At 44.7% G+C, this 56,152-nt stretch carries 49 protein-coding genes and 2 pseudogenes; 33 read left to right on the top strand and 18 right to left on the bottom strand.

The window, feature by feature from the left end; translation table 11 throughout:
• The first annotated feature begins 176 nt into the window (after positions 1–176).
• Positions 177–791 (top strand): fumarylacetoacetate hydrolase family protein, encoded by a 615-nt coding sequence (locus BCT11_RS19390; protein WP_102389023.1) that lies wholly within the window; start codon positions 177–179, stop codon positions 789–791.
• A gap of 8 nt (positions 792–799) precedes the next feature.
• Here the strand turns inward: BCT11_RS19390 and BCT11_RS19385 are convergent, their stop codons facing one another.
• The 3 genes from BCT11_RS19385 to BCT11_RS19375 all read right to left on the bottom strand — a co-directional run bounded on the left by BCT11_RS19385 (position 800) and on the right by BCT11_RS19375 (position 2,750).
• Entirely contained in the window at positions 800–1,111 is a 312-nt protein-coding gene (locus tag BCT11_RS19385; RefSeq protein WP_102389022.1) for an AzlD domain-containing protein, read from the bottom strand.
• On the bottom strand, positions 1,108–1,851 hold the full coding sequence (locus BCT11_RS19380) for an AzlC family ABC transporter permease (RefSeq protein ID WP_102389021.1): 744 nt from the start codon (positions 1,849–1,851) through the stop codon (positions 1,108–1,110). The genes BCT11_RS19385 and BCT11_RS19380 overlap by 4 nt, the downstream gene beginning before the upstream one ends.
• Positions 1,852–1,922: 71 nt before the next feature.
• Positions 1,923–2,750: an AraC family transcriptional regulator gene (locus BCT11_RS19375; RefSeq protein WP_009706163.1), complete on the bottom strand. Its 828-nt coding sequence runs from the start codon at positions 2,748–2,750 to the stop codon at positions 1,923–1,925.
• A gap of 250 nt (positions 2,751–3,000) precedes the next feature.
• Here BCT11_RS19375 and BCT11_RS19370 point away from each other — a divergent pair, with 250 nt between their 5' ends.
• Positions 3,001–3,633, top strand: coding sequence for a LysE family translocator (locus BCT11_RS19370; RefSeq protein ID WP_042600004.1), 633 nt, complete (start codon positions 3,001–3,003; stop codon positions 3,631–3,633).
• A gap of 81 nt (positions 3,634–3,714) precedes the next feature.
• On the top strand, positions 3,715–4,134 hold the full coding sequence (locus BCT11_RS19365) for a GNAT family N-acetyltransferase (RefSeq protein ID WP_054755611.1): 420 nt from the start codon (positions 3,715–3,717) through the stop codon (positions 4,132–4,134).
• Positions 4,135–4,229: 95 nt separating this feature from the next.
• Here BCT11_RS19365 and BCT11_RS19360 read toward each other — a convergent pair whose 3' ends face one another.
• Complete coding sequence (locus BCT11_RS19360) at positions 4,230–5,924, bottom strand: phospho-sugar mutase (protein ID WP_102389020.1); 1,695 nt, start codon at positions 5,922–5,924, stop codon at positions 4,230–4,232.
• Between the two features lie 329 nt (positions 5,925–6,253).
• On the opposite strand from BCT11_RS19360, the gene coxB reads away from it, so the two are divergent.
• From coxB to BCT11_RS19340, 4 genes are read left to right on the top strand one after another with little or no spacing between them, the layout of a single operon-like run.
• A complete protein-coding gene (gene coxB / locus BCT11_RS19355) occupies positions 6,254–7,417 on the top strand; it encodes a cytochrome c oxidase subunit II (protein WP_102389019.1) in 1,164 nt (387 codons plus the stop codon).
• On the top strand, positions 7,414–9,054 hold the full coding sequence (gene ctaD / locus BCT11_RS19350; protein WP_102389018.1) for a cytochrome c oxidase subunit I: 1,641 nt from the start codon (positions 7,414–7,416) through the stop codon (positions 9,052–9,054). The genes coxB and ctaD overlap by 4 nt, the downstream gene beginning before the upstream one ends.
• A 21-nt stretch (positions 9,055–9,075) precedes the next feature.
• Positions 9,076–9,681, top strand: coding sequence for a cytochrome c oxidase assembly protein (locus tag BCT11_RS19345; RefSeq protein WP_102389017.1), 606 nt, complete (start codon positions 9,076–9,078; stop codon positions 9,679–9,681).
• A gap of 11 nt (positions 9,682–9,692) precedes the next feature.
• Positions 9,693–10,577: a cytochrome c oxidase subunit 3 gene (locus BCT11_RS19340; RefSeq protein ID WP_102389016.1), complete on the top strand. Its 885-nt coding sequence runs from the start codon at positions 9,693–9,695 to the stop codon at positions 10,575–10,577.
• A 2-nt stretch (positions 10,578–10,579) separates the two neighbouring features.
• On the opposite strand, the gene BCT11_RS19335 is transcribed toward BCT11_RS19340, so the two are convergent.
• Positions 10,580–10,816, bottom strand: a complete 237-nt coding sequence (locus tag BCT11_RS19335) for a DUF2909 family protein (RefSeq protein WP_198593971.1) — start codon at positions 10,814–10,816, stop codon at positions 10,580–10,582.
• Between BCT11_RS19335 and BCT11_RS19330 the strand changes: the two genes are divergently transcribed.
• The 4 genes from BCT11_RS19330 to cyoE are packed head-to-tail and all read left to right on the top strand — an operon-like array spanning position 10,815 to position 14,054.
• A complete protein-coding gene (locus tag BCT11_RS19330; protein ID WP_102389015.1) occupies positions 10,815–11,582 on the top strand; it encodes an SURF1 family protein in 768 nt (255 codons plus the stop codon). The two genes, BCT11_RS19335 and BCT11_RS19330, sit on opposite strands and share 2 nt — an antisense overlap.
• Positions 11,579–12,115 (top strand): hypothetical protein, encoded by a 537-nt coding sequence (locus BCT11_RS19325; protein WP_042605665.1) that lies wholly within the window; start codon positions 11,579–11,581, stop codon positions 12,113–12,115. The genes BCT11_RS19330 and BCT11_RS19325 overlap by 4 nt, the downstream gene beginning before the upstream one ends.
• A gap of 12 nt (positions 12,116–12,127) precedes the next feature.
• Positions 12,128–13,147, top strand: coding sequence for a COX15/CtaA family protein (locus BCT11_RS19320; RefSeq protein ID WP_038865339.1), 1,020 nt, complete (start codon positions 12,128–12,130; stop codon positions 13,145–13,147).
• Positions 13,140–14,054, top strand: a complete 915-nt coding sequence (gene cyoE / locus BCT11_RS19315) for a heme o synthase (RefSeq protein WP_038865341.1) — start codon at positions 13,140–13,142, stop codon at positions 14,052–14,054. Before BCT11_RS19320 ends, cyoE begins: the two co-directional genes overlap by 8 nt.
• Before the next feature lie 486 nt (positions 14,055–14,540).
• On the opposite strand, the gene BCT11_RS19310 is transcribed toward cyoE, so the two are convergent.
• Entirely contained in the window at positions 14,541–15,521 is a 981-nt protein-coding gene (locus tag BCT11_RS19310; protein ID WP_038865343.1) for an OmpA family protein, read from the bottom strand.
• Positions 15,522–15,981: 460 nt separating this feature from the next.
• Between BCT11_RS19310 and aroG the strand changes: the two genes are divergently transcribed.
• The 3 genes from aroG to BCT11_RS19295 all read left to right on the top strand — a co-directional run bounded on the left by aroG (position 15,982) and on the right by BCT11_RS19295 (position 20,172).
• Positions 15,982–17,034: a 3-deoxy-7-phosphoheptulonate synthase AroG gene (gene aroG, locus BCT11_RS19305; protein WP_038865345.1), complete on the top strand. Its 1,053-nt coding sequence runs from the start codon at positions 15,982–15,984 to the stop codon at positions 17,032–17,034.
• 184 nt (positions 17,035–17,218) lie between these two features.
• Positions 17,219–18,391 (top strand): MFS transporter, encoded by a 1,173-nt coding sequence (locus tag BCT11_RS19300; RefSeq protein WP_102389014.1) that lies wholly within the window; start codon positions 17,219–17,221, stop codon positions 18,389–18,391.
• 218 nt (positions 18,392–18,609) lie between these two features.
• Complete coding sequence (locus tag BCT11_RS19295) at positions 18,610–20,172, top strand: PAS domain-containing methyl-accepting chemotaxis protein (RefSeq protein ID WP_102389013.1); 1,563 nt, start codon at positions 18,610–18,612, stop codon at positions 20,170–20,172.
• 115 nt (positions 20,173–20,287) lie between these two features.
• Here the strand turns inward: BCT11_RS19295 and tkt are convergent, their stop codons facing one another.
• Both tkt and tal read right to left on the bottom strand, forming a co-directional pair.
• Complete coding sequence (gene tkt, locus BCT11_RS19290) at positions 20,288–22,279, bottom strand: transketolase (protein ID WP_102389012.1); 1,992 nt, start codon at positions 22,277–22,279, stop codon at positions 20,288–20,290.
• Between the two features lie 79 nt (positions 22,280–22,358).
• Entirely contained in the window at positions 22,359–23,309 is a 951-nt protein-coding gene (gene tal / locus BCT11_RS19285) for a transaldolase (protein WP_038873776.1), read from the bottom strand.
• Positions 23,310–23,773: 464 nt separating this feature from the next.
• Here tal and BCT11_RS19275 point away from each other — a divergent pair, with 464 nt between their 5' ends.
• Together BCT11_RS19275 and BCT11_RS19270 are read left to right on the top strand one after the other, a co-directional pair.
• Positions 23,774–24,775, top strand: coding sequence for a sugar-binding transcriptional regulator (locus tag BCT11_RS19275; protein ID WP_038873779.1), 1,002 nt, complete (start codon positions 23,774–23,776; stop codon positions 24,773–24,775).
• Positions 24,776–24,901: 126 nt separating this feature from the next.
• Positions 24,902–26,197 (top strand): glycoside hydrolase family 18 protein, encoded by a 1,296-nt coding sequence (locus BCT11_RS19270; RefSeq protein WP_102389011.1) that lies wholly within the window; start codon positions 24,902–24,904, stop codon positions 26,195–26,197.
• Positions 26,198–26,263: 66 nt separating this feature from the next.
• Here BCT11_RS19270 and BCT11_RS19265 read toward each other — a convergent pair whose 3' ends face one another.
• The 5 genes from BCT11_RS19265 to BCT11_RS19245 form a co-directional block, all read right to left on the bottom strand.
• On the bottom strand, positions 26,264–28,555 hold the full coding sequence (locus BCT11_RS19265; protein WP_102389010.1) for an EAL domain-containing protein: 2,292 nt from the start codon (positions 28,553–28,555) through the stop codon (positions 26,264–26,266).
• A gap of 21 nt (positions 28,556–28,576) precedes the next feature.
• Positions 28,577–29,407, bottom strand: coding sequence for a sulfurtransferase (locus BCT11_RS19260; RefSeq protein ID WP_102389009.1), 831 nt, complete (start codon positions 29,405–29,407; stop codon positions 28,577–28,579).
• A 55-nt stretch (positions 29,408–29,462) separates the two neighbouring features.
• The gene (locus BCT11_RS19255) at positions 29,463–29,762 is read right to left on the bottom strand and encodes a hypothetical protein (RefSeq protein WP_102389024.1); all 300 of its coding nucleotides are present in this window, start codon (positions 29,760–29,762) and stop codon (positions 29,463–29,465) included.
• A gap of 151 nt (positions 29,763–29,913) precedes the next feature.
• On the bottom strand, positions 29,914–30,387 hold the full coding sequence (locus BCT11_RS19250; protein WP_045407789.1) for a hypothetical protein: 474 nt from the start codon (positions 30,385–30,387) through the stop codon (positions 29,914–29,916).
• Positions 30,388–30,399: 12 nt separating this feature from the next.
• Entirely contained in the window at positions 30,400–32,514 is a 2,115-nt protein-coding gene (locus BCT11_RS19245; RefSeq protein WP_102389008.1) for an LruC domain-containing protein, read from the bottom strand.
• A gap of 663 nt (positions 32,515–33,177) precedes the next feature.
• Between BCT11_RS19245 and BCT11_RS19240 the strand changes: the two are divergent.
• The 7 genes and pseudogenes from BCT11_RS19240 to ribB all read left to right on the top strand — a co-directional run bounded on the left by BCT11_RS19240 (position 33,178) and on the right by ribB (position 40,288).
• Positions 33,178–34,610 (top strand): annotated as a pseudogene (locus tag BCT11_RS19240) (aldehyde dehydrogenase family protein).
• Positions 34,611–34,625: 15 nt separating this feature from the next.
• Positions 34,626–35,543, top strand: a complete 918-nt coding sequence (locus BCT11_RS19235) for an acyl transferase (protein WP_038873077.1) — start codon at positions 34,626–34,628, stop codon at positions 35,541–35,543.
• A 35-nt stretch (positions 35,544–35,578) separates the two neighbouring features.
• Entirely contained in the window at positions 35,579–36,646 is a 1,068-nt protein-coding gene (locus BCT11_RS19230; protein ID WP_038873080.1) for an alkanal monooxygenase, read from the top strand.
• A gap of 26 nt (positions 36,647–36,672) precedes the next feature.
• Positions 36,673–37,647 carry an alkanal monooxygenase gene (locus BCT11_RS19225; protein WP_102389007.1) on the top strand — a complete coding sequence of 325 codons (975 nt, stop codon included), beginning with the start codon at positions 36,673–36,675 and terminating at the stop codon, positions 37,645–37,647.
• A gap of 85 nt (positions 37,648–37,732) precedes the next feature.
• Complete coding sequence (locus BCT11_RS19220) at positions 37,733–38,866, top strand: long-chain fatty acid--CoA ligase (protein WP_102389006.1); 1,134 nt, start codon at positions 37,733–37,735, stop codon at positions 38,864–38,866.
• Between the two features lie 5 nt (positions 38,867–38,871).
• On the top strand, positions 38,872–39,573 hold the full coding sequence (gene fre, locus BCT11_RS19215; protein ID WP_038873089.1) for an NAD(P)H-flavin reductase: 702 nt from the start codon (positions 38,872–38,874) through the stop codon (positions 39,571–39,573).
• Positions 39,574–39,595: 22 nt separating this feature from the next.
• The gene (gene ribB / locus BCT11_RS19210) at positions 39,596–40,288 is read left to right on the top strand and encodes a 3,4-dihydroxy-2-butanone-4-phosphate synthase (RefSeq protein WP_102389005.1); all 693 of its coding nucleotides are present in this window, start codon (positions 39,596–39,598) and stop codon (positions 40,286–40,288) included.
• Between the two features lie 136 nt (positions 40,289–40,424).
• Here ribB and moeB read toward each other — a convergent pair whose 3' ends face one another.
• Together moeB and moeA are read right to left on the bottom strand one after the other, a co-directional pair.
• Positions 40,425–41,174 carry a molybdopterin-synthase adenylyltransferase MoeB gene (moeB, locus tag BCT11_RS19205; RefSeq protein ID WP_102389004.1) on the bottom strand — a complete coding sequence of 250 codons (750 nt, stop codon included), beginning with the start codon at positions 41,172–41,174 and terminating at the stop codon, positions 40,425–40,427.
• A 9-nt stretch (positions 41,175–41,183) separates the two neighbouring features.
• Complete coding sequence (gene moeA, locus BCT11_RS19200; RefSeq protein ID WP_038875352.1) at positions 41,184–42,419, bottom strand: molybdopterin molybdotransferase MoeA; 1,236 nt, start codon at positions 42,417–42,419, stop codon at positions 41,184–41,186.
• 286 nt (positions 42,420–42,705) lie between these two features.
• Between moeA and folE the strand changes: the two genes are divergently transcribed.
• Complete coding sequence (folE, locus tag BCT11_RS19195; RefSeq protein ID WP_005373478.1) at positions 42,706–43,359, top strand: GTP cyclohydrolase I FolE; 654 nt, start codon at positions 42,706–42,708, stop codon at positions 43,357–43,359.
• 277 nt (positions 43,360–43,636) lie between these two features.
• Complete coding sequence (locus BCT11_RS19185) at positions 43,637–44,878, top strand: NRAMP family divalent metal transporter (RefSeq protein WP_102389003.1); 1,242 nt, start codon at positions 43,637–43,639, stop codon at positions 44,876–44,878.
• Between the two features lie 94 nt (positions 44,879–44,972).
• On the opposite strand, the gene BCT11_RS19180 is transcribed toward BCT11_RS19185, so the two are convergent.
• Both BCT11_RS19180 and clcA read right to left on the bottom strand, forming a co-directional pair.
• Positions 44,973–45,920 (bottom strand): TDT family transporter, encoded by a 948-nt coding sequence (locus BCT11_RS19180; RefSeq protein WP_042600378.1) that lies wholly within the window; start codon positions 45,918–45,920, stop codon positions 44,973–44,975.
• 312 nt (positions 45,921–46,232) lie between these two features.
• Positions 46,233–47,639: a H(+)/Cl(-) exchange transporter ClcA gene (clcA, locus tag BCT11_RS19175; protein ID WP_038875343.1), complete on the bottom strand. Its 1,407-nt coding sequence runs from the start codon at positions 47,637–47,639 to the stop codon at positions 46,233–46,235.
• 786 nt (positions 47,640–48,425) lie between these two features.
• Between clcA and BCT11_RS19170 the strand changes: the two genes are divergently transcribed.
• The gene (locus BCT11_RS19170) at positions 48,426–48,866 is read left to right on the top strand and encodes a hypothetical protein (protein ID WP_133152154.1); all 441 of its coding nucleotides are present in this window, start codon (positions 48,426–48,428) and stop codon (positions 48,864–48,866) included.
• Here BCT11_RS19170 and BCT11_RS19165 read toward each other — a convergent pair.
• A complete protein-coding gene (locus BCT11_RS19165) occupies positions 48,853–49,260 on the bottom strand; it encodes a helix-turn-helix transcriptional regulator (RefSeq protein WP_102389001.1) in 408 nt (135 codons plus the stop codon). The genes BCT11_RS19170 and BCT11_RS19165 overlap by 14 nt on opposite strands.
• A 95-nt stretch (positions 49,261–49,355) precedes the next feature.
• Between BCT11_RS19165 and BCT11_RS19160 the strand changes: the two genes are divergently transcribed.
• From BCT11_RS19160 to BCT11_RS19130, 7 genes and pseudogenes are all read left to right on the top strand, one after another.
• Entirely contained in the window at positions 49,356–50,264 is a 909-nt protein-coding gene (locus BCT11_RS19160; protein WP_054755633.1) for an aldo/keto reductase family oxidoreductase, read from the top strand.
• A gap of 319 nt (positions 50,265–50,583) precedes the next feature.
• Positions 50,584–51,588 (top strand): response regulator, encoded by a 1,005-nt coding sequence (locus tag BCT11_RS19155; protein ID WP_038873114.1) that lies wholly within the window; start codon positions 50,584–50,586, stop codon positions 51,586–51,588.
• Positions 51,588–52,028 (top strand): PAS domain-containing protein, encoded by a 441-nt coding sequence (locus BCT11_RS19150; RefSeq protein ID WP_038875327.1) that lies wholly within the window; start codon positions 51,588–51,590, stop codon positions 52,026–52,028. The genes BCT11_RS19155 and BCT11_RS19150 overlap by 1 nt, the downstream gene beginning before the upstream one ends.
• Positions 52,029–52,118: 90 nt before the next feature.
• Positions 52,119–53,654 (top strand): NAD(P)H-hydrate dehydratase, encoded by a 1,536-nt coding sequence (locus BCT11_RS19145; protein ID WP_102389000.1) that lies wholly within the window; start codon positions 52,119–52,121, stop codon positions 53,652–53,654.
• Between the two features lie 453 nt (positions 53,655–54,107).
• A complete protein-coding gene (locus tag BCT11_RS19140; RefSeq protein WP_005435637.1) occupies positions 54,108–55,151 on the top strand; it encodes a GMP reductase in 1,044 nt (347 codons plus the stop codon).
• 336 nt (positions 55,152–55,487) lie between these two features.
• Positions 55,488–55,925: a BspA family leucine-rich repeat surface protein gene (locus BCT11_RS19135; RefSeq protein ID WP_038880842.1), complete on the top strand. Its 438-nt coding sequence runs from the start codon at positions 55,488–55,490 to the stop codon at positions 55,923–55,925.
• Positions 55,926–55,951: 26 nt separating this feature from the next.
• Positions 55,952–56,152 (top strand): annotated as a pseudogene (locus BCT11_RS19130) (BspA family leucine-rich repeat surface protein); the annotation flags it as partial.

Below are 56,152 nucleotides of genomic sequence, written 5' to 3'. Positions count from 1 at the left end.
CCAACGATGGGCGGCTTTTTTCATCTCTAATGTTTGATAAATGAGAGAGTTTCGCCTTGAAGGCGAGAGAGCAAAACGGGCTGAATGTCTTGTTTTTAACATTCAAGAGTGGGAACTAGTGTGGGCAACTCAATCAGTTAGATTATCATGTGCGTTTTGTTTTGCAGGGAAGAGCAATGAGCGTCATTCAGGTTGAAGAGAAGAAAGTCAAAGTTGGTAAAGTTCTGTGTGTTGGGCGTAACTACGTTGAGCATATTCAAGAGCTCAATAATGCCATGCCAGAGCAAATGGTGGTGTTTAATAAACCGGCGACTTCCGTTTCAACCAAACTCACCTCATTTCATCAAGAGCCTTTGCATTACGAAGCAGAAATCTGCCTTCTGATCAAAAATGGTCAATACAATGCGGTTGGGCTTGGCTTAGATCTGACCAAACGCGGCTTACAATCTATCCTCAAAGAAAAAGGACTACCGTGGGAGCGTGCCAAAGCGTTCGACGGCTCAGCGGTATTCAGTCGATTCCACTCTCTTCAAGGTGTCGATATTGACGACCTCAACTTAGAGCTTTTGATTAACTGTGTTCATGTTCAAAAAGGGCACGTTAAACAGATGCTTTACCCACCAGTTAATATTCTCGATGAGCTGAAGAGCTATACAACACTAGAAGATGGTGACGTCGTGATGACAGGCACACCAAAGGGCGTTGGAGAAGTGCATCAAGGCGATGTCTTCCTTGGGCGTTTGAAGTGTGGAGACATCACCTTGTTAGAGATTGAGTGGGTAGCTACTTAGTCGTGAGCTTACAACCAAATTCGAAGCAATAAGAACGCGACCATACTTACTATGGTGGTGAGCAAGACATTCTTGGTGAGGTACGCAATCGCAGCGGCTAATAGAGCAGCCAATAGAAATGGATTTTGCCATGTCACGCTAAGTTCACCTTCTGGCATAAACACAATTGGAGCCCAAATTGCGGTGAGTACTGCAGGGCTTGCGTAGCTCAATACTTTCTGAGCTCTTACCCCCAACCTGAGCGGTAATTTCGGTTCTAAGAACAGATAACGGCTGGTGAACACCAAGGCTGTCATGGCTAAGATAGACAAAAAGATCATTGGCGCTCCTCCGGTGTACTCTCAAGGTTTGGTGCTTTCGTCGTAAATTGTTCCACAAAATAGCCCGTTAACATGGCGAGAATGCTCGCGAACATCAAGCTTCCTTCCACTTGGTAGTAGTTCAGCGCTACTGAGCTAACTAATGCCACTAAAACACTGCATAACACGGGAATGCTTTTTATCGTTGGCACCACAATCGCGATAAAGGTGGCAGCAACGGCAAACTCCAATCCGAGCTCATTCAATTCAGGTATCAAACTGCCAGCGACGATGCCAGCAAGCGTTGCGAAGTTCCAGAAGAGATAAAAGCTTAATCCTGCGCCAAGGGCGTACCATCGATTAAATTGTTTATCGGATTGGTGCCCGACGATGGCAAATAGCTCATCAGTGAGTAAAAAGCCAAGTGAAAGACGCCACTTTAATGGCAATGGCGAAATTTTACTGCGCATTGAAACGCTATAAAGAAAATGGCGAGAGGTAATAAAAAAGGTAGTCAGCAACATAGTCGTCAAGCCAGCGCCTGCTTTAATCATCCCCATAGCCACGAGTTGTGCGGAGCCTGCAAACAGAATGGCGGAAAGCGCCTGACCTTCCAAAGGGTGTAAGCCAGTATCAATGGCAAATGAGCCGGCTAGTAATCCCCAAGGCAATACAGCGATGCTCAATGGCATCATTGCGATGGTGCCTTGTAAAAAGAGCGAGGATTTTGAGTCTTGATGAGTTGGCAAAGTAGTATCCATAACTTCAACTTAAATAGAAAAACATGCTGTTAAGGTAGGCTGACCTCAGCAAGCTGCCTTGTACAAAATTGCTAACAATGCTTGATGTACTGCCCAGGCGTTACGCCCATGGCTTTTTTAAAGTGACGATGCAAATGGCTTTGATCGTGAAAGCCACACTCTTGAGCAACATCAGAAATCTTTTGTCCTAACTTGAGCAGTTTTTTCGCCATTCGGAGTCTCTGCTGAATTTGAAACGCGTGCGGCGGAAAGCCGAATTGTTTTTGAAACTCGCGCAACAAATGAAAAGGGCTTAATCCCGCTAATTTCGCCAGTTCTTCTAAAGAGACATCGGCTTGAGGAAAGTCTTCAAGAAACTCTTTTACCAGATGTACTTGCTTTTGCGCTTTGGTTGCATCTTGAAGAGGGGCTCGATGTGTACTGTGCTTACTGGCAAGTTTGACCAACGTACCGTAGACAAGTGTCTCTCTTAATAAGCGGTTATCGGACTTCTCTAGAGTATCGAACACTAATCGCAGTTGATTAGCTAGTTCCGGATCGTAAACGACAGGTTGGGGGAAGTAGGGCTGCGCGACATTGGGTGCGCCAAGTTCTTCCCCAAGCGTTTGAAACTGCTCTGGTACGGGATACATGGCTTTGTATTCCCAACCGCCTTCTGATGCTGAATGACCATTATGCACCTCGTCGGCGTTTACAAGAATGATACTGTCTTGCGGTGCGATGTGGTTGCCACCAGTACGAAAGAACTGTTGCGCGCCTTTTTCAATCACACCTATGGTGTAGCCTTCATGGCTATGACGAGAGAAATTCTGTTTTTCGTACTTTGCGTCGAGCAGCTCCAAGCCACCGAGCTCTTGAGCAATCTTAAAAGTCGCGATTTCCTTATTCTTTTCTTTCATCTTGTTCCGAACTGCGCAAGCATTAATCGTGGCATCACATCATTTGGAGTCTACTGGATCCATCCTGCTTATTTTTGTACAAAATTGCTATCGGTATTAAAAATAAACACCAAAAAGGTTAATTGTTTTTAAATTGAACATTAAACCTTTTCTATTTTCTGAATTTTACTCCTTGGTTAGATATTTGGTCTGGTTGTTATCTACTCATTGGTATAAGATCCGCCGCCTGTTTTAGAAAGCCAGTTCCACCATGATCGATTTATCTGTACTCCCTGTTTATCTCACTGCTGTTGTTGCACTTCTTTTGTTACCTGGGCCTGACATGTTGCTGATTGCCAGTTCTAGCATGAGCTATGGTAAGAAAGTTGGTCTGTTTGCGAGCTTGGGCAACGCGACATCCGGTGTGATCTTAACCTTATTGGCCGCAATGGGCGTATCGACCTTGATTGCGATGAGCCCAATCGCGTTAAAAGTACTTCATCTACTGGGGGGCGCGTACTTGCTCAAAATGGGTTGGGACTGTTTGCGAGCGGACGTTTCTGCTGCACCAGAGCTTGACCAAAAGAATAAAATGGCATCGACTTACTATCAGCGTGCCTTAATGAGCAATTTACTGAACCCCAAGGCGTTGGTGTTTTTCGTAATGTTTTTGCCACAGTTTGTATCTAGCAATATCACGGCATCTTCTGGTGAACAGATGTTGGCGCTAGGCTTAGTGCTGAATATATTAGGCCTATTATTCAACATTTTGCTGGTTGCTCTTGCTGGAACGTTGGGGAAAGGTTTGGTTGAAAACGCTAAGTTCCGTATGTACCAAGGCAAGCTGATGGGATTAGTGTTTATTATTTTGGCAGTTTGGATGCTTAGTAGCTTCGCGATGTAAGAACAATCAGATTTTTATACAAAAGCCAGCACTCGCTGGCTTTTTGTTTTAGTATCACACTGATTTCCAAGGAGTGGCAGTATGAAACTTGAATTTAAACTCAACCCAGAACAAAACGATCTCGACTTTATCCGTGATGGCATCCGAGCGTATAACCGCATGCATTTACCGGATGGGGATGTAAACGCAGTTGGCTGCTTTGCCCATAATGACGAGGGCAAAGTGATTGGTGGACTTACGGGAGAGATGTTCAATAACACCGTGTTCGTTGAATATCTTTGGGTAGATGCAGAGGCACGTACTTCGGGATTGGGAAGCAAACTGATTTCTCTGCTGGAAGAACAAGTGAAACCGCGTGGAGTAACGCATTTGTACCTCGATACTTATAGCTTTCAAGCACTCGATTTTTACTTGAAATTGGGTTTTGAAAAAGTAGGGCAGTATTCAGGTTACCCAGCAGCAGGCATTGATAAACATTTCCTGCAAAAACAGATTGCTTGATTTGGTTTGAATTGAACAAAAAAAGAGGCGCTCGATGCGCCTCTTTTACTATTTACTATTTGCTGTTGTCACAGAGTCAATGTTTCAAACCTGAATTACAAGCTTTGTTGATGTGCTTCGATCAATGCGTTCATCTTCGCTTCCGCTGCTTGGTTAGCTTGCGCGTAATTCATCTCTGCTGGGAAGTCGCTGATCACTTCGTAGTAACACTTTAACTTCGGTTCAGTACCAGAAGGGCGAACAATCACGCGTGATTTGTCTTCTAGGTGGTAAACCAATACGTCACTTGCAGGCAAGTCAATCGCTTCTGTTGGACCATCGGTCACAAAGCGAAGTGATGACTTCAGATCTTCGATCACTTCAATGCGTTTACCCGCGATCTCTTTCGGTGGGTTTGCGCGCAGTTTGTCGCCGATTGGTGGTGATTTAGGGGCAAGCGCAATGCTGCGTTGCGCGTTGAAGTAGAAACCGTGTTGGCGGTATAACTCTTCTAACTTATCCCACAGCGTTTTGCCTTGTGCTTTCAACTTACCTGTTAATTGAGAGAAAGCGACCAGTGCTGACAAGCCATCTTTATCCCAAACCTTGTTGCCTACCGTGTAGCCTAGTGCTTCTTCGTAAGCGAATAGGAACGGATTTGCATCTGTCTCTTGTGTCATTGCTACGTTGGTTAGCCATTTAAAGCCAGTTAACGTTTGGTAGTATTCTGCGCCATGTGCTTTCGCAATACTGCTCAATAGACGAGAAGACACAATGGTATTCCCAACAAGCGCGTTTGGTTGACCTTGCAGTAAGTAGTCACCAAACAATGAACCCACTTGGTCACCCGTTAGCATTTGGTACTCGCCATCTGGGCGTTTTACTGCCACGGCAAAGCGGTCTGCGTCAGGATCGTTCGCGCAAGCTATGTCGGCATTAACAGATTTACCCAGTGCCATCACTATATCCATGGCGCCCGCTTCTTCCGGGTTCGGGAAGTTAACAGTAGGGAACGTGCCGTCCGGTTCGCGCTGCTCTGGAACACTTGCCACTTTTTCAAAGCCAGCATCTGCGAGCAACGTTTCTGCCATTTCCGCACCGACACCGTGCATCGCGGTGTAAACAATCGAGATGTCTGTGTTGCTGTTTGGTGTAAGCAGCGCGTTGTCGTTCATTGTCTTACGGTACGTTTGGTAGTACTCGTCTTCAAGCCAAACTAACAGACCTTTTTGCTTCGCGTCGTCGAGTGACATTAGAGGAAGCGGTTTTGTTGTTGCTTCATCGATTTTTGCAGCAATACCTGAATCGTGCGGTGGAATGATTTGCGCGCCATTTTCCCAGTAAACTTTAAAGCCGTTATACTCAGGCGGGTTATGGCTTGCGGTAACAACCACAGCTGCTGCAGCATTTAACTCACGAACACCAAAAGCAACAATTGGTGTGGCCGCTACTTTATAGGTTAGGTAAACCTTGATGCCTAAAGCAGTAAGTACGGAAGCCGTATCGTGTGCGAACTGTTGTGAATCTGGGCGACCATCGTAACCAATAACAACACCGCGAGACGATGCATCTTTCACTTGTTCAATCAGATAGTGACCGAGACCTGTTGCTGTTTCTTGAATCACTAAACGGTTCATGCGATTTGGACCTGCCCCAACTTTGCCTCGCAGACCTGCTGTACCAAATGCTAAGCGTGAGCCAAATCGATCTGTCAGTTCTTGTTCGTTATTCGCATCGACTAGGTGCTGAAGCTCTTCACGAGTTTTTGGGTCAGGATCTCGTGCTAGCCATTGAGTAATTTGTGTTGTCATATTCATCTTTCCTTAGCAGGGGGAGCCTACTTGTTTAGACACTTTTATCAGGAAAGTGTCCCAATGTTTTCTTTTTATTAATGTAAATGGTTCTCAATTACATTTCAAAGAGGGCAATCGATAAACCGAATTTATTTTTCTCTCTGTACAGAATTTATTCACATTTTATTTCTTGAAGAACTATTGAACTATAACTAGCCTTTTAACATAAATATAACAAAGTGCATTGAAATCGTAGTTTTTGTGATTTTTTGTAAATTTGTTCGATATTTGCATCGGGAAACAAGGAAGCTCGCGCAAGCGCAGCGGCTGAGCAGAGGAGAGATCTTTTGAAAAGATTAGCGACTACTCTAGCCTTATTAATGAATGTGATTTTTATCACATTTTCTTCGTACAGTTGGTCAGAGCAAAACGATTACAACATGACGAGAGGTGTAACAGGGATCAGTGAGCAAGTGTATGAATTACATATGCTGATCTTCTACATCTGTTGTGCCATCGCCTTTGTGGTGTTTGGTGTGATGTTCTATTCCATCTTCCGACACCGCAAGTCAAAAGGGGCAGTTGCGGCAAATTTCCATGAAAGCACCAAAGTGGAGATCATCTGGACCATTATCCCCGTCATTATCCTCATTGCCATGGCGATTCCTGCCACAAAAACTTTGGTGGCGATGGAGGATACCAGTCAATCTGACCTCACGGTGAAGATCACGGGGTCCCAGTGGAAGTGGCACTACAGTTACTTCGGTGAGGACGTCGAATTCTTCAGTCTACTTGCTACCAGCCAAAAAGAAATTGATGGTATCGAAGCGAAAGGGGCGCACTACTTACTCGAAGTGGACAATCCGCTCGTTTTACCAATCAACCGTAAAGTTCGTTTCTTAATGACGTCTGATGACGTAATCCACTCTTGGTGGGTGCCTGATTTCGCAGTTAAGAAAGATACGATTCCAGGCTTTATCAATGAAGCTTGGACCAAGATTGACGAACCGGGTGTGTATCGCGGTCAGTGTGCAGAGCTTTGTGGTCGAGCACATGGTTTCATGCCGGTTGTCGTTCATGCGATGGCGGAAGACGATTTCGACCAATGGATGGCAGACAAGAAACAAGAAATTGCATTACAAAAAGCGGCTGCACAAGAAGCACTAACGCAAGACCTTTCAATGGAAGACTTGATGGGACAAGGCGAGTCCATTTACACCGCGCGCTGTGCCGTGTGCCATCAAGCCAATGGTGAAGGCATTCCGGGCGCATTCCCGGCGATTAAAGGCAGCGAAATAGCTAAAGGCCCGGTTATGGCTCACATCGACGTATTAGTGAACGGACGTGCAGGGACAGCGATGCAAGCTTTTGCTAACCAACTTAGCGACCAAGAAATTGCTGCTGTTATTACCTATCAACGAAATGCTTGGGGAAATGACACTGGCGATACCGTTCAAGCATCCGATGTTAACGCCTTTAAGGCACAAGAAAGTGCCAAGGAGGAAATATGAGTAAGCCAATTGAAAAAGCGGTGAAGTCTGCTCCTGCAGAAGCGCAAACGACCGCAAACACCACCATTGCGATTGAAGACGACTACGATCATCATAACGCACCGAAAGGGCTATCACGTTGGCTTTATTCCACCAGTCATAAAGACATCGGTACGCTGTATTTGTGGTTTAGCTTTGCCATGTTCCTCACGGGCGGCGCGATGGCGATGATCATTCGCGCTGAGTTATTCCAACCAGGTTTGCAATTGGTTGATCCTCAATTCTTCAACCAAATGACGACGGTGCATGGTTTGGTGATGGTATTTGGTGCCGTCATGCCTGCGTTTACCGGCTTAGCTAACTGGATGATCCCAATGATGATTGGCGCTCCAGATATGGCGTTACCGCGAATGAACAACTTGAGTTTTTGGATCTTACCTTTTGCTTTCCTCATTTTGATCGGCTCTTTGTTCTTACCGGGTGGTGGTCCTGATTTCGGGTGGACTTTCTACGCGCCACTTTCTACAACCTACGGCCCTGACAGTACGGCGTTGTTTGTTTTCTCAGTCCATATCATGGGTATCAGTTCTATTATGGGGGCTATTAACGTCATAGTGACCATTGTAAATATGCGAGCACCGGGCATGACATGGTTCAAGTTGCCAATGTTCGTCTGGACTTGGCTAATCACGGCGTTCTTGCTGATAGCTGTGATGCCCGTATTAGCCGGTGCGGTGACCATGGTTTTGACCGACAAATACTTCGGTACCAGCTTCTTTGATGCCGCTGGTGGCGGTGACCCGGTGATGTTCCAGCACATCTTTTGGTTCTTCGGTCACCCAGAGGTGTACATCATGATCTTGCCTTCGTTTGGTATTGTTTCGGCAATCATCCCTGCGTTTAGTGGCAAGAAGTTGTTCGGTTACCATTCGATGGTTTACGCAACTTGTAGTATCGCGCTGCTTTCATTCCTAGTGTGGGCACACCATATGTTTACCACAGGGATGCCAGTATTCGCCGAACTTTTCTTCATGTACTGCACCATGTTAATAGCCGTGCCAACCGGGGTGAAAGTGTTTAACTGGGTAGCGACCATGTGGCGAGGTGCAATGACGTTCGAGACACCGATGTTATTTGCCATCGCCTTTATTGTTCTTTTCACAATAGGTGGTTTCTCAGGCTTGATGCTGGCAATTGTGCCTGCGGACTTCCAATACCACGATACGTACTTTGTCGTAGCACACTTCCACTATGTATTGGTGTCAGGTGCGGTGTTCTCGATTATGGCGGCAGCGTATTACTGGCTACCGAAGTGGACGGGCAATATGTATGACCACAAGCTGAGTCTGTGGCATTTCTGGTGCTCGATTATCTCGGTTAACGTACTGTTCTTCCCAATGCATTTCTTGGGCTTAGCTGGGATGCCACGACGTATTCCCGATTACGCCATCCAGTTTGCAGACATAAACCAAATTGTATCGATAGGTGGCTTTGCCTTTGGTCTGTCTCAATTGATCTTCTTGTGGCTGGTGATCAAGTGCATTCGCGGCGGTGAAAAAGCGCCAGCAAAACCATGGGAGAGAGCAGAAGGTTTAGAGTGGACAGTACCAAGTCCAGCGCCACATCATACGTTTACAACACCGCCAAAAGTCGATTAAGAAAAGCGTGAGGTGATTGAGATGCAAAGTAATTCATCCAATAAGAAACTCACTATCAAGTTGCTGTTAGCGACAGCAATGATGTTTGGCTTCGGTTTTGCTCTTGTCCCACTCTACGACATCATGTGCGATGCATTGGGTATTAACGGAAAAACCAGTGAAGTAGCAGCGATTCAGCCAACAGGCATGCAAGCGGATATCTCCAGAACCATTCGTGTGGAATTTATGGCACACGTCAACCCAGATATGCCTTGGGAATTCAAACCAAAAGTCGTATCCATGGATGTTCACCCAGGCGAAGTGATTCAAACTGAATATTTTGCTTTTAATCAAAGCGGTGAAGATTTAGTAGGACAAGCTGTGCCCTCCGTATCGCCGGGTACTGGTGCGGCTTACTTCAATAAGATCGAGTGTTTTTGCTTTAATCAACAACCATTGGAAGGTAAGCAACAAGCGAGTATGCCTTTGATTTTCTACATTGAGCCGGACGTACCGGATTCAATTCATACATTGACCTTGTCTTACACACTCTACAAATTTCCTCCTCAATCGGGCGAGTCTTCGACAGCTAGCCTCTCAGGGAGTGAGAAACAGACCTTAACGCCTCAAACCAAAGCGCGTCTGTAAGGAGAGAACTCATGAGTAACAAGCCTGATACCTATTATGTTCCCGCACAAAGCAGTTGGCCTATTGTAGGTGCATTTGCGTTATTCCTTGTCGCTGTCGGTGCTGGAATGACCGTTCAAGGCACTCAAAGTGACGGTGCGGTTGGGACGCTAGGCGGCATTATTCTTGCGGTTGGTATGCTGTTTTTGCTTTACATGTTGGCCGGGTGGTTCAGTAACGTCATCACCGAATCCCTTACCGGAAAGTACAGCGCGCAAATTACACGTTCATTTCGACAAGGGATGAGCTGGTTCATCTTTTCAGAAATCATGTTCTTTGGTGCGTTCTTTGGTGCTCTGTTCTACGCAAGAATGATTTCCGTGCCTTGGTTAGGTGGCGCAGATAACAATGCCATGACTCATGAAGTGCTGTGGCCAGCTTTCGAGGCGATATGGCCGCTCACTACCACGCCGGGTGGTGATATGACTCAAGCAATGCCGTGGCAAGGCATTCCATTAACCAATACGATTTTGCTGCTATTGTCTTCGATTACGTTACATATGGCACACATCAGCTTAGAACAAGATAAGCGAACGGCGCTGATTGTCTGGTTGGAGATCACCATCGTCTTAGCGGGTTTCTTCCTCTATTACCAAGCGGTCGAGTATGCCCACGCCTATCAAGATATTGGTCTGACACTACAATCGGGCGTTTATGGCAATACCTTCTTTATGCTCACGGGCTTCCATGGTTTGCACGTGTGCCTCGGTACCATTTTCCTCATCGTATTGCTGTTTCGCATCGCCAAGGACCACTTTTCACCTAAAAACCATTTTGCGTTCCAAGCGGGCAGCTGGTATTGGCACTTTGTAGATGTGGTTTGGCTGTGTTTATTTGTTTTTGTTTATGTCCTGTAAAACTAGTAAGGACGAGGGTTAGGGGCGATCCAGCCTGCCCCTAGAGCAATCAGAAGGAGTATCACGACTAACGCAGAAAACATGATACGACGACCGAGATAATGGCTCATTGGTTTGCCTTTTTTCGATGAATCCTCTGGGTCTTCGCGAACCATTTCGATAAGCGCTTTTGCGAGGTTAAAGATGATGAAAAGCAGCAAAAGGACAAGCGTTAATTTGAACAGAAATACGGTGGACATGGCACCTCCGGTTTCGTTTTTGATGTTATCGAAATGGGTTTGGATTGCTGTTTGTTTAACTGTGGTCGTGTTTTCTCTATTGGTCAAACTGGGCTTCTGGCAGCTCGAACGTGGTAACGAAAAGCAGCTTTTAGAACAAGCTATTTTGGCAAGAGCGAATGCACCTTATCAGGATATACGCACTGTACTGGAGAGCAATGATTGGCGTGAGGAGAGTGTGATTGGCATTAAGGTAAAAGCCAGTGTGACTCCGGAGGCACTTCCGGTCATCCTTTTAGATAACCAAACGTATGAAGGGGCAGTGGGGTATTTAGCGTTTCAAGTCGTTTCTTTGACCCAAGACCCAACCATATTGACTCTCCTAGAATTAGGGTTTGTTAAAGGGGGCGCGTCACGCTCTGTATTACCTAAAGTAGAAACTTTACAAGCCCCTTACGAGGTTACTGGACGTTTATATCGCAAATCGATGAACCCTTTGAGTTCCGACTTAATGGCAGAAGTTGGCGATACGATACGCGTGCAAAACCTCAACATCAATCAACTGAGCCAGTTACTTAATGTCGAATTAATGCCGACCGTCGTACAGCCAAACAATTTAGTCCGATGGCCGTATTCTTTCCCATGGAATCCTTTGCCATTAACCAGTGCTAAGCATTTTGGTTACTCCTTTCAATGGTTTGTTATGGCGGGTGTATTTCTGCTTATCACTGTAATGATCTTCATTCGATGGTTCAAAAGTTCACGCTCACAAGGAGGTGAGGTATGACATCAGCGGTCACGAGAGGAAGAATTGTACTGTTGTCGCTAATTGTCCTTTTTGCTCTCCCGGCAATTATTGCCAAAGTAGTGCTTAGTCAAGGCTGGTATGAAACGGGTGTGACTAATAGAGGTGAGCTGGTGGAGCCCTATACCACATTTGAACAATTGGGGCAGACATCGCCTCTGAGTGAAAAAGGGTGGCAATTGGCTTATGTGTTGCCTTCTGATTGCCAAGAACAGTGTCAGCAACAACTTCACCTCATGCAGCAGAGTCATATTGCGTTGGGCAAGTACCAAGAGCGAGTCGTCCCAGTTATCTGGACATCAAAGCAGTCAGCAAGTGCGAGCGAAGCGATGATAGTGATGCAAATGAATGATTCGTTGTCGGAAAAAGTCCAAGCAGGGCAAATGTTGATCGTTGATCCATTAGGGCAACTTGTGATGGCCTATACACCGGAAGCCAACGAGGATTTGGTTCAGTTAAGTAAAGACGTTTTGGCGGATCTACGAAAACTATTGAAGCTATCACGTGTAGGTTAGGGAGAGAGTGATATGGCGTTAGAACGTTTAGTTAAGTTCAGTCTTTGTCTTACCCTCGTTGTCATTATGCTGGGCGCATACACACGCCTTGCTGATGCAGGTTTAGGGTGCCCAGATTGGCCGGGATGTTACGGTCAACTACTCGTTCCTCAAACCGATGCTGAAGTTTCTCGAGCGAATGCGTTATTTCCAGAACGTGCAGTGGAGCACGGAAAGGCTTGGCTGGAGATGATTCATCGTTATTTTGCGGGCACCTTAGGGCTCGTAATTTTGATGATGGCGATTGTTGCCGTTAGGGCTGAACGTGTTGATGCGACGATTCCGATTCTACTCTGCGTCTTAGTTATTGGTCAGGCAGCATTGGGAATGTGGACCGTAACTTTAAAACTCATGCCAGTGATTGTTATGTTGCACCTACTGGGCGGATTTACATTGCTTGCTCTCCAAGCGGTGTTCTATTGTCAGATTAAATCTCAGAACAGCCTCTACTTTTCGCCATCTTCAAAAAACGTGAGAACCTTTTCCTTGATCGCTTTTGGCGTAGTGTTAACACAGGTCCTGCTTGGTGGTTGGACATCATCCAACTACGCTGCTCTTATGTGCACCGCTTTACCGATTTGTGAGGGGAACTGGACCAGTTACTTATCTTGGAAAGAGGCGTTTTCTTTCTGGCAAACAGGGTTTGATAACTATGAGTTTGGTGTTCTAGATTACCCAGCTCGAATGACAATTCATGTCAGCCATCGTATTGGTGCCATCATTACTGCATGTGTTGTGCTGATTTACTGCGTATTACTATTAAAACAAGACTCACACCATTCTCAGCGCTTGGGTGTATGGATTGGCTTAGCTTTGGTTTGCCAAATCCTATTGGGCGTAAGCAATGTTGTGTTCCAACTTCCTATCTATGTGGCAGTTGCGCACAATTTAGGCGCAGCGGTCATGCTTTCACTTATCTGTGTTAGTCAGTTCTACCTATGGCAGGGTAAAGCTCGTTGGAGTCATCAAGCGAAAGGAGTTCGCTATGAGTAAAGAAATCGCGTTACCGCTAGAAAGTGGTAAGAAGAAGCTCGGTTCAACTTATTTAAAACTAACAAAGCCCAAAGTCGTTGCGCTTATGTTGATTACCGCCATTGTCGGAATGAGTTTAGCGCCGGTGGCCAGTTTTCCTTGGCTACAAGCGGCGATTGGCCTTATCGGAATTGGCTTAATGGCTGGCTCCGCGGCAGCGTTTAATCACCTCATTGATCGCCGAATTGATGCGCGAATGGCTCGAACTCATAAGCGTCCTCTGCCTTCTGGTGACACGAATCCGTTATCAGTCGCGTTGTTTGCTGTTACGTTAGGTGTTGTTGGCTTCGTACTTCTGTATGCACTGGTTAATCCGTTAACAGCTTGGATGACGTTTTTAAGTTTGTTGGGTTATGCGGTGGTTTACACCATGTATCTCAAACGCGCTACTCCACAGAACATAGTGATTGCGGGGATTGCGGGCGCAATGCCGCCTTTGTTAGGCTGGACAGCGGTTACTGGCGAATTACATGCCAACGCGTGGCTGCTTGTGATGATCATTTTCATATGGACTCCACCCCATTTTTGGGCATTGGCAATACATCGGGTAGAAGATTATCGAAAAGTGGATATCCCGATGTTGCCTGTCACTCATGGTATTGAATACACCAAAACTTCGATCCTTCTGTATACTGTGTTGTTGACGTTAGTTTGTATATTACCGGTCCTAGTCGGCATGGTCGGCTTTGTCTATCTATTCTCCTCTTTATTACTCAATGCGGGCTTTGTGTACCACGCGTGGAAGCTGAAGTTTTCTCCACAGCCTAATAGTGCGATGGAAACGTTCAAATTCTCTATCTACCATTTGCTTGCTCTGTTCGTTGCACTATTAGCTGACCATTACTTAGGCTCATTGTTCTCTGTGTAAAACTCTTCTTCTAACGACTGACTGACCGCACCAATCTTCGGTGCGGTGGTACTTCTACTACGTTGTCGACTTCTTATGTAGGCCAGCTACATAAGAAGTCTTTGTCTTGTATAAACAGCAAACCATTCTTTGCAAAAAGTTAGCCCGAAAGGTCAATAGAACCTAAAAAAAGAATATCGAAAAGAAAGCTCTAGACCGTCTTGACAGTATAAGTTCGTTTGGAATCGAGGTGAGAGATAAAGAGTGTTTAGGGTTGTTTAAGTCTTGAGTTGTTCAGGCGGCAAAGCTGTTCAAGAAGAAGGTTTTAAAATGGTTTGAGTGTGTCGCTTGGATAAGATCTAAGCGTTAAGTTGTGGAAATGGTTAAGGCTAGAGAGCTATGTGGTGCCTGATTAATGTCGTTAACATGAGACGCATAAAGCGAGGAATTGAAGCAAGTAAAAAGGGATGCCGAAGCATCCCTTAGACTAAATCAGAGTAGGAACTCTTATTCAGGTTGAGACAGTTCTTCGTATTGGAACTCAGGTACATGTACCACAACACGACGGTTCTGTTCGCGACCTTCATGAGTACTGTTGTCAGCTACTGGATCTTCTTCACCCATACCAGTTACTGTGAAGCGATCTGCATCGATACCTGCTGCGATTAGGTAATCAGCAACCGCTTGAGCACGACGCTCAGACAGTTTTTGGTTGTAAGCTGCTGGACCAGAGCTATCTGTGTAACCAGTAATTTCAACTTGAGCTTGTGGGTATTCGTTCAAGAAATTAACGAAGTTATCTAGACGCTCAGACACTGAATCAGTCAGTGTTGCACTGTCGAATTCAAACGTACCTGTACCGTACTCTTCTTGGTGCGTCTTCGTCATCATTACTGGTTCTTCTTCCATCACCTCTTCTGTTACTACTGCCGCTACAACTGGTGCTGCTGCGAATTTGTAGTTAACACCGATGCCGAAGAAGTTAGCATCCATATCATCTAGAACGTCGTCTGAGATGTCTTGGTAGCGTTGGTATTCCGCACGAACGCTCCAGTTACGGTCAATGGTGTATTCAGCACCAAGTGAACCTGTAGGCACGATGTCTTTTTCGTCACCAGAAATCATGTAAGCACCACCAACTTTCGCGAATAGGTTCCACGTGTCGTTTAGATGCCAGTTGAATTTAGGTGCAAGTGTTAGTGCCCATAGATCGCCGTCGATAGTATCTACAGCATTAGCCCCTGACTTGAAGTTAGCTTTGTAGTCACCCAAGTAATCAACGCCATACTCAAGTGCAATGATATCGGTGAAATCGTAACCGATGTGCATTCCGGCACCGAAAGCATCATCATCACAAGGGCTGTTTAGATAACAAGCATCATCTAAAGTAGTCATGCCTACTTTGCCCCCGATATACATCTCAGCATGAGCAGAGCTCATTAAACCACCAGCTACCACTGCTGCTACTGCAATTGCTACTTTGTTCATAATGTTTCCTTGTATTGATTGCATATTAACTTCTACTTTGTTTTAACAATTTGAGTAAAACTAGGTAGTTATAAGAAATTAGTTTAATAGTCATTTAATTTAACATCAAGCAACAATATCTTAGATCTTGCTACACTTTTAGTCGCGAACTCCCTCACAAACTTCTGATATTTCTTACATTGTAGACAAGATTTTTAAATTTTTAAGAAAATAACTAATTTTATTGAACTTTTTTCGTAAACTTAAATGTACGCTGTGTTTTGAAATGAACGTTAGGTGTTAATTTGCATTTTTTTAGAAAAAGTGATTGCAAGTCTACTGTGAAGTCGATAAGTTACTTCCATCGACACAATTAAATGAGCCTACAGCCCTTGTTATTGCTTGCTTTGTGAACAATGTTGCACTGAGTAAAGTTGGGTCAAAATAGTGGGTCAGGGATAGTAACTAGGAAGTAGAAGTAATGTTTCAAACTGATGATGTAAGAATTAATAAAGTAAAAGAGCTATTGCCACCCGTTGCAGTATTAGAAAAATTTCCGGCAACTGAAACTGCTTCTTCGACTACTTTTGAATGCCGAAATGCCATTCACAACATTCTGGAAGGCAAAGACGACCGTTTACTTGTCATTGTTGGCCCTTGTTCAATTCATGACCCTGAAGCGGCGGTAGAGTACGGTAAAAAGTTAAAAGTATTGCGTGATGAGCTCGGCGACCAACTAGAAATCGTGATGCGTGTTTACTTTGAGAAACCACGTACAACGGTAGGTTGGAAAGGACTTATTAACGACCCGTACTTAGACGACACATTTAAGTTAAATGACGGATTACGCATTGGTCGTAAGCTTCTTCTTGATCTGACCGATATGGGCTTACCGACCGCGAGCGAATTCCTTGATATGATCACGCCACAATACGTTGCGGATCTTATCAGCTGGGGTGCGATTGGTGCGCGAACGACAGAGTCTCAGGTTCACCGTGAACTTGCTTCTGGCCTGTCTTGCCCTGTTGGCTTTAAGAATGGTACAGATGGCAACATCAAGATCGCGAGCGATGCGATTCGCTCAGCAAGCGCTTCTCACCACTTCTTATCTGTTACTAAATACGGCCATTCTGCAATCGTAGAAACAGCAGGTAACCCAGACTGTCATATCATTCTCCGTGGTGGTAAAGAGCCGAATTATAGCGCGGCGCACGTTGCTCAAATTAAGGATGAACTGGATGCTGCGGGTCTACCTAAGAAAGTGATGATTGATTTTAGCCACGCCAACAGTTCTAAGCAGTTCAAACGTCAGATGTTGGTTTCTGATGATGTATCAGAACAGATCGCTGGTGGTGAAGACGCGATCTTCGGTGTGATGATTGAATCGCATCTTGTTGAAGGTCGTCAGGATCTTGTGGATGGTAAGGTCGCAAATTATGGCCAATCGATTACCGATGCTTGTATTGGTTGGGAAGATACTGAGACGGTTCTACGCCAGCTATCAGACTCTATTAAAGCTCGTCGAGCAAAATAAGCCAATAAGCTTGAAATGAATGAAAGCCAGCACAGCGCTGGCTTTTTTCATTTCTGAGCGCTTTGGAGTTATTGGTTGTCATAATTGCGCGTTCATTGTACTTAACCGTATGCAACTATCTCATGTATTTATGGACCAAATCCGCTACTGTATTTGCATAGATTAGAATTACTCAAGGAATGAGATGAACAGAAACGTCTGGTTACTGTCACTTTGCCAAGCTTTGCTCATGACAGGAAACATCTTACTGATTTCAGTTATTGCCCTGATCGGTAAACAAATTGCCCCGTCATCAAGCATGATTACTCTACCTGTCGCGTTGCAATTTTTAGGGTTAATGTTAGCAACGATTCCCGCTTCTTTAATTATGGGGAAACTGGGACGACGACTGGGTTTTAGCCTCGGTAACGTCATTGGTATTCTTGGTGCTTCGTTGGCGACTTACGCATTGTCACAACAAAACTTCACTCTTTTTTGTACTGCTACCTTTTTGTTGGGTATTGGCATCGGTTTTGGCACTTTATATCGGTTCGCTGCCATTGAAGTATGTAATGAATCTGCAAGGCATAGAGCAATTTCTATATCGATGGCTGGTGGCGTATTGGCGGCTGTATTAGGACCAAACTTAGCGGTTTATTCACAACAATGGTCGGATGGCGGGCTCTATATCAGTGCTTTTGCTGTTTTGATTGTGCTCTATGTTACGGCCTTAATATTGCTACAAACTATTCAGTTCCCTCCGGCTCACGCACAGTCAATTGATACTAAGCCTGATTCAATTACTGCGATCATTAGAAAGCCAAACTTCATGATTGCCGTGATGGCAGCCATGGTGGCTTATGCAGTAATGAACATTCTTATGACCGCGACACCACTTGCGATGATTGGTTGTGGTTTCGATTTCACGAGAGCGGCAGGTGTTATTGAATGGCACGTATTAGGCATGTTTGTGCCGGCTTTCTTCACCGGAAGTTTGATTGAGAAGTTTGGGGCTAAGAAGTTGATATTAGCTGGTGGCGTTTTGTTTATTGCGTGTATTGCGATCAACATGCATGGCCTTTCAATCTGGCACTTCAGCACGGCGTTGATTTTACTTGGGGTTGGCTGGAATTTTATGTTTATCGCCGCAACAAGCTTATTTAGCCAAAGTTATGAGGCTAAGAACAAAAGCAAAGCTCAGGCATTCAATGAGTTCTTTGTATTCAGTTGCGTGACGATTACTGCATTGCTCTCTGGTTGGTTGGAGTCGACGGTGGGATGGCAAAATCTAAACCTATATGTACTTCCGTTCGTTATTTTCGTGATGGTGGTGTTCGTGCTTAAAGCGAATAACGATACTCAGTCTCAAGCTGCGTAACCGTTAATAGAAATTTATAAGACCCGGTCATTATAACCGGGTCTTTTTTGTCTAGAAGTTCACATTGTTTAGATTTGCTGGTTAATTATTGTTATCTAAGTAAGTTTTTTAGGCTTGAAATGTCGCATCGGTAAGATTTTTTCTCTAGCATTTTGTAATAAAAACAACATTCGTGTATACAACCTGTCGCAATTAATAATAATTATAGAAGTCTATCTATGTCAGCCGAATCTTCTCTCAAAGCTCAAGAAACGCTCTTCTCAGAAACCGATGAATTGGTTTCTACCACAAACTTAAAAGGTGTGATCACTTATTGCAACGATGCGTTTTGCCGAATTGCTGAATACACCTCTGAAGAATTACTCGGTCAAAACCATAACATTGTACGCCATAGTGATATGCCTAAAGCGGCATTCGGCGATATGTGGACACGTTTGAAACAAGGAAAAGCTTGGCGAGGTATTGTGAAAAACAAAACTAAGTCAGGCGGTTATTATTGGGTGGATGCCTATGTAACGCCAATCTATGAAGGACACGAAGTTGTAGGTTACCAATCGGTTCGAGTGAAACCTAAGCGAGAATGGGTAGATATTGCGGCTAAAGCGTATCAGGGGCTGTTGAAAGCAGAGAAGTCTGGCAGAACTTGGTCGTTAAAGCTCAATGAAACACTGCGTTATGGCATTCTTTTAGGTGCACTTGTTGCGCCAATGACGAGCTTCGCTTTAGCTCTAGATGGTCCTCTAGCTTGGCTGGCGTCATTACTGCCTGCAGGGGTCCTGGCATTGCTTTTCCGTCAAGAACTCATTGATACGCCACAACAGTTTAAGAAACTTCAGTTGCAATACGACAGTGTAAGTCGTTTGGTGTATTCAGGTAATAAGCCGTTTTCTATCGCTGATTTTCATATCAAAATGCTGTCGGCTCGTATTCGTACGGTACTTGGTCGAATGACCGATTCAGCAATGCCATTACAAAATTGCGCAGAAGAGCTGAGTCATACTACGGCAGAAGTACTCACAGCATTGACACAGCAAAATAAAGACATTCATGAAGTTCGCGATGCGGCGGATTCGATGGAAGCGTCTGCCAATTCAGTGTCATCGAGCACCCATGACGCGCATCTATTGATCGATGACACACTGAAGTCTTGTCTAATGGTGAAAGAAACCATCGATCAAACTCATATCAATTTGTCACAGTTGAGCTTACAAGCAGAAAAAGCCACGGAGACCACTTATCAGTTGAGTGACCAAGCTCAGAAGGTAAGCCAATTGATGGAAGAGATTGGCGGGATTGCTGACCAAACTAACTTACTTGCGTTGAATGCAGCCATTGAAGCAGCAAGAGCGGGTGAACAAGGACGTGGATTTGCCGTCGTTGCTGACGAGGTGAGAGCCCTTTCAGGACGGACTTCCAATGCGACGGATCAAATTCAAGCTTCCATTGAAGCGATGCTGGCAACGATTCAAAGCTGGCAAAAAGACATTATCGCCAATAAAGATCAAACGGACACTTGCTCACAGGTCGCTGAACAGAGCGCATTACGCCTGTCTGAAGTTGAGCAAATGATGCAGAGCATGAGCGGATTAATGGTCAACGTTGCTGATTCCGCGAATAAGCAGCTCCAGTTATCTAGCGATGTGAATCAGCACATTCATTCGATTGCTTCTACCGCAGAGCAGAACTTAGCAGCGACGCACTCCGTTGAGCAAAACAGCCAACAATTGAAAGAGCAAGTACAAGACTTCTATCGAATTGCGATTCAGTTTGAAGAGAAGTAATTTGGATTAGATGCTTTAGGATTCGTTATCGATAGATAAAATAAAGCCCCGCTGCAGAGAGCGGGGCTTTTCAGTTTTCACATTCGCAATAGAGAAAACTGATAATACTAAGCGATTAAGCTAGCAGTTCTTTTGCTGTGTTTACTGCGTTTTCTACAGTAAAGCCAAACATTTCGAACAGCTGGTCAGCTGGTGCAGATTCACCGAAGCTTGTCATACCGATGATACGACCATCGAAGCCAACGTACTTGTACCAGAAGTCAGCAATGCCCGCTTCAATAGCGATACGTGCTGTTACGTCTGATGGCAGTACTGATTCACGGTAAGCCGCGTCTTGCTTGTCGAAGGTGTCTGTCGCAGGCATTGAGACAACACGTACTTTCTTACCTTCAGCCGTTAGTTGCTCAGCTGCTTTCACTGCTAGTTCAACTTCAGAACCTGTCGCAATAAGGATCAGCTCAGGTTTGCCATCGCTGTCTTTCAGGATGTAACCACCTTTCGCGATATCTGCAACTTGCTCAGCTGTACGTTCTTGTTGCGCTAGGTTTTGACGAGAGAAAATAAGAGCCGACGGACCATCTTTACGTTCAATCGCAAGTTTCCAAGCTACCGCAGACTCAACTTGGTCACATGGGCGCCATGTGCTCATGTTTGGCGTTAGGCGTAGAGATGCAATTTGCTCAACTGGTTGGTGAGTTGGACCATCTTCGCCAAGACCGATAGAGTCGTGCGTGTAAACTTGGATGTTCTGAATTTTCATCAGAGCAGCCATACGCATTGCGTTACGAGCGTATTCCATAAACATTAGGAACGTTGCGCCGTAAGGAACAAAACCGCCGTGTAGTGCGATACCGTTCATGACCGCTGTCATACCGAATTCACGTACACCGTAGTGAATGTAGTTACCAGAGAAGTCGCTTGCTTCTAGAGATTTAGAACCTGACCACATGGTTAGGTTAGAAGGCGCTAGGTCAGCTGAGCCACCCATGAATTCTGGAAGCATTTGACCAAACGCTTCTAGTGCGTTTTGAGATGCTTTACGTGATGCGATGTTCGCTGGGTTAGCTTGAAGATCAGCAATGATTGCGTTTGCTTTCTCTTCCCATTCCGCTGGTAGGTCGCTGTTTACTCGTCTCTTAAACTCAGCCGCCAACTCGGGGTATGCTGCTTCATAAGCAGAAAGTTTCTCGTTCCACGCTGCTTCCTTAGCTGCGCCTGCTTCTTTCGCATCCCACTCTGCGTAGACTTCCGACGGAATTTCAAAAGGACCGTGCTCCCAACCAAGTTGTTTACGTGTCGCTGCAATTTCTTCAGCGCCTAGTGGTGCACCATGACAGTCGTGCGAACCAGATTTATTTGGTGAACCAAAACCGATGATGGTTTTAGTACAGATCAGCGTAGGGCGAGGATCTGCTTTTGCCGCTTCAATAGCAGCATTGATTGCTTCAGCATCGTGACCATCTACTGCTGGGATAACGTGCCAGCCGTAAGATTCAAAACGCTTAGGCGTGTCGTCAGAGAACCAACCTTCAACGTGACCGTCGATAGAGATGCCGTTGTCATCCCAGAATGCGATCAGTTTACCTAGGCCTAGCGTACCAGCAAGAGAACATGCCTCATGCGAGATACCTTCCATTAGACAGCCGTCGCCCATGAACACGTAAGTGAAGTGATCAACGATGTCGTGGCCTTCTTTATTAAACTGTGCCGCTAGCGCTTTCTCAGCCATCGCCATACCAACTGCGTTAGTGATGCCTTGACCTAGAGGACCAGTTGTTGTCTCGATACCTGGTGCGTAGCCGTACTCTGGGTGACCAGGAGTTTTAGAGTGAAGCTGACGGAAGTTCTTAAGATCATCGATAGACAACTCGTAGCCTGCTAAGTGCAGTAGAGAGTAGATCAGCATAGAGCCGTGACCGTTAGATAGCACGAAACGGTCACGATCAGCCCACTCTGGGTTCGATGGGTTGTGGTTCAGGTGAGAGCGCCAAAGTACTTCAGCGATGTCAGCCATACCCATAGGTGCGCCTGGGTGGCCAGAGTTTGCTTGTTGTACACCATCCATGCTTAGTGCACGAATAGCATTAGCTAGATTTTTACGGTCCATAATAACTACCAGTCTTTCAATATTGGAATTGGAAATTGAAAGGGGAACGCAAACGTTCCCCTTTTTTAATTCTGTGTGATTACAGCTTAGCTGCGATCATGTCTTCTAGTTTGCCTTGGTCAACGGCGAAGTTGCGGATACCTTCTGCAACTTTCTCAACTGCCATAGCGTCTAGGTTGTGCTCCCATAAGAACTCAGCATGAGTCATTGGCGCTGGGCGTTCTTTCGAGCCCTTAGAGTCAACCAACTTCTCAACGACTTCACCTTCAGCCGCTTCTAGTTCAGCTAGAAGAGCAGGAGCGATAGTTAGACGGTCACAACCAGCAAGTTCTAGGATCTCGCCGATGTTACGGAAACTTGCGCCCATAACAACCGTGTTGTAGCCGTGCTCTTTGTAGTAGTTGTAGATGTCAGTTACTGAGATTACGCCTGGATCTTCAGATGCTTCGAAGTCACGACCTTCTTTCGCTTTGTACCAGTCCATGATACGACCAACGAATGGAGAGATTAGGAATACGCCAGCTTCAGCACATGCGCGAGCCTGTGCGAATGAGAATAGAAGTGTTAGGTTACAGTTGATGCCTTCTTTCTCTAGGATTTCAGCAGCACGAATACCTTCCCAAGTAGAAGCTAGTTTGATTAGGATGCGATCGTTAGTGATGCCTGCATCGTTGTACATTTTCACAAGTTGGCGAGCTTTAGCCACGCTGCCTTCTGTATCGTAAGAAAGACGAGCGTCTACTTCTGTTGAGATTCGACCTGGAATCGTTGTCAGAATTTCTTTACCGATGTTTACAGCAAGCATGTCACAAGTGTCTTGAACTTGTTGCGCTTTATCATTGCTTTGCGCTTTTGCGTACTCGATAGAAGCATCGATCAGAGGCGCGTACTCTTCGATTTGAGCCGCTTTTAGGATAAGAGATGGGTTAGTTGTTGCATCTTCTGGTTGGTACTTTTTGATTGCGTCAATTTCACCAGTGTCCGCTACTACAGTCGTTAGTTTACGAAGTTGCTCTAACTTGTTGCTCATAATCGATCATCCTATATAAATGGGCTTAAGTGTGGTTATCTGAACCACAGCTTGTGCATTTGCAAGCGAGTCGGCCAATCGTCTCATCATAATTAACGAGACATCTGCTCAACCAACTACGGAAAATTTCGGTACCGAACATTTGCTCTGAACATATGATCGGTAGCTGAGTAAATGATGTGTCCATATTTATCCTATCCATGCTGAAAGTCAATCGTAGAAGCTGACTTATAGTGAACTTCATCAACGTTTTTTTCTTGGATGTTTAGTCGTTGAACGAATTAAACGTTTGCTCTTATTGTTCAAGGCTTGAACAGTCATCTAAAAGTGATAAATCGCTACTGAGAAAATGTTATTGCAGTGAGCAAATGTAACGTTAAAATTGCTAGGTAACATATGCTAAGTCAATGAGCAGATGCTCACTACCGCATACAATGTCGATCCTCTAAAAGGGCGAGAAAACCATGAGCAGTTCTAACCAAGATATTTCTATTGAAAGCACAGACTTGTTGACGGAGATCTCCGTTGCTTATTATCAGGATGGTGCGACGCAAGAAGAAATATCAAAAAAATTCGCGATTTCACGTGCCAAAGTTGGCCGAATGCTAAAGCAGGCACGTGATGAAGGCATTGTCGAAATTACCGTAAAGTATCACCCAGTATTTAGCGCCAAAATTGAACAACGTCTAATTGAACGATTTGGTGTTAAGCGAGCATTGGTTGCGCTCGACCAGCCGAATGAAGAAGCACAACGATTGCAGGTTTCGGGCTTGGTTTCTAACTATTTAACCAGCACGCTCAAAAATGGCATGGTGGTGTCTGTAGGGCAGGGGCGAAACGTGTCTTCTGTCGCACATCACGTTGGTGTAATTACCCCGCGAGATTGTAAATTCGTGTGTGGCATCGGTGGTATTCACCCGCGTGGTGGTATGTTTAACGCCGACCATATTTGCCGACAGTTTGCGAAGAAATACGGTGGCACTTCTGAAACCTTGTACGCACCAGCTTATGCAGAAAACCGAGAGCAAAAAGTTGCGTTTATGCAAAACGCGACGGTCAAACAAACGCTAGATCTTGCACGTAAAGCTGATGTCGCTTTGGTAGGCATCGGCGATATGAGTGAAAACAGTTACATGGTTGACCTTGGTTGGTTTACTCCAGATGAAGTCGTGCAATCACGATTGATGCAAGGTGTTGTCGGAGACTTTGCTGGATATGATTTCTTTGATATTCATGGGAACGTGGCAAACACTGTCATGAGCGATCGAGTGATAGGTTTAGGGATTGATGAATTCCGCCCCATTGCTGAAGTCATCGCCATTGCTGCAGAAAACAGTAAACCTCTTGCGCTACTAGGAGCATTGAGAACTGGAGTTATTGATGTTATCGCGACGAGTGTGAGTAACGCACTTACCGTTTTGAACTTAGATGAGCAAATGCACGATAGCGAAGCATCAGAGGTTTAGCACAAATAATATGCAACTTATGTAATCAGGCTGCGAGGATTTATAGATCACTCGCAGCCTGATTTCGTTTGCAAGTTAAAAATATTCCTCAGGAGTAATTTGGAATTGATTACTCTGGAGGAAACCATGAAAAAAACACTTCTCGCAGTTGCACTATTTACGGGGTTAACTGGGGTTGCTCAAGCTGAGCAAAAGGTCGTTGCAGGCTACTTCGCTGATTGGCAATACGCGAATGCTGATAACCCATACACAGTGAAAGACATCCCAGCGGACAACCTTACCCATATTATTTACGCATTTTTAAGCATGTGTGGTCCTCATACGGGCGCGTCGGAAACGGTTCAAAAGCTCGTTGCCAAACAATGTGAAGGCAAAGAACCTTACACCGCGATTCTTGTTGATACCGAAGCCGCGCTTGAGAAAGATTTTGGCCCAGTTTCTGTCAAAGTGCCTTACAAGGGGCATTTTGCTCAACTCGCCGAGCTTAAGAAGCAATATCCTGATTTAACAATTCTGCCTTCTTTTGGTGGCTGGACCATGTCTGAACCGTTTCACGCAATGGCGAAGAACAAGCAAGCGATGGATCAGTTCTCAAAAACGGCCGTCGAGTTAATTGCTCAATACGATTTCTTCGATGGGATCGATCTTGACTGGGAATACCCAGGTGGCGGCGGTTTAACCACATCGCCTTGGAACCCTGATACCAAACTGACCGATGAGCAGAAAGCGTTAGAACGTGATGCATTCACTTATCTTGTAAAAACCATGCGTGGTGACTTAGATGCATTAGCGAAACAAACAAAACGCGAATATGAGCTTTCTACGGCAGTGGGCGTTGGTTCAAAAGCGGCAGGCATTGATTGGAAAGCGGCACAACCTTACCTAACGAATATGTTCGCAATGACTTACGACTTCCTAGGTGGTTGGGGTCAACAAACTGGACATACGACTAACTTGCACGCTACCGAACGCAGCTGGTGGGGCATGGGCGCAGATGTTTTCATTAACCAGATGATTGAACTGGGTATCCCTAGTGAGAAGTTGGTGATTGGTGCTGCTTTCTATGGACGCGGCTGGCAAGGGACTAAAGACTTCTCCGGTGATTTGCCAACACAGGATTTGGTTTCAGAACAAGGTGCGCAGTTTGGTACTGGTGAGAATGGCTATTTCATGTTCTGGGATTTGATGAAGAACTACAGTGCTAAACAAGGTTACGAATACAAATATGACGAGCAATCACAAGCTCCTTATTTGTGGAATCCAGATAAGAAAGTTTTTATTTCGTTTGAAGATCAGCGTTCAATTAAAGCCAAAGCAGATTGGGCTAAACAAGCAAAACTCGGCGGTATTTTTACTTGGGAGCTGTCTGGCGATCCGAAAGGTGAGCTCGTCGAAGTGATGTATAAAGAAATGCAAAAGTAAGCATTCGAAGGCATATTTTTCGCTGGTTTACGATGACACTAACGGAATAATGAAAACAAGCCGTTGTTATTCTGCGACGGCTTTTTCATTGCTGCTTTGTTGTGCAAATTCTATCAACGCCTCAAAAAGCAGTGGTTTGGAATAGAAGTAGCCTTGGATTAGGTCGCAACCACAAACAGCAAGCTGATCACGTTGTTGCTTTGTTTCTACACCTTCCGCTAAGACCTTCATACCAAAATTCTTACCAATGGCGATGATGTTTTGCACCATGTTGAGGGCTTTTTCATCCTCTTCGATGTTATCGACAAAGCTTTTATCAATCTTTACCTCATCAATTGGAAGGGCTTTCAGCATACTCAAAGAAGAGTAACCCGTACCGAAGTCATCTAGTGAAATTTTAAAGCCTAATTGGTGTAAGCGTTCGCAAATCGGTGCGAACTTGTCTAAATCCTCAATGAATAAGTTTTCGGTTATCTCCAACGTAATTCGATTTTGGTCAACACCATGTTTTCCAATCGATGCAAGGAGATTGTCGACGAAGTTCACCTGAATAAATTGCTTGACCGATATGTTGATCGACATTTGAATCGGTTGGTGTGAAGTTGCCATCAACCTCGCCATATCAATAAGGCTTTTTTCTATTATCAACTCTCCCAGGCGAACCATTAAACCAGAGCTTTCGGCCAAAGGAATAAATTCATTGGGTGATACAAAACCAAGCTCTTCGTCTTGCCAGCGAATCAACGCTTCCACGCCATAAACCTGCCCATTTACGTTCAGTTGAGGCTGATAAACCATAAACAGGCTTTGTCTCTCGATGGCTAGTCTTAAACGCTGTTCGATGCGCATTTTGTGCAAGTGCTTTACATGCATCTGTTGGTCAAACAAGCTGTAGGTGTTTCGCTCTTTTTTCGCTTGGTACATCGCAATATCGGCTGAGCGAAGCAGTGCATCTAGGTTGTTGCCATGGGATGGGTAAAGTGCAATACCAATGCTGCAACTGAGTAAGAATTGGTTGTCTTTAACAATGTAAGGTTCGGATAAATAAGCGATGAGATCGCTAGCAAGCGTATTGATGCTGGCTTTATCTACGAGATTGACAAGAAGGATGAACTCATCACTGGCTTCTCGGATAATCAATCGTCCTTCCGCTTCAAACGTTTTTAGGCGCTGAGCGATTTGTTTTAACACTTCGTCGCCAAATTCATGGCCGTGTGTGTCGTTGACCGATTTAAAGTTATCGACATCAATAAACATCAGAGTAAAAGGGTTGGAAGCCCCTCCTAGCCAGCGACCGATGTGGGTTCGCAAATATTCACGATTGGGCAGGAGAGTGAGGTGGTCATGGTGCGCTTGATATAAGAGTTTCTCTCGCGTCGCCAATTCGTTGTTCGCAATGGAGCGGACGAGCGCATAAAAACCAGCTTGAATGAAAATGAATACGATGGAATAAAGAGCGAATTGCTCAAAGAATCCACTTTGGATATATCTGAGATCAGTAGATGAAGAAGCCCAAAGTTTATAGTCAGGCAAATACTTTAACGTCACGAGTTGATTGATTCTAGGATCATCTGCAACAATATTTACCGCGCTCGCTAGTGACTTGACAGTATCTCGGCTCCAGCCATATTTTTTGTCTACTTGCTCAAAAACGATTGATTTTTTATGGCCATCAGCAGGATGGTTATAACTGTAAACCGTCGCCTGCTCTGCGGATGTAAACGTTAAGTAGCCATCTTCACGTACTAGGGAAACGCGATTGTGCTCGTTGGCATGAATATCATTTCTAAAGACCAAGGAAGAATTCATTTTGAAGCCTGCCGTCATTACAGCAGTGACTCGTCCCTGTTTATCACGAATTGCTTTTCTAATTGGGATCACCAATGAATCGAGAGCAGGCATAAAATACGTGCGTCCAACGACCATATGATTAGATTCAAGTGCGGCAATGAATGTGTCTTTGGTTTGCGGATTTTGATTGAGGTTCTTTAGTTTTTGCAAATCTAAGTTGGAGCTTATTGCAAGGTAATCTCCTTGAGGGTTTGTTAAACCAAATGCAGCGATTGCTGGGTGGATACTCATAAGATTGTCTAGCAGCGGACGCATCTGAAGGGAGGCGGTGCGCGTGAAGTCATTTTGCTCAACAAGCTGATGACCGACAACTTCAAGAAGGGTTTCTTGTGCTTTAAAGAGTGAATCGACCGATGAAGCAAACAGCTCCAATTGTAAGAGCTGTTTGTCTTTGTATTTATCGAGGGTGGATTCGTAGTGATAATGACCAAATAAAGAAAACAAGCCGACGCTAATTGCGAAAAGCGTTATGTACAGCGTCCAAATGTTCTTCTTTAATCCGATCATATTATTTTGATAGCTCCTAAATTAGCACTCGATAGGTAGGGATTGGTCTGCGCCCCATTCTGTCCATGACCCGTCATAAACCGATAGTTTTTGCATGCCTAGTTGATACGCTGCTAGTAACAAAATGCACGCAGTGACACCAGAACCACAACTGAAAATGATTGATTTATCATTATTTATTGTTAGTTCGCTAAATATCTGTTGCAACTCTGAATTTGGCTTAATGTGACCGTCCGTTAATAGTTCTTGAAACGGCAAGCAAACCGCATGCGGAATGTGCCCACTGCGTAGACCTTCTCGAGGTTCTGGCACTTCACCTAAAAAACGAGCCTTGGAACGAGCATCAATAATATTTGCACTTTGGTGATTTGAGTGGCCAAGAACTGCTTGGGCATCCAAAAATGCCTTTTCATCCAATTTGCCAGAAAAATCACCTAGCTCTTTGGGTTGTACAAGTGTGTCTACGACGGGAAAACCCGCGTCAATCCAAGCGGGTAAACCGCCATTCAAAACACGAACATTGTTATGCCCCATTGCTTTTAACATCCACCATGCTCTTGGTGCTGCAAGCGTGCCTGAGTTGTCATAGATCACGATGAGATCATCGTTATTCAGCCCCAACTGTTGTGCGCGGTGATTGAAGTCAGCTTCCGTTGGCATCATGTGGGGAAGGTGGGAATTCGATAAACAAAAGTTATTGTCATAATCAAAACGCTGCGTACCAGAGATCCATTGGTTCTGGACTTTCTTTGTTTCGGATGGAATTTGAAAAGCAATGCTCGCATCTAAGAGCTTAAGGTTTGGTTTACCTAAGAGTGGTTGTAATTCATTGACAGTAATCAGTGCTTGCATGTTTTGTGCTTCCTTACCATGGCATGAAGCCGTTGTATAAATGAGCAGAATAGGCTTATTCGCATTTCAAAAATGTGAGCGGCTGCTCGAAGATAGAACCTGTGGTTTGGTTGAATGTCACCGTTGAACCTACTGGGCAATTTACCGTTACAGGGACCGAGATAGGTGCTTGACCTTGTTCAGGTAAATCGATGGTTAAGTATCGGCGTTGTCCGTCAAGCGATTGAGTTAATGTATTACTTATCACCGTTGTAGTGACGGTTTGGTTTTTCTCTGATGATGTTAACCAAAGCACAAAAACTAACAGCAGTATGGTACCTGAAAAGACAAAAATGTAGGTTTTGGGGTTGTCCAACGTGTTTTCCCGCATCTTCAGTAATCCTTCTGTTTTACAATAAAAAAATCGCATGTTCAAAAGAACGATGCGATTTTTAAGTTAAAGTATGGACAATTATGCGGTAAAGCTTGTTGTTCGTACCGTTATTACCTTTCGGTTTGGTCAGAGACTACAACGTTAAGCTCGTATCACTGGTGGAAATAACTCGTCGAATTGGGTCAGTGCCATCGTAAAACCAAATCTCGACCAGTAAATCACCTTGGCTGTCAGAGATATTGAAATCAAAATCTGCTTGGCCATTGCTCAAGGGTATAGAAGCCACTTTGCTGGGGTAACTGGCTTTGTAGTTACCTGCGCCGTCTTCTTGGAAGTCCTTATACAAGCTTAAATGCGCACGTTGAGAAGAGAAACCACTGATATCGACACTAAGCGTGCCTTCTTTCACTGGGTTGTAGTTGAAGCCTTCTGGTACCACTAAATCCTGCATGGTGGTCTCTTCTTCCGGAACCGTCACTGTTGTTGGAGGTGGTGCTGGTGGTGGTGTTGAACTATCATCGTCGCTGCTACTGCCGCCTCCACCACCGCCGCCACCGCCACATGCCGTTAGTGCTAATCCCATAATGATTGTGGTTAAGTATTTCATAATATTATCTCCCTATGGACGGTTGTAGCACTTGTCGGCTGTTGGTGATTGGTGCCAGGTTTCGCTCTCTGTACCTCCAGACTCAGCCCAAGTTTGGAATGCAGGGTAGGCTTCAACCATGTCAATTCGTTCTAAAGGCCACTCCCAATCTTCTACAATAAGTAGAGCCCAAGGAAGGTAAGTGGCTGTTTTGAAGTAGTTGTTTGAGCCATTCAAACTTGCATCGACACCTCGGCCATATAAGGATGTATCGAATTGCTCAGTTGGTGCTTGTCCAGGTAAGTGCACTTCCCATTTACGACCTGGTTGGAAAGTAATGCCGTCGCCATGGTAAGTATTTGGTGTTGCAAAGATGAACGGGTCGTATGGCATATCGGTTATCGCAGAGCGATCAGAACCTTCTGTAAAGTAGATGTTGAGGGTAAAATCCAACAGTGCAGTATTGGTATCACAGTCAGATTCGGTTCTAAAGAAAGTACATCCACCGCTGCTGGCGGCGTGAACACTCATGTCTTCACCAATGATAAATATTGCTTCATCAGAGATGCTTTCCAGTCCGTTTGACGCTTGCTCAACACCATCAAATGTCAGTGTTGTCAATGAGGTTTCGATACTGCTTCGTGATACACCAGGTAATCGAATAGCAAAGCCATTTTTATAGGTGGCACCGTAAGCGACCAATTTGCCCGAGATTTTGATGTTTTCGACATGACCAGCCAACGTGGTTTCTGTGATTTGTAGGTCAACAACGACATCATTCATGTCATAGTCCGCTGTATATGGCCAGTTGTCTTCATAAGCAACGGATGCGTAATCGTCTACTGCTGGGAAGTGCTCCACAGCGTAACCATTAGCCGTTATTGTGATTGGGTGATCTTCCACCTCGCCTGATGTTGAACCACCATCATAATTAAGGTCAGTTTGTTGACTAAAACGGAAACGACTCCAGCTTGAACCGGCGGTCGCAGCGGTAGAAACAACAAATGGAAGGGAGTTGCTACCCGCAGCGAGAAGCTCATTGGTGAAGACTTGCTCGCCATCATCATCAAAGTCACCATCGCGGTTCCAGTCAAACCAAGCGGATAGATAGCCTGTTGTTGATGCGGTTACTTCGACAACGGAGCTCAAACCAGGATCGAGTGCTGCAACAAAACCAACGCCATCTTCATCGGCAGCACCAACTGCGTTGTCGTCTGCTTGCCCATCAGAATCCCCGTCTGGACCAACAGACCCGAGCCAAGTAACGTCATCGACTTCGTGACGTGGACCATTTGAAGCAAGCGTTGTACTGTAAGTGTCCGGTGCGTCACCAAAGTCGATCGGATCGTCTTCGTCAATCACAGGCGCATTGGCACATCGAGCACCGTCATTTTGGCTTGAACTTGGGCCGTTAGAAACAAACTCGACCGCAGGAACAATGCCCGCTGCGATATTGGCTGCGTTGTCTTCCGAAAGGTCAACACGATAGATTTTGCCATCTTGGTTACGTGACACGTAGTAGTTGCCGTTTACATCAAAGTAGCCAGCACCAAATGTGCCTAACTCGCCTGTATCACCTATCGCAGTCGTATTACCATTCGATGGGTTGAACTGGTACAGCACTCCAGAATTATTGTCGATGCCGTAAAGGGAACCGTCGCCTGGATGGAATGCAAAGTCGGTTAGGTTCACCGTTGCTGTTGAACTAATTTTCACGATGCTCAATGTCGCATTTGGATCAGAATCGAGTGGAGAAAGGTCAATGGAGAAAAGTCCTTTGCCTTTGCGGTACAAGTAGTAGACGTGGTTGTAAACGTCACCTACGTAAAACGTGTGGTCGGTAGGAAGACCAGAAACATCAAGCGTCTCTGCTTGGAAGTCTTGACCAAGACGAACAATCTTTTTATTTGTGGTGTCGTAGCCGTAGATATAACGGTCAGTGAAGTTAAAGCCTACACCGTTAATGCCCGAAGCCAAACCTGTGTCGTCCTCTAAAAGAGTCGTAGAACCTGTAACCAAATTGACGCCATAGATTTGAACCGGGGTTGATTGGAATAGGTATGCTTTGCTTGGGCATGTGTCAAATGGCGCCGCTTGTGCATGAGCGCTCGCTATTAGAGACCCAAGTAGTAGTGATGTCCTTTTCATAATTCGCCCTCTCATTGGTTCGTGATATATGCAATGAAAGGAATGTGCCAACTTTTAAGCTATTGATATATAAGAATTAAGTTTTCCGCTTTTTGCAATTTCTAATCTGAAAGTCAAAATGAAAATTTAATTGATGTCGATTTCTGAAAATTTAAAACCACTCTGGGGCAATCGTTAAATGTAGCGATGCTTAAGTTTAGGTTTTAATGCGTGGCGGGGTAATTTTGAACAAACTTTCTACCTAAACCCCTTTTTTATGCATGGTCTTTGCGGTGTGTATGGTGTGATTTTGTGTATCTAATTTTATAGATTATGCATTGTTTTGCATATTTTCCATATGTACTTATGTTTAAGCGCCTGAGCTAACTTGGCCTAGATTGCTTTACAAGAAAAGATTCTAATTAAAGTATGTTGTGTTTATGCATGAGTTAATGGTTATCATTATCAAATATTTGATGAGTCTAACAATAGAAACAACTGAAATTTATAACCTATTTAAATGTTATGAATAACTATAATCAATATAAACTATAATGCCATCAGTTTATATAAAACCTAATTAGTTTGATTGATGTAATATTATTTGTATTTTGATATGAAAGTTCTTTCAATCTCAAATTCTAAGAACTAATGTTTTTCCAAATTAGAAGGAGAGCTTTTGATATGGAAAAACACTTACCATTGATTATAAATGGTCAAATAGTTTCTACTGAAGGAAAAGGTTATGAGATCACTTTTGAAGAAAAAAAGTAAAGATAGATTTTCTGAACCATGAAATTTTGTCACAAATACTTCATTATGACTTTTTGAGTGATCTAAATGTAAATAATATTATCAATTTTCTTTATACAGTGGGTCAACGTTGGAAGAATGAAGAATATTCAAGAAGAAGGGCATATATTAGGACTCTAATTACTTATTTAGGTTACTCGCCACAAATGGCGAAGTTAGAGGCAAATTGGATCGCGATGATTCTCTGCTCTAAAAGTGCCTTGTACGACATTATTAATACAGAACTTGGGTCTGCTCATATTCAGGATGAATGGTTGCCTCAAGGAGAGTGCTATGTAAAAGCCTTTCCGAAAGGACGAGTCATGCATTTGCTTGCGGGTAATGTCCCTCTCTCTGGTGTGACATCGATATTGCGCGGCATCTTGACCAAGAATCAATGTATCGTTCGAATGTCGGCTTCTGATCCGTTTACTGCCCATGCGCTAGCAATGAGCTTCATTGATGTGAACCCAGAACACCCGATTTCCAAGTCACTCTCCGTCGTCTATTGGCCCCATAAGGCAGATACGACAATTGCGGAAGAGCTAATTAGTCATATGGATGCAGTTGTTGCTTGGGGCGGGCAGGATGCAATTGATTGGGCCGTTAAGCATTCGCCTTCACACATTGATGTTTTGAAGTTTGGTCCTAAAAAAAGTTTTACCATTTTAGATGAACCGACCAACTTAGATGAGGCCGCTTCCGGCGTCGCTCATGATATTTGCTTTTATGACCAAAATGCTTGCTTCTCTACTCAAAATATATATTTTTGTGGGAATAACTACGAAGCTTTTAAAGATAAGTTAGTAGAAAAACTATGTCTTTATGAAAATATACTCCCTAAGTCCAAGCAAAGTTTTGATGAAGAGGCTTTATTTTCCTTTACTCGGCTAGAGTGTCAATTCTCAGGTCTCAATGTTATATCGGAACCAGATAATAAGTGGATGATTATAGAATCAGAAGCTGGTGTTGAATATAACCATCCTTTAAGTCGTTGTGTTTATATTCACAAAATAAACAAGGTTGAAGATGTTGTTGATTATATCGCTAAGCATAAAACTCAAACAATTTCGTTTTACCCTTGGGATGCATCAATTAAATACCGAGATATATTTGCTCAAAAAGGTGTTGAGCGAATAGTTGAATCCGGAATGAACAATATATTTAGAGCAGGCGGCGCACATGATGCGATGCGACCACTACAACGTTTAGTTCGATTTGTGTCTCATGAAAGGCCATATAGTTTCACCACCAAGGATGTATCTGTAGAAATAGAGCAAACCCGATTTCTTGAAGAAGATAAGTTCTTGGTTTTCGTCCCTTAAATAAGGAAATTTATAATGAAAAACCAATGCAAGACTATTTCTCACGTGCTGAGCGTGAATAATGGTCAGGAAATTCATGTCTGGGAAACACTACCGAATGAAAGTGTGCCCCAAAAAAATAATACCATTCTTATTGCTTCTGGGTTTGCCAGAAGAATGGATCATTTCGCAGGTCTCGCAGAATACTTGTCTGAAAATGGGTTCCATGTTTTCCGTTATGACTCACTTCACCATGTCGGTTTGAGTTCAGGTACCATCGATGAGTTTACGATGACCACCGGAAAAAACAGTTTATGCACGGTCTATCACTGGCTGCAACAAAAGGGCATGTCGAACATCGGCCTCATTGCGGCAAGTTTGTCAGCTCGTGTGGCGTATGAGGTCATTGCTGATCTTGAACTGTCTTTCCTCATTACTGCTGTTGGTGTCGTTAATCTGCGTGACACACTGGAAAAAGCACTTGGGTTTGATTATCTCAGCTTACCTATCGATGAGCTGCCAAACGATCTTGATTTCGAAGGGCACAAGCTTGGCTCTGAAGTGTTTGTTCGAGATTGTTTTGAACATCACTGGGATACATTGGAATCTACGCTTGCCAAGGTGGCCAATACGTCCGTTCCGTTAATTGCTTTTACTGCCAACAACGATGATTGGGTAGAGCAAGAGGAAGTGTACGGTATGCTCGGAAAGATCAGTAGTGGCAATTGCAAACTGTACTCCCTGCTTGGGAGCTCCCACGACTTAGGTGAGAACTTAGTCGTCCTCCGCAACTTTTATCAATCCGTGACGAAAGCCGCGATCGCGATGGATGGCGGTCGTTTAGAAATCGATGTTGATTTTGTCGAGCCTGACTTCGAGCAGCTCACCATCGCGACGGTCAATGAGCGCCGTCTAAAAGCAGAAATCGAAAGTCGCTCGCCAGAAATGGCTTAACGCTTACCCGTTACACCAATAAATAAGGAAACGTTATGAAATTTGGAAATTTCCTTCTCACTTACCAACCACCTGAGTTAGATCAGACAGAAGTGATGAAGCGATTGGTTAATCTTGGCAAAGCCTCTGAAGGTTGTGGTTTCGATACCGTTTGGCTACTAGAGCATCATTTTACCGAGTTCGGGTTATTAGGTAACCCATATGTGGCTGCCGCGCACTTACTTGGTGCGACTCAAAACCTTAATGTTGGTACCGCTGCGATTGTATTACCAACGGCACATCCTGTTCGACAAGCTGAAGACGTGAACTTGCTTGATCAAATGTCGAAAGGGCGATTCCGCTTTGGTATTTGTCGCGGGTTGTACGATAAAGACTTTCGTGTATTTGGTACTGACATGGATAACAGCCGTGCGTTGATGGATTGTTGGTATGACTTGATGAAGGAAGGTTTTAACGAAGGCTACATGGCGGCAGATAACGAGCATATCAAGTTTCCCAGAGTCCAACTGAATCCAGCAGCACATACTAAAGGCGGAGCTCCAGTTTATGTGGTAGCAGAGTCAGCATCGACAACGGAATGGGCAGCACAACGCGGTCTACCGATGATTTTAAGTTGGATCATCAACACGCATGAAAAGAAAGCCCAGCTCGATCTTTACAATGAAATCGCGGCGGAGCATGGCTACGACGTTACCCAAATTGACCACTGCCTGTCTTACATTACTTCGGTTGATCATGACTCAGAGAAAGCCAAAGACATTTGCCGAAACTTCCTTGGCCATTGGTATGACTCTTACGTGAATGCCACCACCATTTTTGACGACTCCAATCAGACCAAAGGGTACGACTTTAACAAAGGCCAATGGCGCGATTTTGTTTTGAAAGGTCATAAAGACACGAATCGTCGTATTGATTACAGCTACGAAATCAATCCAGTAGGCACGCCTGAAGAATGCATCGCAATTATCCAGCAGGATATTGATGCTACGGGCATCAACAACATTTGCTGCGGCTTTGAAGCTAACGGTTCAGAAGAAGAAATCATCGCATCTATGAAGCTCTTTCAATCTGATGTGATGCCATACCTCAAAGAGAAACAGTAATAATTATTTTCGATAAGGAAAGGGACATGAAATTTGGATTATTCTTCCTCAATTTTTTGAACTCAAAACGCTCTTCAGACCAAGTCATTGAAGAGATGTTAGATACCGCTCATTACGCTGACCAACTTAGCTTTGATACTGTTGCTGTGTATGAAAATCATTTTTCGAACTATGGAGCCGTTGGGGCACCGTTGACGGTTGCGGGTTTTTTACTTGGTATGACTCAACATCTCAAAGTCGCTTCTTTGAATCATGTCATCACCACTCATCATCCTGTCCGCGTTGCCGAAGAGGCTTGCTTGCTTGATCAAATGAGTGAAGGGCGCTTTGTTTTTGGATTTAGTGATTGCGAAAAAAGTACTGATATGCGTTTCTTCAATCGTCCGACCGATGCGCAATTTAAGGTGTTTGAAGCATGTTATGAAATCATCAATGATGCTTTTTCAACGGGTTATTGCCATCCAGACAACGATTTTTTCAGTTTCCCAAAAATTTCTGTAAATCCACATGCTTATACCGAAGGCGGTCCCGCTCAGTTTGTGAATGCCACAAGTAAAGAAGTGGTCGAATGGGCAGCGAAGCGAGGTCTCGCCCTTGTGTTTAAGTGGGATGACTCCAATGCACTACGCCAAGAATACGCGATGCTCTACAACGATATTGCAAACGAACACGGTGTGGATATTGCGAGCGTACGTCATAAGCTGACTCTTTTAGTCAACCAGAATCCTGATGGTGACAAAGCAAGAGCAGAAACGCATGAGTACTTAGCAGAGTATGTTCGCGAATCTTACCCAAATAGTGACTTCTCCACAAAAATGTTCGAATTATTGTCTGAAAATGCAATTGGTACTTATGAAGAAAGTACACAAGCAGCACGTATCGCAATCGAATGCTGTGGTGCTTCTGATGTATTGATGTCATTTGAGTCAATCGCAGATAAGACGCAGCAAAGAGCGGTCATCGATGTTGTGAATGCCAATATTGTGAAATACCACGCTTAAGATCATACCAACGCATAAAGGGGCTACATTGACGCCCCTTTCTCCATCTCTATGCGCAATCGCGCTTATTTATATAGGCATTTATATGGACGTACTTTTAGCGGTCAAGCAGGAAAATATCGCGGCAAGCACAGAAATCGATGACTTGATTTTTATGGGTACACCGCAGCAGTGGTCTTTACAGCAACAAAAGCAATTGACTTCTCGCCTCGTCACAGAGGCGTACCGACATCATTACCAGAATAACGAGGAATATCGCCAATTTTGCCAATCATTAGGCGTGACAAGCGATATCTCTGACCTTAATGATATTCCCGTTTTCCCAACTTCAATTTTTAAACTAAGAACGTTGCTTACGATTGATGACACTGACGTTGAAAATCGATTCACAAGCAGTGGTACCAGTGGAATAAAAAGTGTGGTTGCTAGAGACCGACTGAGCATAGAGCGCCTGCTGGGTTCGGTCAATTTCGGTATGAACTATGTCGGTGACTGGTTCGATCATCAAATGGAACTGGTCAACTTAGGCCCTGACCGTTTTAACGCCAATAATATTTGGTTTAAATACGTGATGAGTTTGGTGGAGCTGCTCTATCCGACGGCTTTTACGGTGAACGAAGATGAAATCGATTTCGAAGCCACGTTAGCAAATATGGCGCGGATTAAAGAAAAGGGTAAGACAATCTGTCTTATTGGTCCTCCTTATTTTATCTACTTGCTTTGCCACTTCATGCGTGAACAAGGGCAGGATTTCAATGGTGGCAGTGAGCTCTATATTATTACCGGTGGGGGCTGGAAGAAGCACCAAGACCAATCACTCGACCGAGAGGCCTTTAATCAGCTTCTGCTAGACACTTTTGGCTTAGATAGCACGCAGCAGATCCGAGATACCTTCAACCAAGTGGAGCTAAATACCTGCTTTTTTGAAGACAACGAACATAAAAAGAGAGTGCCTCCTTGGGTGTTCGCTAGAGCGTTGAACCCTATTACGCTCAAACCCGTGCCTAATGGAGAGCCGGGCCTAATGAGTTATATGGATGCATCAGCGGTGAGCTACCCTTGTTTTTTGGTCACTGATGATATCGGAATTGTAAGAGAAGAGCAGGGTGACAGGCCTGGCACAACGGTTGAGATCGTCAGACGAGTTAATACGAGAGGGCTAAAGGGATGTGCACTTAGCCTGTCTCAAGCCATTACAGTGAAGGACGTGAAGGAATAAATGCCATGTTATGTACGATAGAAAAGATAGAACCACTGACTAGCTGTATCTTCCGTGTGGTTTTAAAACCGGACCAACCTTTTGATTTTAAAGCAGGCCAATACATTAACGTCAGCTTAAGCTTCGGCAGCCTGCCGTTTTCTATCGCCTCTTGCCCGTCTGAAGGTGGGTTTCTGGAACTTCATATTGGAGGCTCAGAACTGCGCAATAAGAATATTCTCGTAATGGAAGAGCTGACTAATGCTTGGTTCAGCGGTAAAAAGTTAGAAGTGAGTGAAGCAAGAGGCGAAGCTTGGCTGCGAAGCCAAAGTGTAAAACCACTGTTACTTGTGGCTGGTGGGACGGGCATGTCATACACGCTGAGCATTTTAAGAAACAGTCTGCAGCGCGGGTTTACCCAACCGATCTATGTCTATTGGGGAGCAAAGGACATGGACAATCTCTACGTGCATGATGAGCTCGTTGATATTGCGCTAGAAAACAAAAATGTTAGCTATGTCCCTATTACTGAAGTTTCAAATTCACCTCAATATGCAAAGCATGGACAAGTGCTCGATTGCGTGATGAATGATTTTCGCAATCTATCTGAGTTCGATATCTACTTATGTGGTCCCGGGAAAATGGTGGAAGTCGCTCGAAATTGGTTTTGTAAGGAAAGAGGCGCGGAACTCGACCAACTTTACGCTGACGCATTCGCTTACTTATAACAAGTTTCAAGGAGAAGAAATCATGAGTTCTACATCACTTTTAGAAGAGTTTGGTAATCCGCAGCAAAGAGTAGAAAGGGCGATTGAGGCATTGAAAAATGGAAACGGTGTTTTATTAATGGATGATGAGAACCGAGAAAACGAAGGTGACCTCATTTTTTCAGCGCAGCACCTTACTGATCAACAAATGGCGTTAATGATAAGAGAGTGCAGTGGTATTGTGTGTCTATGCTTAACTCAAGAACGAGCGAACTGGCTGGAATTGCCTCCTATGGTCGAAGATAACCGAAGTAAAAACCAAACAGCTTTTACGGTGTCTATTGAGGCGAAACAAGGTGTGACAACCGGTGTATCAGCAAAAGACCGTGTGACAACGGTAAAAACAGCGATCTACTTTGACGCTCAACCAGATGATCTTGCAAGGCCAGGGCACGTGTTTCCTTTGGTTGCCAAAACCAATGGTGTATTGACTCGTCGAGGCCATACTGAAGGGACGATTGACTTAATGTATCTTGCTAACCTTGTTCCATCCGGTGTGCTATGCGAACTGACCAACTCAGACGGCACTATGGCAAAGCTTCCTGAAACCATTGCTTTTGCAAAACGTCATGAGATGCCAGTTTTGACAATAGAAGACATTGTTGAATATCGGACTGGGATAGACCTACGAAATGAATATGAAAGCAGCCCAATGAATGAGGTGAGCTTAACGTAGTCAAATTTAATCCTTAACGCTCCTTTTGTTCAGTGCCTACGCTGACTTTTCCGCCCTTCCTCGGGCGGCTTTTTCGTTTTAGGGCGATAAAAATTAACCCGCAATGAGCGGGCTAATCAATGTTGTATTGAATGGTTTAGCTACATACAGGGCAGCTCGGCATTTTCATCAGATTCATTTCTCGCCAAGACATGCTGAGCGCATCCAAAATCAGAATTTTGCCTTTTTTTGGTTGGCCGTAATCAGCAATGACTTTAATTGTTTCCATCGCTTGAACGGCGCCAACAATACCCACAACAGGCGCCATGACTCCGGCTTCGACACAACTTAACGCACCGCTGCCGAAGAGGGCACTTAAGCACTGGTAACATGGTTGTGCTGGATCATCGTAAGTAAACACACTCACTTGGCCTTCCATACGAATGGCCGCGCCTGAAATTAGCGGTGTTTTGGTAGCAAAACATAGGCGATTAAGTTGATTACGCGTCTCGACGTTATCTGATGCATCGACAACAATAGTGTGCTGCTTAATCAGGCTCTCTAACGCTGTATCATCAAGGCGTTTTGCAATGGTATCTACGATAATGTGCGGGTTAAGCTCACGTAGTGCATCGGCCGCCGAGTCTACCTTCTTACGACCAATATCCGCATCGTGGTGCAGCACTTGGCGCTGAAGGTTAGACAGCTCGACGATATCATCATCAATCAGTGTGATTTTACCGACACCAGCAGTCGCCAAATATTGGCTTGATGCGCAACCTAAACCCCCAGCACCAAGCATCAATACTGATGATTGTTTGAGTGCTTCTTGTCCATCAAAATCAAACTGACGAAGAATGATTTGGCGGTTGTAACGCAGCATTTCCTGATCGGAAAGAATATCCACAACGTCTTCCTAGTAAAGGGTTGAGTTGAATAGTTGAATCTGAACCGTTTCGCCCACTTCAACTCGGCCGCGTTCACGTTCCAACACAACAAAACAGTTGGCTAGGCTCATTGAGCGGAATGCGCCAGAGCTTTGGTTGCCCGTTGTTTCAACCACAAACTTGCCATCTTCCAGCGTGTAGATACCGCGTTGGTAATCGGTGCGACCAGGCGCTTTCTTAAAGGCGGTTTTGGTTGTTGCCGGAATAGACTCGGGTGCTTTCCATTCTGTATGGCCTGCAAGTTTTGCCAGCATTGGTTGAACAAGCACATACATGGTGAGTACGGCAGAAACCGGGTTGCCCGGCAGGCCACAGAACCAAGCTGTACTTAGCTTACCAAATGCGAAAGGTTTACCCGGCTTGATTGCTAGCTTCCAGAAACCAATTTCCCCAAGTTCTTCAAGAATGTCTTTGGTGTAATCCGCTTCGCCGACGCTAACACCACCAGAGGTAACAACGACATCAGCCAACGTTTGCGCTTGTTCAAAGGTTGCTTTTAGAGTCTCTGGGCAATCTGGAATGATGCCAAGATCAACGGCTTCACAACCGAAGTTCTCGATAAGCGGTTTAATACCGTAGCGGTTGCTGTCGTAGATTTGACCTTCGTCTAGCGGTTCGCCCAGTGGTTTAAGTTCATCACCAGTAGAGAAGAAAGCAACTTTTGGCTTACGTACTACTGTTATATGGCTAACACCAAGAGACGCAATCATCGGAATATCGCGAGGTGTTAAACGCGCACCTTTTGCCAATACGATGTCGCCTTGCTTGATGTCGTCACCTGTTGGGCGGATGTTGTTTTGCGGCTTCACGTCAGTTTGGTTGAACTGAATGCCAGCATCCGTTATTTCTGTGTTTTCTTGCATGATAACGGCATCACAACCCTGTGGGATTTTTGCGCCAGTCATGATGCGAACACAGGTACCTTGAGGCCATTCACCTTCAAAAGGTTGTCCTGCAAATGATTTACCTGCCAGAGGCAATACGGAAGACGACTCAAGATCTTGAATGCGAATAGCGTAGCCATCCATTGCTGAGTTATCGAATGGCGGTACGTGAATAGGTGACAAGATGTCTTCTGCCAGTACAAAACCGAGTGCTTCAGCAAGTGGAAGAGAAAGCGTTGTTTGGATAGGTTTAATTCGCGATAGCATTTTGTCCATCGCGTCTTCAATTGGCATCAAGCCAGGTGCGTCGCAGCAGCCCATTGAGAAAATCCTGTGTTCTTTTGTTTTGTGGCAACTTTACCATAAAAAGGGGACTGAGTAAGAATGTCCACCTATAAAATATGGGTGTAATTATTCAAAAATCCGAGTATCCTTGTCAGCCATCCAAAAGGGGTAAAATCCTTGTGGAGGTCAATAAAATCAGCTCAGTAACTTCATTTGATGTGCCTTGGTGTAAAGACACGAACTGAGCAGCTCAAAGCGAAAAATATGAATGCAATTTTGATTGGGTTTGTATGAAAGCGGAAGTAACAAAAGAGGAAGTGGAATGTCAGGTCTTAGCGAGTCAGCGAAGTTAGTAAAAGAAGCGCTAGAGCAACGCGGTTTGGAAACGCCAATGCGTCCAAACAACGTAAGTCGTGAAGAGAAGAAAGAGAAGATCGAACACCACATGCGTGAGATCTTAGGTCTGCTTCAACTTGACCTTACCGACGATAGCCTAGAAGAAACCCCACACCGCATTGCTAAGATGTACGTTGACGAAATCTTCTCCGGTCTGGATTACTCCAACTTTCCTAAAATCACGGTGATTGAGAACAAGATGAACGTGAGCGAGATGGTTCGCGTGAAGGACATCACAGTGACCAGTACTTGTGAACACCACCTTGTGACCATTGATGGCAAGGCTGCAGTGGCTTACATTCCACGTGGCAAGATCATTGGCCTATCAAAGATCAACCGTATCGTTCGCTTCTTTGCGCAGCGTCCACAAGTACAAGAGCGTATGACACAGCAGATTCTTGTTGCACTTCAAACGTTGCTTGAGTCTGATGATGTGGCAGTGACGATTGACGCAACACACTACTGTGTGAAATCTCGCGGTGTGATGGATGCAACCAGCGAAACGACGACAACAGCATTGGGTGGCATCTTCAAAAGCAACCCAGCAACGCGTGCCGAGTTTCTGCACGGTTTACGCTAAGTAACCAAGCACTATTCTAAGAGGATGGCAAACGCCATCCTTTTTTGTATCTGTCTGAAATGAATAATGATTTGAGAATGAAAACGACAAAAATCATTTATCGATTTCTGTGTTGACAGTCACATGCGATAGACTTAATATCCGCGCCCAGCAAACGGTTGCGAAGGCTTCACTTCTCTTTTCGTTCTGCCCAATTTGATTCTTCAAGCTCAGCTGATCTCGGTCAGTTGTCTTTCTGTTTTCTAATAATAGAAAGGCAACAAAATTGAGATTTGGCATGACCACACAAACCACCATCAACTCGACTGCTCCAGCTTCTATTCAAGCATCGGAGAACAGTTGGCAAAAGAAAGCAATTCTTAGTGTCGCGTTTTTAATGGCGACCACGTCTGTTGGACCTGGCTTTTTAACCCAAACAGCGGTCTTCACCAATATCTACAAAATCGACATGGCATTCCCTGTGTTTGCATCCATGTTTATCACTTTTGGTATTGTGATGAACTTATGGCGCATCGTAGGTGTGTCTGGTATGCGCATTCAAGACATTGCCAACAAAGTAGCACCGGGTATGGGCTACGTGGTGGGCATTCTTCTGGCACTTGGCGCGGTTGCATTTAACTTCGGTAACGTAAGTGGCTCTGCGCTCGGTATTAACGTACTGACGGGGGTGGATACAACTTGGGGTGCTCTCTTCACAGGCGTAGTTGGTTGTTTGCTGTTTGTGGTGCACAACGCTTCTAAGCGCATGGACCAAATGGCACGCTACCTTGGCTTGTTTATGATCATCTTAATTGCGTACGTTGCGATGACCAGTTTACCGCCAATGGGGGAGACCTTGAGCGCAGCAATAATGCCTACTGATGTTGGCAGCCTGCTATTACCGACGCTAACGATCGTTGGTGGCGCAGTAGGTGGCTATTACACAGGCGCACAGCGTTTGGTTGATATCGGCTTGCAAGGTAAAGAGAACGTACCCGTTATCAAGACGGCAGCTTGGGCCGGTATTTCAATTGCCGTGGTAATTCGCATCCTATTGTTTATGGCAGTGTTCGGTGTGATTGCAACAGGCGCGACTTTGGATTCTGCAAACCCAGCCGCAGACGCGTTTCGTCAAGGCGCGGGAGAGGTCGGTTACTTTATTTTTGGTTTGGTGTTGTTTGTTGCTTCGATTACCTCAGTTGTGGGCAACTCGTACATGGCGATTTCCCTTATCAAAACACTCTTCCCAGTTGTGGCTCGCAACGAGAAAGCGTGGTGTGTCGGTTTCATTATCATCACATCGCTTGGCACTGTGACGATGAACATGCCGATTCTGCTGCTAATGCTGGCTGGCCTTGTTAACAGTATTATCCTGCCAATCGTATTGGGTATAGTGCTGGTGGCGACACGCAGAAAAGACATCGTAGGTGACTACAAACACCCAGCCTACTTAACGCTGACGGGCGTTGCAATTGTCGTGGTGATGGCGGCATCAAGCATGACCAATATCAGCAACTTTATGGCCAAGTTTATAGGCTAACTCAATGCATCAGCTAATGTGCATCGAGTAATGTTTATCGGGATATGAGCTTGCTAAGAACAAAAGAAAACGACCTCGCAATGAGGTCGTTTTTTTATGTCTGTTTTGAAGGCGTTCTTACCAGTTCTGGCCAGTACATTTTTACATAACCAGCAGAAACCCAAACGACAAGCACAGTGGCAATGCTTAACTCTAGGAATCCAAAATCGTGCAACCAATGCCAATGGGGATGAGACTCAGCAAAAAAAGTGGTGAGACGATGCATCGCAATAGCACTAATAACGGAAGGGAAGGTCACGGCCGCAATAGACGGTTGGAATTTAAGACGCAATAAACGGAAGTAACACAAGTAAATCAACAATGTCATCGTAATAGCGATGCCAGCCAATGCGCCAGTTAGGATAGGGTCTGGACTTCCGAAGTTAACCAAATAAGCCGCAAGAGATAAGTTGACTGGTGCGGCCATGATCGCAAGGGTTGGACGTGCTCTACGGGGGAGAGAGCCAAAGAAAACAAGGCGATACAACACTAATGGCAGCATAAAGAAGTAAATGCCAATACACATCATTGCCAAGGTTTCAGAAAAGACATTGTGACCAAACTGAGACCCCGCAAGTGAAGAACTGATCAACCCCACCGGATATAAGAACCAACTCGGGACGATATTCGACATTTTGAAGTTCATTATCTGAAAACCGAAGAACATTACCATCATGGTAAAATGCAACGCAACGGCCATGAACCACAGTGGGTAAGCAATAATCGGTTCGACGGCAGCGAGATAGTCGCACAGCATCAACAATGCCATGCTCATTGGCGCCATCAAACTGCCGCTAAGAGGATGCTTGATGTCTGCCATAAACAAACGTGGGCTGGTTGCGTATTTCAATAGAACCGGAGTGAGAAGAAGCGCGCCTAGTGCAGCGAGGAAAGGGCGTATAGGTTCACCGATATCTGGTACATAGAGCGCCCAAGCTTGGCCAAGTCCGATCATGCCCAGTGCTAATGCCGCTTGTGAGGGCGGAACACTGTAAAACTGCACAAGTCTTTTCCAGTTCAAATCTACTCCGAATTGATATTGTATGAATCCAGTGAATGGATGTTGTCCTAGGACTATCCGATATTTGGATGAATTGCTCTATTTCTGTTCGAAGATAGTATCAAGTTTCACGCATCGATACCCTTAAATGTGCTGGGTAAATATCAACGAATGGGAGTTTTGTGAGTTTGGTAGCGAAATGAGTTCGAGAGTTGCAAAAACGCAAAATTACTGACTCCAAATGAATCTTCTATATGAAAGATTATTTGGAGCCTTTATACCCAAGCACCTTGCCGTCAATTGGGGGATGTAACGTTAGCCCTGATTTTCAGGTAGGTCCTGTTGGCGTAACTTGTCATTTTTAAGCGTACGATGTAGTAACTGGCTGTAAATTGGTTGTCCGCCAAGTAATTGAGCCACAATTACGGCACCTAAGCTTGTAATAATGAGAGGCAGGATCAAATAGTAGTTATTAGTCATCTCGATAACGAGCAAGATACCAGTGATTGGTGCACGTACAGTTGCTGCAAACAACGCACCCATACCAGCAATAGCAAACACCCCCGGCTCGATAGTGAGAGACGGCAACAACATATCTGCACTTGCCCCAAACGCATAGCCGAATAAAGTACCTAAAGCCAACATCGGTGCGAAGATACCACCAGGCGCGCCAGAACCAAAACAAAGTAGGGTGGTGATGACACGGCCAACAAACAACATTACTAAAATAGAGATAGAGTAGTTGCCATTCGTGATATCAGGGATTAACCCAATACCGCCGCCGGTTAATTGAGGTACGTAAAGCAGTAATAAGCCAAATACGCCGCCGAGGATGGTCCCCGTGATTAAGTAGCGTTTACGGTCATTCTTGTGAAGTGCAACAAAGCTGTCTTGTGCAATGGTGATCAGTTTATTGAAGACCACTCCAAACACGCCAAAGAGCGAACCCAGTAATAAGAACAACCATAATGATTGCAGCTCTGGTGATTGATACTGCGGCATGGTAATCACCGCTTCTTGGCCATTAATCGCCCGGAAGACAATGTTCGCCATGATCGCAGAGATGATCACTGCGCGAATAGAAATTAATGAGTAGCGAAATTGAGGACGCATTTCCTCAACCACAAACATAATACCAGCCAACGGTGCGTTGAACGCTGCGGCCAAGCCGCCTGCCGCTCCGGATGCTAAAAGCGAGTGTCGAGTATCGTCATCCTTAATTCTGAAAATGTCAGTGACCATACGGCCAACCGCACCGCCCATCTGCACGGTAGGACCTTCGCGGCCTAACACCATACCTGAGCCTAAAGCACCCATGCCGCCAAAGAATTTTACGGGAATGACTCGCCACCAACGCACGGGGCGAATATTGTCCATCGCGCCTTCAATCTCAGGGATGCCTGAGCCGGAGGCTTCTGGGGCAAAGCGGTGTACAAGGTAGTAACCAATGAAAGCGAGCGTTGCACTGATCAAAATAGCGGCAAGCCAAAGCGGTAACACGCTGCCAATTTCACTTTTAAGCCACTCGGTACGAGTCTCTGATACAAAGTGAACGGCGATTTCAAAATAAGTACCAACAAGGCCGGCTAACGTGCCAACGACTGCAGCCATAACGAGAACGGAGAATGATGTTGGCGTTGACCCTCGAGAGACAAACTGGTTAATCGCATCTTTCGGTACGTGCGCTAACACAGATTTAACAATTCTCTCGCGTTTGGTCATTAACAGATTCTCCTGAAAATAAAGTTGGAAGGGACGAAAGAAATTATACGCTGACGAGAGTCTAGACCTAATCAATAAAGATGCAATTTAGCTTTCCACTATTGAGCGGTTCAAGTCTCCTTTGTCCAAATATTGATAAATATTGTGCTATTGATCCCATATATGACGACATTTTTTTATTGGGTCGCCTTGTTTTCTGAGCAAAATGAACCATGCTTTAAGTGTAAAGCAACATGACTGCTTCAGAAGGAGGGATGTGAGGTTTTACACACAATTTGGATGGATTCAAACCCTACAGAAATTCCTCGTTATTTGTTCGGGATGCATCAATAGACTTCCCGATTCGCATACTCACGATTGAGTCACGAGGCAGAGGCGCACGCAAAAGTGCGCCTTTTTAATGCCTGCTACTAAATTTCTGTATTGTCTAAAAATACAGTATGGAGTGTTGATTAATGTAAAGGGTGTGATATCTTGTATTTTGTAATGGTTCTCAGCGTGAGGGATTACGCTATTCAGGCTTTATACAAGATTGATGCGGGCTAGAAGGTCCGCTTTTTTGTTGCCAAACTTCGACCTCTGACCTTGTCATTTTTCTTTCAAACCGTAATGATCTTCGAGTCTCAACCTCACTGAAGAACAGAAAACTCAATCATGTCGCGTCTTTCCTTATCTGCTGTCACTTGCTTTTCACTCATTGTTTTTTTCCACACTCATGTTTCATTTGCGAACGGCTTTTGGTGGCAGGCATTGTTGTCCGATAAGCCGTTGACAGAGGTAAGAGAAGTGATAAAGCAAGGTGGTGAATGGTATGAATGTGATGCCTTCAATCAAATGACGGTCATGTGTTTAGATGAGTTTTATTATTACAATATAGCGCTTTATGGTGAGCTAACCTTAAGAAATCAGAGCATGACTTTATCGTTTTTAGCGGCATATGACGCGCAAACGTTGAGTGATCTTATTCTGAATTTGAGAAAAGACGGTTTTGTGGTAAGTGCGCTTGATATAGGGGACGAGCATTATGATGTACGTGAAGCACTACAACAGCAATCGCCTGAATCGGTAGATAGGGACGTCGTATTGCTTATGAATCAATATCCTCAAGACGCACCTAGAACACTCGATTGGCTACGGGCTCAAGAATTTGAAGCATCGTTGCCAAAAGTTAAGGCTAATTTAACGAGTGATGGTGAGATGCTAGAGTTAACCATCACTCGCCTTTAGATTCATTATGTAGGGCAAGAAAGGTCGCCATCGCGGATTCATCCAAAAAACCATCTGACTTTTTGTGTGCTCGTAGGTACTGATAACCCGCTACCAGCTTACGGTGCTTGGCTTCTTCCTCTTCTGATATCGTTTCATTCATCACGTGTTGGAAGGCTAGTTTATAGGCCTCCATGTCTACTACTTCCGCTTGACGGTATAAATAGCCGCACCCTGTGGCTAACCATTCCAATGAACAGTTGGCTCGCATGGCGATTTGATTCGCTTTGGCTAAGCTTGGTTCACTGCCTTTCAGATATTTCCGAATCATCGCCTCAGAAACATCGACGCGTCGAGCAAAACCACTGATGCTCTCTTCGCCAATTAAAGTCGCTAATCGTTGGGCAAAAGACATAATTCGTACTCCAGTTCGAATTGCGAAAGTTTACCCGTTGAGCCCACGGTAAAACAAGACTAGGATGAAAGCAGATTAAGAAAAGGAGAAAACCCATGGTTGCAAAAGTAGTGACTGCACCAAACGGTCCAGAGTTTTCTGAACTGGTTCAAGGATATTGGCGTGCAGTAGATTGGGGCATGACGGCTCAAGAGCGTCTGTCATTCCTAAAGCAACATATTGAGTTAGGTATTACCACCGTCGATCACGCAGATATCTATGGTAATTACGAATGTGAAGCGTTGTTTGGCGAAGCTCTAGCATTAGAAAAAAGTGTTCGTCAGCAAATTCAAATAGTCACTAAGTGTGATATCAACTTGTGTGGTGACAAAACGCCAGAGCGTAAGATCAACCACTACGACACAAGTGCGGCGCACATTTATCAATCGGTGAATAATTCGCTTGAGCGACTAAAAGTGGATGAAATTGATGTCCTGTTGATTCACCGTCCCGACGTATTGATGGATGCAGACGAAGTCGCAGAAGCATTCACTGAGCTACATAAAGTCGGTAAAGTGAAGCACTTTGGTGTGTCTAACTTTTCGCCTCGTCAATTCGAACTATTGCAATCGCGTTTAGGTAAGCCTCTTGTGACTAACCAAGTGGAAATTAACCCGCTTAACTTCGAGGTTGCTCACGATGGCACACTCGACCAAATGCAAGCACTTCGTACTCGTCCAATGGCTTGGTCATGCTTAGGCGGCGGCGCTATCTTTACCGGCGACAGCGAACAAGCCGTTCGTATTCGTAACGAGCTGGAAGCCATTCGTGAAGAAGTCGGTGCAAATAGCATCGACGAAGTGATCTACGCTTGGATTCGTCGCTTACCATCAAAACCGATGCCAATCATTGGCTCAGGTAAGATTGAGCGTGTACAAGCAGCGGTGAATGCGCTCGACATTGAATTGACTCGTGAGCAGTGGTATCGAGTTTGGGTTGCATCAAAAGGTCACGGTGTGCCATAGAAAGCACACTTCAAAGCGATACAAATGAACTATTGGCAGGGCACTCTAACATAGGGTGCCTTTTTCATTTTCGGTTTGAGTGATTTTGCTCTAGGTAGCGCAACCCTTTGCGTATCAAGGGCTGTAGAAGTTTTAATCACTCATGTTTTATGTCACTAAATGTGCCGTGAATTTAGGAATAGTTGCTTTCTCAGGTTCACTCATCTATTCATATTGCGTATGCTTACCCAGTAAACAAAAAACGACAACTCTTTGTCTGTATCGCACGAACAATCTGATAGACTCCTGCGCAGATTGTTGAATATTTAAAGGTGGTTGAATGTCTTTTCCTGTACTCATCTGTGATGACTCAGCGTTAGCACGCAAACAGATGGCAAGATCACTGCCAGCAACATTAAATGCAGACGTGACATTTGCCATTCACGGTAAAAACGCGCTTGAAGAACTCGCGCAAAAAGAATTCAAACTGATGTTTCTAGATTTGACCATGCCAGAGATGGATGGGTTTGAAACATTAGAAAATATGAAGCGCCTTGGCATCCAGACGCCCGTCGTCGTTGTGTCTGGTGATATCCAACCAAAAGCGAAAGAGCGTGTATTCGCGCTTGGTGCTAAAGCGTTTATTCAAAAGCCAATTGGAAAAGATGAGCTTAAGGCGACGTTAAGAGAGCTTGTCGAACCTGATCAACGCCCTCAGGTGATCACTCCTATCACGCTTGAGCTGCCGATTTTACGTCGCCGCGATATTTATATGGAAGTGGCGAACGTTTCTATTGGCCGGGCAGCGGATGCCCTAGCACGTCATTTCGATGTGTTTGTTCAACTTCCATTACCGAACGTAAACATCTTCGAAGTCAGCGAGCTTCACATGGCTTTACGTGATTTGGCATCACAAGACAACGTCTCTGGTGTGTGCCAAGGTTTTTGTGGTGAAGGGATCGCGGGTGAAGCTCTCGTACTCTTGAGTGACTCCAGTGTTTCTGATCTTAAGAAACTGATGAAGGTGCCAGCAGACAGTGAAGAGTTAGAAGAGCTCGAACTGTTGATGGATATCTCCAACATTCTGGTTGGTTCTTTCTTGAATGGTTTAGGCGAGCAATCTGAAGTCCGATTTTTCCAAAGTCCTCCAGTTTTGCTCGGCCAGCATATCTCGATTGACTCTATTATCGAATCAACCACGGGCGCGTTCAGTCGTACCATGACCTTTGAAGTGAGCTACAACATCGAAGGCACTTCAATTCGTTGTGATCTTCTGTTTATGTTCGTGGATGAATCATTACCGTTGCTGGATAACAAACTGTCGTACTTGATGGAGGACTTCTAATGCTGAATCTACCTGCAGAATTTGAACAATTCCATTGGATGGTCGACATGGTGCAGAATGTCGATATGGGCTTGGTCGTTATAGATAAAGAATATAACGTGCAAGTGTGGAACGGGTTTATGACTCATCACAGTGGTTTACAATCACACGAGGCGATTGGCCGCTCTATCTTCGATATTTTCCCTGAAATCCCACAAGAGTGGTTTAAGCTTAAGACGAAACCTGTCTACGATTTGGGTTGTCGCAGTTTTATTACTTGGCGTCAGCGTCCGTATTTGTTCCGATGTCGCAACGTTCGTCCTGTCACTCAACAGGCCGAGTTTATGTACCAAAACGTGACGCTAAATCCAATGCGTACCCCAACAGGGAAAATCAATTCGTTGTTCCTGTCGATTCAAGATGCGACCGCAGAAGCCTTGATGGTGAAAGACCAAAAGTAAGCTTGAAAAAATAAGCATGGTAAAAGCCGAGGTTCGCCTCGGCTTTTTTGTATACTTAAATCGTGTTCCCCCAATACGTAGAAGATCAAAATGGACTTTAATCTCGCTCTTAAACTCTACACTGCAGAACAAGTCAGAAAAGGAGAGGTCATCGCAGCTCAAATGGTGGGCGTCTCTATGTATAGCCTGATGCAACGCGCAGGTATGGCAGTATATGAACGATTTCTTCATTTGTACCCCAGAGCAAGAACAGTCTTGGTTGTTTGTGGTAAAGGCAACAACGGGGGCGATGGCTATGTCTTTGCTACATTGGCAAAACAAGCACAGCTCAAAGTACGAGTATTTCAATTCGATAATGTTACAGCCTTAAAAGGCGATGCCTTAAGAGCGTTTGAAGACTGGCAGACGGTTGATGGTGAAATCAGCAGTTGGGATGATTGGCACACCGCGTTATTGGAAGCCGATGTGATTATAGACGCCATGTTAGGAACGGGGTTAAATGGAGAAGTGAGACACGAATATCGTCGTTATATCGATCAGATAAACCAAATCCACTGTCCAGTCATCTCCATCGATATTCCTTCTGGTTTAAGTGCGGACACCGGTGCTGTGCTCGGAGACGCCATACAAGCGGATCATACGGTGACCTTTATTGGTGTGAAGCAAGGCTTATGCACAGGGCAGGCGAGAGACTACGTTGGTGAGCTGCATTTTTCTGGCTTGGGTGTAAACGTTGAGTTTGAGTCGATTGAAGAAGAAAGTGCGTTGGGCATTGACCATCAAATCATCAAAAGGCTATTACCAAAAAGAAAAGCCACAGCCCACAAAGGGAATAATGGCAAGCTCTTATGTATAGGCGGCAATCAAGGGATGTCCGGTGCTATTCGTTTATGTGCCTCCGCCGCGGTAAGAACAGGGGCTGGGTTAACCGCCTCTGTCACACATCCAAGCTCATTGTTGCCACTGCAAGTTGGTGTGCCAGAAGTCATGAGTCAGGCTATTACTTTTGATGAGTTAAAAGAGGCAGATAACGAACTGATTAAACGGACACGTTGGGCGGATGTCTTGGCTTTCGGTCCTGGTTTCGGTGAGGATGAATGGGCGCATCAAGCCTATCAATACTTATCTCAGCAGCACAAACTGAAAGTCGTTGATGCAGACGGACTCAATATTCTCGCGATGCTGAATCAGCGTAACGACGTAGTGGTTTTACGAGATGAGCAACGCGTGATGACGCCACACCCCGGAGAGGCAGCACGTTTACTCAATGTCTCTACAAAGGACATAGAGCAAGACCGTTTTGCCGCCGCAAGACAACTTCATGAACGTTATGGTGGTGTTGTTGTTCTTAAAGGGGCGGGTACGCTTATCTATGATGGTGTGAGAATGTACATTTGTCTTGCCGGAAATCCGGGAATGGCCAGTGGCGGTATGGGGGATGTGTTATCCGGTGTAATTGCCGCACTGCTTGCCAAAGGGTTACCTATTGCTGTTGCTGCACGTTTGGGAGTGATGCTCCATAGTCACGCTGCGGACATTAATGTTCAACAAAAAGGCGAAATTGGGTTATTAGCAAGTGATGTTATTGAATCACTTCGATGCGCTATAAACGTCACAGAGAGCTAGTGCGTGCGTGATACACTCAAAAAAGTGGCAGAAAAGTGATGTGAAACGTGAAAAAAATTAGAAAATTATTCTTGTACGAACCGACTAATAAGTATCGTTTGGTGTAATTTTGACCGTTTATGAGAGGTTGAACGGTAAAATCCCCGTTGTTTAACGCAAAGGTTTGCGCAAAGGATTAAATGAAGGGCGGTTTTAACTGTTTGATATTGTTAACAAAGTTATGATTTTGGAGAGTGGTGGGGTGTTTTTTATATGCGATTTCCAAGATGGTATCACAAAAAAAAATCAAATATCAGACTTGTAGGAAATAAATCACGACCTATAATGCTGAAAACCGGAGCGTCTGCCAACGCTCCGGTTTTTTTGTGTCCGAAGAACAGTGAACTCGTCTGCCAACGACTTCACTACGCACTCTGAGATGACACATATACATATGAATCAAGGAATTACACAATGCGTATCGAACAAGAACTTAAGTTAGGTTTCAAAGATGTACTGTTTCGCCCGAAACGTTCAACCCTTAAAAGCCGTTCTCAAGTAAATTTAACCCGCGATTTTACATTCAAGCACAGTGGCCGTCAATGGTCTGGTGTACCTGTAATTGCGGCGAACATGGATTCGGTTGGTAGCTTCGCAATGGCGAAGGCACTAGCAGAGCATGGTGTAATGACCGCTGTTCACAAGCACTACACAGTAGAAGACTGGGCAGAGTTTGCGAAAACAGCTGACAAAACAACGCTAAACAACGTAATGGTGTCTACTGGTACGTCTGATGCAGACTTCCAAAAAACCAAAGACATCATGGCGATCTCTGATGAGTTTATCTTCATCTGTATCGATATCGCGAACGGTTACTCAGAGCACCTAGTCGAGTACGTACAACGTGTACGTGCTGCATTCCCAGATAAAGTTATCTCTGCAGGTAACGTAGTGACTGGCGACATGTGTGAAGAGCTAATCCTAGCGGGCGCAGACATCGTTAAAGTGGGTATCGGCCCAGGCTCTGTATGTACTACACGTGTTAAAACAGGTGTTGGTTACCCTCAACTTTCTGCAATCATCGAATGTGGTGACGCTGCACACGGCCTTGGCGGCATGATCATTGGTGACGGTGGCTGTTCATGTGCGGGAGACGTTGCAAAAGCATTCGGCGGCGGCGCTGACTTCGTAATGCTAGGAGGTATGCTAGCAGGTCACGAAGAGTCAGGCGGCGAAGTGATCGAACAAGACGGCAAGCAGTTCATGAAATTCTATGGAATGTCGTCGAAGAGCGCGATGGACAAGCACTCTGGTGGTGTTGCAGGCTACCGAGCAGCTGAAGGTAAAACCGTACTTCTACCATTCCGTGGCAGCGTTCACGGTACTATCCAAGACATCCTTGGCGGTGTTCGCTCAACATGTACTTACGTAGGTGCAGCTAAGCTTAAAGAGTTAACTAAGCGTACTACGTTCATCCGCGTACAAGAGCAAGAAAACAACGTATTCGGCAAAGAATAAGTTTTTGCTTAAATAGAAATAGATAGATTAAGAGCCGCAGTTTGCGGCTCTTTTTTTTGCTCTAGAAAACGAAATACCTAATACGTGTACTGATACGGTGAATAGTCGTTAATTAAGTAAAGGTTGGAAAATGCACTGATGATATTCAGCACAATTATCGGAATATCTCACAAAGCGCTCTCTTTATAATGAATTATGTTATTACTGTGAGGTATTTATTGGGCTAGGGAATGCATTTTTACTGATTTAGTTAATTTAAAGCCTCTATTAGTGAAACTGACAAAAGTGCTTTTTATATGATCGAGATTCGTTTTATAAGACACGGATATCTTAATCATGAAGTTACGTTCGATTATTTCCGCCTGCGCGCTACTAAGTTGTAGCCAAACCTTTGCCAGTGAACCAGAAACGGTGACTTGCGAATCAAACAAACCAGGAACCGTGATGGTTCAAGAAGACGAATTGTTTGTGGTCGTAAATGACACGCTAATCCGCAATTCAGACTACTGGCAAAACTTTTTGGATGGCAACATCCTACTCTGCACCAGCCATGTGACGGACATGAGCGACCTGTTCGCTAAAGACCAATACTTCAATCAAGACATCAGCCGCTGGGATACTTCCCATGTTACCAACATGGATCGCATGTTCTCCGGCGCCAAGCGCTTTGACCAAGACTTAACCTACTGGAACGTCAAGCGCGTCTCTCGTCATAACGACTTCGCCAAAGGCAGTGGCCTGTCTGAAGATAACCTTCCAACCTTTACGCAATAACGTCTATTCAACCCTAGGAAAATACAATGAAAAGAACCATTACTTCTCTTCTAGTAGGCGCAGCTGCGCTTGCCAGCCAAACTGCATTTGCTGCTGATATCTCAGTAAAATGTTCCGACCAAGCCGTTAACTCCGTGATGATTGAAAACGGGCAAGTTTATGTAGTAGTGGACAATGCTCTAATCCAAGACAACACGATGTTAGATAGGCTTTGTTGCGTAAATCGG

This window comes from Vibrio sp. 10N.222.52.B12, assembly GCF_002875385.1.
Classification (GTDB): domain Bacteria; phylum Pseudomonadota; class Gammaproteobacteria; order Enterobacterales; family Vibrionaceae; genus Vibrio; species Vibrio jasicida.
Note: the sequence above shows the minus strand (reverse complement) of the source record. Positions and strands in the feature narration are given on the sequence as shown.

Bases quoted from the DNA above. Each gene is read 5' to 3' on its own strand.
- BCT11_RS19295 (WP_102389013.1), top strand. From the start codon at position 18,610: ATGTCAGCCGAATCTTCTCTCAAAGCTCAAGAAACGCTCTTCTCAGAA.
- BCT11_RS19185 (WP_102389003.1), top strand. From the start codon at position 43,637: ATGACCACACAAACCACCATCAACTCGACTGCTCCAGCTTCTATTCAA.
- BCT11_RS19365 (WP_054755611.1), top strand. From the start codon at position 3,715: ATGAAACTTGAATTTAAACTCAACCCAGAACAAAACGATCTCGACTTT.
- BCT11_RS19310 (WP_038865343.1), bottom strand. From the start codon at position 15,521: ATGAACAAAGTAGCAATTGCAGTAGCAGCAGTGGTAGCTGGTGGTTTA.
- BCT11_RS19225 (WP_102389007.1), top strand. From the start codon at position 36,673: ATGAAATTTGGATTATTCTTCCTCAATTTTTTGAACTCAAAACGCTCT.
- BCT11_RS19270 (WP_102389011.1), top strand. From the start codon at position 24,902: ATGAAAAAAACACTTCTCGCAGTTGCACTATTTACGGGGTTAACTGGG.
- BCT11_RS19385 (WP_102389022.1), bottom strand. From the start codon at position 1,111: ATGATCTTTTTGTCTATCTTAGCCATGACAGCCTTGGTGTTCACCAGC.
- BCT11_RS19250 (WP_045407789.1), bottom strand. From the start codon at position 30,387: ATGAAATACTTAACCACAATCATTATGGGATTAGCACTAACGGCATGT.
- folE (WP_005373478.1), top strand. From the start codon at position 42,706: ATGTCAGGTCTTAGCGAGTCAGCGAAGTTAGTAAAAGAAGCGCTAGAG.
- BCT11_RS19300 (WP_102389014.1), top strand. From the start codon at position 17,219: ATGAACAGAAACGTCTGGTTACTGTCACTTTGCCAAGCTTTGCTCATG.
- BCT11_RS19320 (WP_038865339.1), top strand. From the start codon at position 12,128: ATGGCGTTAGAACGTTTAGTTAAGTTCAGTCTTTGTCTTACCCTCGTT.
- BCT11_RS19230 (WP_038873080.1), top strand. From the start codon at position 35,579: ATGAAATTTGGAAATTTCCTTCTCACTTACCAACCACCTGAGTTAGAT.
- ctaD (WP_102389018.1), top strand. From the start codon at position 7,414: ATGAGTAAGCCAATTGAAAAAGCGGTGAAGTCTGCTCCTGCAGAAGCG.
- BCT11_RS19325 (WP_042605665.1), top strand. From the start codon at position 11,579: ATGACATCAGCGGTCACGAGAGGAAGAATTGTACTGTTGTCGCTAATT.
- BCT11_RS19335 (WP_198593971.1), bottom strand. From the start codon at position 10,816: ATGTCCACCGTATTTCTGTTCAAATTAACGCTTGTCCTTTTGCTGCTT.
- clcA (WP_038875343.1), bottom strand. From the start codon at position 47,639: ATGACCAAACGCGAGAGAATTGTTAAATCTGTGTTAGCGCACGTACCG.
- BCT11_RS19375 (WP_009706163.1), bottom strand. From the start codon at position 2,750: ATGAAAGAAAAGAATAAGGAAATCGCGACTTTTAAGATTGCTCAAGAG.
- BCT11_RS19220 (WP_102389006.1), top strand. From the start codon at position 37,733: ATGGACGTACTTTTAGCGGTCAAGCAGGAAAATATCGCGGCAAGCACA.
- BCT11_RS19150 (WP_038875327.1), top strand. From the start codon at position 51,588: ATGCTGAATCTACCTGCAGAATTTGAACAATTCCATTGGATGGTCGAC.
- BCT11_RS19135 (WP_038880842.1), top strand. From the start codon at position 55,488: ATGAAGTTACGTTCGATTATTTCCGCCTGCGCGCTACTAAGTTGTAGC.
- BCT11_RS19275 (WP_038873779.1), top strand. From the start codon at position 23,774: ATGAGCAGTTCTAACCAAGATATTTCTATTGAAAGCACAGACTTGTTG.
- BCT11_RS19245 (WP_102389008.1), bottom strand. From the start codon at position 32,514: ATGAAAAGGACATCACTACTACTTGGGTCTCTAATAGCGAGCGCTCAT.
- BCT11_RS19145 (WP_102389000.1), top strand. From the start codon at position 52,119: ATGGACTTTAATCTCGCTCTTAAACTCTACACTGCAGAACAAGTCAGA.
- tal (WP_038873776.1), bottom strand. From the start codon at position 23,309: ATGAGCAACAAGTTAGAGCAACTTCGTAAACTAACGACTGTAGTAGCG.
- BCT11_RS19330 (WP_102389015.1), top strand. From the start codon at position 10,815: ATGGCACCTCCGGTTTCGTTTTTGATGTTATCGAAATGGGTTTGGATT.
- BCT11_RS19260 (WP_102389009.1), bottom strand. From the start codon at position 29,407: ATGCAAGCACTGATTACTGTCAATGAATTACAACCACTCTTAGGTAAA.
- fre (WP_038873089.1), top strand. From the start codon at position 38,872: ATGTTATGTACGATAGAAAAGATAGAACCACTGACTAGCTGTATCTTC.
- BCT11_RS19380 (WP_102389021.1), bottom strand. From the start codon at position 1,851: ATGGATACTACTTTGCCAACTCATCAAGACTCAAAATCCTCGCTCTTT.
- BCT11_RS19390 (WP_102389023.1), top strand. From the start codon at position 177: ATGAGCGTCATTCAGGTTGAAGAGAAGAAAGTCAAAGTTGGTAAAGTT.
- BCT11_RS19140 (WP_005435637.1), top strand. From the start codon at position 54,108: ATGCGTATCGAACAAGAACTTAAGTTAGGTTTCAAAGATGTACTGTTT.
- BCT11_RS19165 (WP_102389001.1), bottom strand. From the start codon at position 49,260: ATGTCTTTTGCCCAACGATTAGCGACTTTAATTGGCGAAGAGAGCATC.
- BCT11_RS19265 (WP_102389010.1), bottom strand. From the start codon at position 28,555: ATGATCGGATTAAAGAAGAACATTTGGACGCTGTACATAACGCTTTTC.
- BCT11_RS19155 (WP_038873114.1), top strand. From the start codon at position 50,584: ATGTCTTTTCCTGTACTCATCTGTGATGACTCAGCGTTAGCACGCAAA.
- cyoE (WP_038865341.1), top strand. From the start codon at position 13,140: ATGAGTAAAGAAATCGCGTTACCGCTAGAAAGTGGTAAGAAGAAGCTC.
- moeA (WP_038875352.1), bottom strand. From the start codon at position 42,419: ATGGGCTGCTGCGACGCACCTGGCTTGATGCCAATTGAAGACGCGATG.
- tkt (WP_102389012.1), bottom strand. From the start codon at position 22,279: ATGGACCGTAAAAATCTAGCTAATGCTATTCGTGCACTAAGCATGGAT.
- BCT11_RS19160 (WP_054755633.1), top strand. From the start codon at position 49,356: ATGGTTGCAAAAGTAGTGACTGCACCAAACGGTCCAGAGTTTTCTGAA.
- ribB (WP_102389005.1), top strand. From the start codon at position 39,596: ATGAGTTCTACATCACTTTTAGAAGAGTTTGGTAATCCGCAGCAAAGA.
- BCT11_RS19360 (WP_102389020.1), bottom strand. From the start codon at position 5,924: ATGACAACACAAATTACTCAATGGCTAGCACGAGATCCTGACCCAAAA.
- BCT11_RS19370 (WP_042600004.1), top strand. From the start codon at position 3,001: ATGATCGATTTATCTGTACTCCCTGTTTATCTCACTGCTGTTGTTGCA.
- BCT11_RS19235 (WP_038873077.1), top strand. From the start codon at position 34,626: ATGAAAAACCAATGCAAGACTATTTCTCACGTGCTGAGCGTGAATAAT.
- BCT11_RS19345 (WP_102389017.1), top strand. From the start codon at position 9,076: ATGCAAAGTAATTCATCCAATAAGAAACTCACTATCAAGTTGCTGTTA.
- aroG (WP_038865345.1), top strand. From the start codon at position 15,982: ATGTTTCAAACTGATGATGTAAGAATTAATAAAGTAAAAGAGCTATTG.
- BCT11_RS19340 (WP_102389016.1), top strand. From the start codon at position 9,693: ATGAGTAACAAGCCTGATACCTATTATGTTCCCGCACAAAGCAGTTGG.